Source organism: Segatella copri, assembly GCF_949820605.1.
In the GTDB taxonomy this organism is placed as follows: Bacteria; Bacteroidota; Bacteroidia; order Bacteroidales; family Bacteroidaceae; genus Prevotella.
Genome location: NZ_CATKVU010000006.1, coordinates 3253015 through 3310685, shown reverse-complemented (window position 1 = coordinate 3310685; position 57671 = coordinate 3253015). Strand labels below are relative to the sequence as shown.

The window sequence follows — 57671 nt, the reverse complement described above, 5'->3', positions numbered from 1 at the left end:
CATTTGAAGCTTAGTCGCCGCACCTTGCAGGAATATCGCAAGCAAGGCATTTTGCCCTACATTATATTATGTGGCAAAACCCTCTATCCGGAATCCGAGATACAAGCACTTCTCACTGGTAATTACCGCAAGCCGATAATCGACGGCACTGTTTCATAAGAGGAGGGTACTGCTTCATAATAGTGAAACAAAAATAGCGTACAGGGTACAACGACAAAAATCGTTTCCTCTGTACGCTATTATTTATAAAGGTGTAGGAATCTTATTAAAAGATGAGAGATTCTAACTTGCACCTCTTGGCATCGTTCCGTTCATCACAATAATCATCGGATACTCGTGTTTTACTTGCTCTGCATGGCAATCCTTGCGGTTTACAACCTTACTGATAAACCATTGTCTGAACAACAAGGCTTGGTATGTATCCATTTGAAGTGCTATGGCGATAATCACTTCCATATCATAGACATGCGCAGAATATCCATTTTCAAGTTTGATGTATTGAGAAAGCTGGAAATCTTTCAGCACACTTTGTTTCCAAATGCGCTTGATGGTATTCTTCACTGCTGTCCCTGTTACATTCAACAGTTCGGCAATCTCCCAAACTGTCATCCACACCTCACCATGATGTGGGGCGTAGATGACCATTTCTTCTTGTATTGTTATCACTTGTCGTTTCATACTCTGCCATTTATAGTGTTAGTATTATCGTTGCAAACATTTCCAAACGTGAATTCCTCAATGTTATTAATCTGCTGAGACAACTTTTCCACGTCTTTGCTCAATTTCTCCTTGGTAATCTTGGCATACACCTGGGTTGTCTTTATGTCCTTGTGACCAAGCATTGAACTCACGGTTTCTATTGGAACTCCGTTGGAGAGGCAAACCGAGGTTGCGAACGAATGACGGCTCATGTGCCAGGACAGCGGCTTGGTGATACCACATTTCTTGCCCAGTCTTTTGAGCGAATCCATACAACTTTGGTAGTTGGGTACTGGAAACACCCTGCCGTCTTCACACAATCCACGGTATTTTTCCATAATCTGCTTGGGATAATCAAGCAACTTGATGTTGGCTTCCGTTCCAGTCTTCTGTCGATGGATAACGATCCATTCACCTTCATCGAAAAATTCCTTGATGTTCTCTTCCTTCAAGTTGTACAGATCAATGAAAGCGAGACCTGTAAAACAACAGAACAGGAACAAGTCACGCACCATACTCATCTTCTTTCTTGTGATAGGTGTTTCCATCAACAGGTGAATCTCTTCTTTGCTCAGAAACTCTCTTGTCGTCTCTTCTTCCTTGTACTCATATCGTCTGAAAGGGTCTTTTACGAGCCATTCATTATCTATGGCACGGAATACCATTGCACGGAGATTGCGGACAAACACCATCGCAGAGTTTATCTTCAAGTGCTTGTCGGTTCTGAGAAAAGTCTCGTAGTCTGTGATAAAAGGCAGCGATAACTCTTTCAGAGCAATATCCTTCACATGGTAATGCGTCTGCAAGAACTCGCCCACATAGGCACACCCGATTCTATACTTCGTGTATGTACTCAAAGATTTCATGCCAGCCTTATATTGCTTTTCCATTTCATCACGGCTTTGAGAATAGACTTTCATCAGTGTATGGCAACGATACTCCAAGCCAAGAAAGGCGTTCTTCACCTTGTCGGCAGTGACGAAGTTGTCCCTGTCCATAATCTCCTGATAATGCTTGCTGATACTCACACGCATCTTGTCCAATTTACGGTTCACCTCCAAAGCCTGCATACTCTTACCTATCATGCGTCCGCCCTTGGTGTCCCACAAATCTGGATTGGCAGTTGTCTTGCAACTGAACTGCGCCTGTGTTCCGTCCACTGTGATACGTCCCATAACTGGAACAGTACCATCTTTCTTTACTACCTGTCTTTTGAGGTAGAAGATAATTGAAAATGTACTCTTCATAACGTCATTCTTTTTTGCGTTCAAAATTAATACCTGAAGAGTCTTTTCTTGCTACGCATTTCACGGCAGAACACGGCAAATTTGGTTCGTAACCAAAAAACTTACGTTGCTCATTAGTAACTCACTATAAATCAGAGCGTTCAAATTCAATTCGTAACCTTCCTCATTCTTCCGAACCTTAACATTCCCCATTTGGGGTATAGGTTACGGATAGGTAACGTTCCTCTGTCTCATCTTGTCGTATTCCCGTCTTCGTCTGTCCTCGCCACTTTTAACCAAAATGAGGAAAGTAACTGATAACCAGTAAACTTTCCTCATTCTTCTCTCAAACACTTTTTATATGCACTTTCAAGCGGAGAAACACTCTGTTTCGCCCTGTGAAACAAACCGACACGTCGCATTCCCGCTTTCGATACATCGGCAGGGGATTCTGCTTTATTCGTAAACGAATCCGATTTCTTCTGCATAATGATCATAGGCAGGTTCCCCATAACCATATTCAGCAAAGACCTTCTTCACCTGCTCCTGCATTTCCGGCGTAAGATGTTTCTCCCCCCGATGTACACGATAATAGGTAGTACGGTTGCCCAGAACATCCATGATGCGGTACTTGATGGTCTGCATTTCGACATGTTTTACCTGGTCGTAGAGATGGGAAAATCCCCATGCCGCCTTGAACTGGTGCACACGCATGAAATGGGAACAAGATGCATGGAGGTTAGCATCGGGATAAACAGCATTTCCGGCAGTAACATCATCGGGTTTGAACTTTGCCGAGATGAATCGGATGCATTCTGCTGCCCGAGGACAATCGGCATTGAAGCAGTACATCCAATGATAATCTACCAGACTTTTGATAAACGCAGGATCATTAAGATTTAATTCCATAAAAAATAAATTTTAAATTAAACATTAGGTTTCGCAGTGGTTAGTGCCATTGTGGAATCTGTGTTGTCAACTCTCCGCAAAGGAACACGGGGCATCTATGGCAAGATCGTCGGTCCCATGTAACTTGGTTGCTGCAAAGATACAAAATTTTAAAGCCAAATGCAAGCTTTGTCCCGAAAACTTTCACCCTTGTCCCGAATCACGTGCATAAAAAAACGATTTCAGCAAGAAGATAAGCAGAAAAACGTGAGGGATAAAGGCAATAAGTGATGGATAGCGTGATGGATTTTGTAAACATTTCGGCTATCCATCACGCTATACAGACGAGGCAAACACCTCATTATCAAACGATTAAATATTTAGAAAGAGAAAACGTGAGGGATGTGAGGGATAAAAAGAGAAAAAAACTTAAATAATTAGGGTTAAAATTATTCTACAACTACTACTTTCACAGCCTTACCACCTTGGCGCTTGATATAAAGTCCCTTGGCAGAAATGTTGTTGACACGCTTACCATCAAGAGTGAAGTACTCCACAGGAGCATTTGCCTCTGCCTCAACAGAAGAAATGTTTGATGGTACATTCTTCACGATAGAGATTGTCATATCGGCAGTATTCAACTTCACATCATACTTACCAGCCTCGTCAATCTTCCACTTATTGTCGGCATTACTTGAAAACAACCTTCTTACCTTTCTTCACATAAATACGCATCTGATCCAAGTCTATGGTGATGTCATAATATCCTGCTTCTTTTACCTTAAACTTATAATCTTCTTCTTTTCTTATTGATGTGGAAGCTACCATCATAGTTGTTGAAATCCGCCACAAAACCATAACGTGGGAAATGCTTCCAGTTGCTTGACACATCAACAGCTATTGTTCCCAACACGACCTCCGTCCCATTCGACTCGGCAAACAATTCCACGAGATAACCTTGGTAGTCGGTGGTAGGTGGAGTCCATGTCCATCGGTTGTTGCTCATGACATCCGACAACTTATGCGACTCCAACACCATAGCACCATGGCGGTAGCGCACATAGGCATTGCTTGGCAGACTGCCACTTGCACTGAACACCACAACCTGTCCTGGAGTATAACAAGCCTTGTCGGTTGTCATCTCCACCGACAGTTGTGAAGAGATGGTTGCAGCATGGCTCATCATCGCAAAGACGAATGGCAGAGCCAAAGAAAAGCCATACTTGCAACCCAAACGCAAGAGAAAAAACTTTCTCATCATCATTATTTCTCAAAAATACTGATGGCATAACCACCACCTGCACCAGCCTTCAACTTGAGTACAGATTTATTGGTAACCACACGCTTCGTAATGACGTATGACTGTTGGTTAGCCTTATAACTTGCATCCTTGCCATCGGCATAGATGGTTGCCACATACTTCTTGCCTGGGGTAAGGAAATCAAGTTTCAAGTTGGAAAGGTGAGCCGTCTCACCTACAGTACAACCAACAAACCAATTACCTGTGCCCTTAGCCTTACGAGCAACTGTAATATACTGACCAGGCTCAGCCTCCAAGTAACGGCTCTCATCCCAGTCGATAGCCACATCCTTGATGAATTGGAAAGCATCTGCATACTTCTCGTAATTCTCAGGAATGTCTGCTGCCATCTGGAGAGGACTGTACATAGTCACGTATAAAGCCAATTGGCGAGCCAATGTAGAGTTGATATGATGATGCTTATTAGGGTCAATCTTGTTCATGTCACCCTCCAAGATGCCAGGAGTATAATCCATTGGACCACCTTGCAAACGAGTGAAAGGCAATACAGTGGTATGGAAAGCCTTGTTGCCTGCGAAAGACTCATACTCTGTACCACGAGCCGACTCATTGCCTATCAAGTTAGGATAGGTACGACAAAGACCTGTAGGACGGACAGCCTCGTGCGCATTCACCATGATGTGGTGTTTGGCTGCTTCTGTGACACAATAAAGGTAATGATTATTGAGCCACTGCCCGTAATGATGCTCGCCACGAGGGATGATGTTGCCTACATAACCGCTCTTTACAGAATTGTATCCATATTTGTTCATCAAGTTGTATGCTGCCTCAAGATGGCGCTCGTAATTACGAACTGAAGCCGAAGTCTCATGGTGCATCATCAGACGGATGCCCTTGGAATGAGCATAATCGTTAAGTCCTTTAAGGTCGAAGTCAGGATAAGGAGTCTGAAAGTCAAAGACATAATCTTTGCTATGACCAAACCAGTCTTCCCAACCAATGTTCCAGCCCTCTACCAGTACTTGAGAGAATCCATTTTTAGCAGCAAAATCTATATACTTCTTTACATTCTGAGTATTGGCAGGATGCTGCCCATGAGGTTTGCACTTGCTGTAATCGGTAACACCGAGACGAACAGAAGGAAGATCATTAGTATAAGACCATTGCTTGCCACCACCTATCATCTCCCACCATACCCCGATGTACTTTACTGGCTTTATCCAAGATGTATCGGTATATTTGCAGGGTTCATTGAGATTGAGTATCAAGCGAGAAGCCAGAATCTTACGGGCATCATCTACCACCATGATAGTACGCCAAGGAGTATGGCATGGTGTCTGCATGTGCGCCATGTTGCCCTGCGCATCAGGAGTAAGCTGTGACTCGAAAATCAAGCTCTTATCATCGAGATTCAAGTGCATACAAGAATAATCTACCAAGGCAGCCTCATGGATATTGAGGTAAATGCCGTCCTTGGTTTTCATCTGAAGGGAAGTCTGCACACCTGTTGGCGAGAAGATGGTCTGCGAAGCATTGCTGCAAACAGCATCTTTAAACAAGCCTCTGATTTCTGAGAGTTTTGACTCTGTGTAGTCATACTCCTGCGTATCATAGTCGCCAGGAATCCACCAGGCCTTGTGGTCACCCGTCATAGCAAATTGAGTATGTTCTGCCTTCACTACAAAGTAAGGCAGATACTTCTGCTGGGGAAATTCATAACGAAAGCCAACACCATCATTATATACACGGAAGCGAAGGTTCATGTATCTACCATTAGAAGGCTTTTCCATTTCAACGAAAAGCTCATTATAATGGTTACGAATCTCTTTCTCCTCACCCCATACTGGCTGCCATTTTTCATCAAATGTGGAAGTAGTCGTCTTATTGATACGGAACTTATCCATCAAAGAGTTTTCCTCCGCCAACTCAATGCCCAATGTACTTGGGTTAATGACAGTCTTGCCTTTGTAATCTACTTGATAGACCGGGGTTCCTTTGTCATTGAGCGAGAAAGTAACACTCAGATTGCCATCTGGAGATTTTACAGTTTGAGCAGAAAGCCATGCAGGAAGCATCATCATTAAACTTAAGAGCAAAATACTCAACAGTCCTTCTCGCTCGGAGAGGGAAATTTTATGTTTCTTCATATTTATAGCTTTATTCAAGTTTGGTTATTAAAAATACGTTAATCTATCTTGGTTGCAGTCATCGTCATCTTCTTCAGATTGATAACTATCTGGTATTTGCCTGCTTCGGTAGCGCTCACACTCCACTTATAGTCGTGAGAATCACCATCTGCACGACTGACAACCTCGGCAGCTGTTTCAGAAAGTGAAGCACCAGGAGTTGCCGCTATCAGCCAAGCCTGCAATCCATCCCAGTTACTACCACCAAGCATAAACTTAAGTTCGCCTGCCTTCAATTCCATTTCAGCAGAATAAGTATATTTATTTACCTTAGTCAGTTCGATAGCCTTGTCATTCCAATCCCAGCCTGCAGATGTAGCACTACCCCATGCATAGATAGAATTATATGGGAAATTAAAGGTTGGATCTTCAAATTCTGCATTCTCTACATTGATATTGACATCCTCAATACTACCATCGTTGAAGTTAGCCAAAGCATCCTTAACGTCAGCAGAACCCTTAAGAGTAGTGCCATCTGACATAGAGAGTACATATGAAAGGGTTATATCACCATCCAAATCCAATCCAAAGAGATTGAATGGAGCTACTATACTCTTATCCTCTGCATTGACTGTAACCTCAGATACAGCAGAAACAGGAGTATTGGCTACACCTGAAACCATATTGTAGCTTGAATAGGCTCCAGTAAGGATGGCGTAACCTCCCTGTACAGAAAGATCTTTACCTTCGGCATTCTTAGCTGCTAAATCGGGAGTAGTCAATGTGAGTTTACGCGTAAGACGCTTCATAGCTATAGTGTAACTCCGGCTATCACCCGTCAAGTCTGTCTCGGTGGCTACACCATAACAGAACGCATCAGGATTGCCGTTGATGGCATTTGCATCGTTTACCATAAAGGTGGAAGCATCTACAGTAGCTCTTGCCTCAGCAACTGTAATATGACTGGTGCCATTATAGCATCTGAATGTATAATCATTATTACTCTTCAAAGTAAGCTGCTGGGTGTTACCACTCACCGTGCTTACCTCATCATTTACACTCAAGTAATAAGAATTTGGGACATTATTCAAACCACAAGCGCCCCAATCGGTTTGGATGGTAACGGCAGTCCGTGGCTTTACTATTGGGTCAGGCAACTCATCCTCGCAAGAAGAAAATGTTGCAACAGCAGTAGCCATCACTGCCATATAGCTGATTGATTTTAATATACGTTTCATGTTCTTTCTAATATTTAATTTTCAGATACCAAAAATTATTCAGGCTTGCTCAAGCGAACAACCTTGCAGGCATGAGGAGCCAGTTTTGCAGAAACCTTAGTTACCTCACCTTCATCGGTATGTGTCCAAAGATCTCTCACTTTCATACTACCCGAAATACCCAGGGCAGAGAGTTCTACACCGCGTTCCTGTTCTATATTCTCACGGTTGAAGAGAGCCACAATGTAATCGCCATTGCTCATCTGACCATACCATACTTGGCTGTTAGCATCTTCAGCAATCTCTATACCCGCGCCATTTCTTGTTGTAGATATATTGTTACTCAAAGGCTTTCCTACAAACTTATCCTTATTGAGTTCCAACAATTCTTCGTTCTGGTAGAAACTTACATTGTGGGCAGCTCTTGCTGCACTATAAAAACTCTCGCTATAACTATTCTCACCCGTCTCATAACCAATAGTATTATACTCATCAGCTACGGCAATAGGACCACCAGCCATAAGTTGCAGAGTGATACAAGACTGACGCTCATCATCAGAATTGAAACGACGCATGAGTTGGAAGTCTCCATCGGCAATAACCTTGCCACGACCAGTAATATCAGACCAATAAGTAAAGCCATCAAACTGGTTGTTGGCTGCAGGCCACTGATCTACCTTAATATACTGCGCACCGCGCCAACGGCTTGACAAGTGATCCCATCCACCTTCGCAGGCGTCATCCACAATGCGAACCATATTGCCATACTGAGCTTCGTACTGACCATGATCTTTCATATTTGGCATCACGATAGAAGTAAACACACCATACTTTTGGGCTGCCTCAGCGATATACTGCAAAGCCAAACGATACTCTGCACTACCATAGCCACGGCCTTCACCCTTAGTGCCACCTCCACGAATACCATCTTCAAAGAGACACATAAAGTCCATACGGATGAAATCAACACCAATACTCTTATAATATTTGAAGAAGCCGTCGATGTACTCCTTACCACCTTTGTGGCTGGGAACGATCCATGTAAAGATGTCACCATCAGCATCAGGATTCTTCACTTGATCCTTACCCTGCTCATAAAGCAAATTACGTACAGTATACTTTGTTCCCTCGATAGGACAATCTAAAGAGCCATGCACCCAAAGGGGGTTGTCGTAGATGCCCAACTTTAAACCTTTGTCCTTGCACATCTGAATAAGTTCGGTCAATGGAATATAAGCATATGAGGTCATGTAAGGATGCCCAGCATTATCATCGCCCAACATAGCCATGAAACCATCGGTACAAATCATATCGTAACCATATGGCAAAAGATTCTCAGCCACCCAGTCGATATTTTTCTGCCAAACCTCTTTGGGCATATTGCGGTCCGTTCCGTTCTTCTCTGCCAAACGACCATACTCATACACAGTCCAATAAAGAGGAGCTTTCTCAGCAGTCTCTGGAGTAGGAGTAGGAGTTACAGGATCGTCTGGAATATCTTCTGGAGTCCAACCGGTATTGAAGCTACCTCCATTTATCGAGTAATCGCTACATCCCATTGTCATAAAGGATAACATTACTGCGACAATTGATAAAACTATCTTTTTCATAATATAATTCTACTTATTATTATTTTTTTTTAAACTTAACCTTCATATCAATGACATTGATGCTAATCTTGTAGTTACCTGCTTGCGAAGCTTCAACCTTCCACTTGTAGTCAGGACTTTGACCAAGTACTTGTAAATCTGTAACAGAAAGCGGTGCAAGATCATTTGTTACATCCTTACTCAAAGGACGAAGCCAAATGATATTGCCACCCTTGTTTGGATCATTCTCTAAACCAAACTTCAGTTCACCCTCTGTCAAAGTTGTTTCTATAACGAAAGTACCCTTGGCTGCATTTGCATCATACTCCAATGGCAACAGGAACGGATAGTTCCATCCATTAGAAGTGTCACTTCCCCAAATCCAGATATTCTTGATAGGGAGATCTGAAGGCACCTATTCCTCTTTCTGCTTTTCAAAGGTAACTGTCATGTGATATGTATCAACTGTAACCTTATATTTACCCGCTTCGCCAGAAAGAACCTGCCACTTGGTATCAGGACTGTTTCGCTTGACAGCTCGTGAGTCAGTAATAGACTGGTTCTCGGAAGCAGCCATAATAAAATCGCAGCTCCAATCACTTGGGGTATCCAATGGGAATTTCAACTCACCTGCAGAAAGCTGACCAATCCATGTAAATAAGAACTTATTGACAGGATCTTGTGTCATTTCCAAAGAGGCACCAATATTCCATCCTGCCGCACAAGCACTACCAACCATATAAAGTTTGTCTATCTCTGGAGTAGGATAAGTAATTGTAGGTTGCTCGCCTGTTGAAAGATCTGCATTTACAACACAGAAACCGTCTTTTTCCACATGGAAAGTTCGAACAGCATCGCTCTCTGCATCTACTGCAATCTTGTAATCACCAGCCAACAATGCACCAGCATAACTGTACTTTGTTTCAGAAAGAACCTCTTCCATTAAAACACCCTCACCTTCTGTGGCATCAGCCTTGAAAATGTAAAGATTACGCGGTTGAATCTCATAACCTGTCACATTAACCTTTGTTGTAGATATCTCAGGTTTCATGTAATGGTCTGCACCAGTTACTTCTGCGATAATCTCTCCTTCAACAATAGCAGTTGTACCAGTAGGAACACCCCACGTCTTCAAATATGAATTGAGCTGCTTATGAGTGAAACTAACGGAATTCTGTCCCTCGGGAATATAAATTTTACTGATGGAGTTCTCAAAGTTGTTGCCCTCGAGATCCATCTTGAAATAATAATTTATTTTAGTTCCTTCCCCACGGTCTTGAGCTTTGCCCCATGTAAAGGAAATAGCAGTCTCATCACCCTTATCCTGTTCAAGGGTCACCGATTCCTCAGAAGCAGCAAGGTGCATCTGATCGTCCACTCCAGGAATAGTAAAGCGAATGTCATCACCACTACAGCTTGCCAAAAACACAGGAATGGCGACAAGTATGTATAAAATGAATTTCTTCATGATAAATATCTTCTAATTGATGGTTATATTATGTTTAATTCCAATAAGGAGCCTGTTTCAACTTCGTATTTTTGTCTATTTCACTCTGGTGGATAGGGAACCAATAGAATGCCTTTTTGTAAACACGTGTCTGATAAACAGTACGCTTATAAAAACTTGCAGCATCACGCCCATAAGCATTCATTCCATAGAATGGACCCGTAAGCACCTTCTCAGCTTCCTTCCAACGTCGCAAATCATCATAGCGCAGTCCTTCACAATTGAGTTCTACGCGACGCTCTGCATGAATCAGATTTCTCATCTCAGACTGATTATTGAGGTTGACATGTATGTAGTTGTCATCAGTATTACCTGTTGTATACTGGCGAACACCTGCACGCTCACGAATCTTATTGAGGTATACCAGGATTTCCTCATTGCCTGGATCACATTCATTGAGAGCCTCAGCATAGTTGAGATAAGCCTCACCCAAGCGGTAAAGTATACCTGGGCGATACTGATAACTACCTTGTTTCACATTATCCTTATAGTAAATTTTCTTCTTTGCAAAGTAACCATTCTGAGGAGCATCATGAGTTCCATTGTTATCTGTCTCTGTTCCATCACCTCTAAACATATTATATACACGATCTTCCTGATTGAAATAACCATTGTTGAAGTTTACGCAAATATAAAAACGAGGTTCACGATGGCAATACATATTGTAAGTACCCTTACGAGTGATGGAACCTCCATTGCAAAGAGAGGCCCAGTCGGTATTGTCGCGCTGTTCGTCGGCATCAGAGAAGCCTTCTTCCTTATAATTGGATGCAGGGTCGGTAATAGGAAGACCATTCTCCATTGAGAACGCATCCACCAAAGACTGTGTTACACCCAGTCCACCATTACCGCTGCTACGCAAAGGTGTAGCAAGCTCTTCATAATAAGAATAGTTACATCCACCAGGACGAGCGAACAGAATTTCGGTATTCCCCTCATCGAAACACTTAAACATCATGTCCTGATATGACATAAATGGGTCTATCGTTCCATCTGCCTTTTTCACCTCATACAATTTATATCCAGCAGCCTCTGCCTCTGAAATTAACTCTTTGCAAGCATCGGCAGCCTTTCTCCATTTACTGGCATCGTAAGTCTGGCTTATGATGTTTTCTCCCTTGTCGTTCTTGTAGTTGGCATAATCAGTATTACCATTAACCAATGGGCTTGCAGCATAGAGCAACATACGCGCCCTTACAGCCAGACACATGATACTGGTAGCACGACCATACTTGCGAGCCTCTGTATATTTGGCAGGCAATATCTTAGAAGCGGCCTGCAATTCCTTATCACACCAATCAATGACTTGGTCATAAGGAGTTTGACCAATCATCAGATCACTCAAGTTGAAGTTGGATGGTGTGATTTCGTCAGGTGCAAAAGGAATACCACCGTATGTGTTGGCAAGCAGGGCATAGTAATACGCCTTCATGAAGCGACATTCAGCTTTCATGTACTCCACCTCAGTTGGGGTTATGCCCTGTTCGTTCAAAGCATGTACATTTTGGATAAAGATGTTTGCCTCACGAATACGCTGTGGAAAATTGGCCCAGAAGTTGCCATCCCAGTAGCTGTTGGTAGTCCACTCGCCCAAGATAAAAGGAATGACATTCCAACCACTGAACTGGCGATAACGCTCTGAAGGTGTCATGTCGTCACCTAAAATCTCCCAACCCTCATACTGCAAATAGCCAAGATATGGATCAGGAATTCCAGAATAGACATTGGCAAGCCATCCCTCGGTACGGGTCTTGTCCTCAAAGACCATCTTCAAGTCAAGTTCGGTGTCACTCTCCTTGTCCAAATAATCTGAACAAGACGAGAATCCGAACATGCCTAATACCATTGTCACAATATATAATGTCTTTCTCATTGTTTTTGTCTTTTATTATTTATTACTAATCAAAAATTCAACTGGAACCCAAACATTACAGAGCGCATGGATGGATATTTTAGTCCATCGGTTGTATCAAGCTCAGGATCCCACAATTTGAACTTAGAAATATAGAACAAGTTATTACCACTAACAAAGAAGCGGATATTGTTGGAATAAATGGCCTTAGTAAGGCTCCTTGGTAAGGTATAACCCAGCTCAATAGACTTGAGACGCAAGAAGCTCATATCTTTCTTCCACCATGTTGAGGCATAGTTGTTGTTGGGATTGGTGCTTTCCGACAAACGAGGCCAGAACACATCTTGTGACGGATTTTCCTCAGTCCAGCAATCCTTATAGTTTGCATAAACATTTCCCATAACTCCTTGACCACTTCCTGGAATAAAGTACTGAGTACCTCCTATAATACGATAGCTCTGTCCTGTTCCTTGGAAGAAGAAACTAAAGTCAAAGTTCTTGTATTCGACATTACCACCAAAACCATAAACAATTCTTGGAGTCGTTGTTCCACCTATATATCCTTCATCCTTGGCATCGATAACACCATCATCGTTCATATCACGATATTTAATGTCACCAGGCCGAACTACAGAGCCTATATTTGGTGTAGGAATACCTGCCTTCAACTTACCATTTTCAAAATCTTCGTCTGTATAGAGACGTTCTGCCTGAAGTCCCCAAAGTGTACCAATAGAACGACCTGTTAATGAACGATAAGTACCCTTTACTGACTCTGGTTCATCATACTCCTTGACTTCATTCTTAGCATAGGTGAAATTTGCTCTTAAAGCTACTCGCAAATCCTTGCCAAACTTGTGATTCCAAGTAATAGTACCATCCACACCACTGTTGTCTACGACGCCATAGTTGGCATAGGGGTTACTCAAGAAACCTGCCTGTGTAGGAATAGTCTTACGCTGCATGAATATGTTGGTACGATGCTCATAGAAGTAGTCAAACTGGAGGTTAAACTCATTCCAAAGTCCCAACTCTATACCAACATTGGTCTTTGTTGAGGTTTCCCATGTCAAATTGTTAACACCTACCTCACCCTCAGAATATCCTTGACGCCAATAATCACCAGCATAACCAAAATGATAGCCAGAAGCTCCTGTGTTAATAGTGGTAATATAAGCGAAGCGGCGTCCTCCGATATCATCATTACCGACCTTACCTATAGAGCCTTTCAACTTCAAGAGAGTCAGCCAATCAGCACTGTTTCTCATAAACTTTTCCTCAGAAATAATCCAACCTAAGGCAAGAGATGGGAAGAAACCGAAGCGATGGCCTTTGGCAAAATTCTCACTACCATTGTAACCGAAGTTGAACTCACCCACATAACGACGGTCGAATGTATAAGAAAGACGACCCGCTATACCTTGTGAACGCTTAGGTTGGATATCACCCCAATCGTAAGAACGCTGGTTGTAAAGGAAGAGGGCATCTACGGCATGCTTTTTGGCAAAAGTATGATTATAGCCTAAGGAGAACTCTAAATAAGTACTGTTGTTACCATAATTTGCATTGGAGCTATGCCCTAAGAACTCGCTACCATAAGAAAGTACACCATGAATCAGCTCACCCTCATCACCTCGCGACTTAGCCACACCATAATAGGTTGGGGTCTTTCCACGAGTTACAAAGTTCTCGTTATAGGTGTCAAATGCAAAAGTTGCCTTGAACTTCAAACCAGGTGTAATCATTTTCAGGTTTTGTTCCAACTGGAAGAGAGACTCCAACTTACTTCGTGTTCCTCTATAATAGCCCTGCTGTGTACTCTCTGCCCAAGGATTGAAACGATTGGCACTGGCAATAGGGATAGTACCATCTGAATAAATGGCAGGATGTACAAATGGTGGGGTTTCGAATGCATGAGTAAACACATTGTCGGTACCACTATTCGACTTGCGCAAGTTCTGCAGATATCCACCCACATTGAAACGAAGCAAGGTGGTTTTGGTCAAATCGAGATCGACATTGGCACGCATATTAAAGCGTGTCAGTTTTGACCCTGTATCATAAGGCAAAGTATCATCTGTCTCCATAATGCCAGTCTCGTGATAGACAGAAGCTGTCAATGAATACCTTAATATATTAGTTCCTCCTGAGACTGTCATGTTACCTCGGGTAGAAGTGGCATAGTCCTTAGTAATAGCATCTATCCAGTCTACATCAGGATAAAGATCTTTATCGTAACCAGTATATGTTTTCATGATTTGATCCTTGGTAAACATTCTCTTACTGGGATCAGAACACAAATTGTTAAGTAACGTCATATATTCTGCTGCGCCGATAAATTCGGGCAATTTGGTCGGTTTCGTAATAGCCTGCTCAAATCTGAAGTCAATAGAAGGCTTAGCAACAGAGCCACGCTTGGTATTGATGATAATGACACCATTAGCACCACGTACACCATACATGGCACTTGCAGAAGCATCCTTCAATACAGAGAACGACTCGATTTCTGCAGGATCTATATCGTTCAAACTACGCTCTACACCATCTACCAATACTAATGGAGAACTACCGCCTGCACCAAAAGTTGAAATACCTCGAATCCAGAACTGCGAGTTGTCATAACCAGGTTCACCAGAAGGCTGATATGCGATAACACCAGCCAATTGACCAGCTAAGTTGTTACTCATTGAACGAGAAGAACCCATCTGGAGATTTCCCGGGTCAAGTGTCTGAATAGAGCCAATGACCGAAAGCTTTTTCTGGTTACCATAACCTACGACAACAACCTCATCGGCACTTACCGCATCTTCTTTCAACTGGATATTAAAGTTAATATCAGATCCTACCTTTACCTCTTGAGGCTTAAAACCGAGATAGTTAAAAACCAAGACACTATTTTTGTTTGGTACATCGATATAGAAGTGTCCATCCATATCAGTAATAGCAATAGTCTTGGTTCCCTTGACAGTGACTGTGGCACCTATCAAAGGATTGTTCTCATTATCAACAACTGTACCACTTGCCTTAATGCCTTTTTGTTGCTGCTGAACAACATTAGGCAATGCAGCAGATATGGTAGTAACGCCAGCACCTACACCAGGCATCAGCAATAACGAGCATAAAAACGTCTGTCTTACATTCATGTTAATAAATATTTTTAGATATTAATATTTGCATCTTCTTTCATGGTAACATTGATTTTCTTGCGTCCCTTTACCGCCTCGGTAAGAGAGCCTCAAAACCCACGTATGAGAATACTAAGGTAGCCTTAGGAGAAACCTCGATGGTATAGTTACCATCCATGTCTGTAACGGCACCTGCCTTGGAAGAAGATGTCCTTACATTTACACCTATCAGAGGCTCACCAGAAGCATCAGTGACAGTACCCTGCACTTTCAGCATTTCCTGTGCCAAAAGCGTAAGAGGCATCAGCATGCACAAGCATAACAGTGCGGTTGTCTTTTTTAGGAATGTTTTCATATGCTTTATACTTTTAAGTTAATGTATATTCTTTTCGGTTAGGAACCTTAATTAATCTATCATGATTTTCTTGGGACAGGAAGTTCTTGCGCCTACGGTTTTTACGATATATACTCCTTTTGCCAAGCCTTCTGCAACGACACCCTCTTGGATGTTTGAGTAAGAAGCGATCTGCTTGCCATATATCGAACACACCGATATTGTAACAGGCTTCTCTGTTGACTTCACGTATATCGTTCCTTTGCCACAAACGATCTGTACAGAAGCATCCTGTTCTACCTTCCGAACTTCTGTTACGGCATTCAGTTCCTTGGCATTGCTACCCAACAGTTCTCCACGAATGGTTTCTGTTGCCGTATTGATGGTAATGCGATAATTCCCTGCCTCGGAGATTTCCCATTTCACATCATCGCCACCTGAACTACGGAAGTTTCCTTCACCAACCAAAGGAGTGTCGGCTACGTATGGATGAAAAGTTTCCGATGTCCAACTCTGGTTGGTCAGTATCTTCAACTTGCTTGGTTCTTGACGGTCATCGCTCCATGTAGGAGATAAGTAACCTTCCCATACCAATTCCTCTGGATTGGATGAACTTGGAGTGAATTGGCAAGTAGCTGGGTCTGTCCAATAGTCCCAATATTTCTTGAGGCATCCTCCTACCAAATAGAGTGTACGGCGTGGCTTGAATATCTTGGCGTATGCCTGATGTTTGTCTTTGATAGCATAAAGCGTATATTTACCAGGAACGCTCACACTCCATCCTTCAGTCTGCTTATCTGTCGTACATTTCAAGGAAGAGCTATAGTCTTGTCCAAAGGAAATATCCACGCCTTCAAAGAGAGAAGTATAATACTTCGTAGATGATGTCGCCTCTGGTGTATCTTGCAGAATGAGATTACCCGGTTGCAAATCAAGCAACGTCTTGAACTCTACATTGCCATACTGTGGGAGTTCCACTACCTTGCCTCCCAATGCAGTACCCGTCGCATAGAGCTTTTCTGGCAATTCCACCTCATCTTCCTTCTCACAAACAACCATCTTCATGCTTTGCAAATCAACATACACGGTATAGTCTCCAGTGACAGTTGGCTTAAACTTTAAGTCCTTGTCTCCAGGCAATTCCCAGTTGATTTCCAAGTTTAGGTCATAATACTGACCTACTTGGATATTTTGGTCTGCCGAAGTACCTACGATATGCTTATGAAATGCTCTCGTATTGAGGAACTTAAATTCCTTGCCAGCCTCCAAGTGACCTGTCCATCGAAACAGTCCCTCATTTATCTTTTCCATATCAGGAGTCTTGCTGGTATCCCAAGCGTATGGAGTAGCATCACCAATGATATATAGTTGCGACAACTCCAAGGAGTAAGGCATATCAGCAGCTTTCACTCCCCAAACAGCCAAGATGGCATATAGTGACAAAAATAATCTTTTCATGGGTATATCACTTTTATTCTTTAATAAACTTGTTTACGTATGTCTTGCTGTCAGCCACCACCTTACTTATATATAGCTGTGGCATCAACATTGACAAATCTTCAGAGAAGCCATCTACTTGCTTATAGTTGTTTGCCAACAACGTCTTGCCAGCGACATTGCTCACCACCAAGGATACTTGTTGGGCAAGTTTGCCGAATGAAGCAACAAGTTGTTGACCAGTCTTGTCATAAGCAACACTTACCTTATTTGCCCCTATCTTATCTATTGCCGTCGCAGGACTATACTCCACGACGACTTTTCGTTCCAGCGAACAACTTCCCGAAGGTACTTCCACCGTAGTGCAATGAGTAGCCTCATCATAGCTGAAAGTTGCACTCACACCATCCACTTGGGCTGAGATAGGAGCAGAAGTATTATAGATGTGCATCACATAAGAACGGTTCTGAGGAGCTTTGCTTACTGAACCTTGACGTTCCGAGATGATGTATTCACCTCTGTTGCCATCACAAACTTGCTTCAAGGAAGTCTTGGCATAATCGGTAGCATAATCAGCATTGTCACCATCATCCTCATAAAGAGAACCTTCACCATTGGCACCAGCCACCACATGAAGCACCAAGTTATCAGGACGTTCCGTAACATTCATCACTGTAGATGGATTGAAAGGAATGACCGAACCTTCACGGAAGAAATAAGGTATCTGTTCTTCTGTAAATGTCATTGTGCGCTTGCATGGGCCTTCTATCATCTCATGAGTAGATGCACTCCACCATTTACCTTCAGGGAACCAGATTTCCTTATTGGTCTTTCCGTCACTCCCTGCTTGAGCCGTGATAGGAGCCACCAAGATGTCATCACCAAAGAAATACTCTCCATCGTATGTGTAAGCCTCCTCTACCTCTGGATACTCATAATAGAGTGGACGGCAAAGAGAGATACCTGTTTCGTATGTCTTGCGAGCCATCGTATAGATGTATGGGAACAAAGTATAACGCAAACGCACTGCCTCCAATATGGTAGGGAAATTAGAGAACTTCCAGATTCTACGTTCGATGCGGTCATCACTTGTGGCATGAGTACGGAAGATTGGGGTAAACACGCCAAACTGAATCCAGCGTAACACGAGGTTAGGATTGTTGACAAGTTCTTCACTTGAATACATGTGACCTCCCAGGTCGTGTCCCCAATAACCGTAACCAACATTAGAAGCCGTTGCTGTGAAGTATGGCTCAAATGCCAAAGCGTCATAACTGATATTGGCATCACCCGAGAAACCTATCTGATAACGATGGCTACCCAAACCTCCCCAACGATGGAAGATGACAGGACGATGGCCGGTACGCTTCGCTGCCTCATTATAGAACACATGGTTGCACCAGAATGTCTCACTCAAAGAGTTGGTATATGGACTCGTAAGATGCTGTTGCCAATCTATCCACCAGAAATCTACGCCTTCTTTTTCATGGTCACGGATGATATTCTTAAAGAAAGACTTTGTAAAATCTGTATAATCAAGACTCCAGTTGATGGTGTTCTTATCATCATTGAGATACTTGCCACCCAATTCGGACTTCATTGCCGCAAAATAAGATGGAGACTCCACCTCATTGATTCCATCGGCAGGATGCAAGTTGAGAGCAGTCTTAAAGTTCTGTTCGTGCATCTCTGAAAGTAATTGGGTAGCATTTGGAATCAAGTTTGTATTCCAAGACCAACCAGTCCAACCTCCACGACCTTCCGAACCACTGTAAGCATTACCATTCCAATGCCAATCCATGTCGAGAATCATCACATCAGTAGGAATCTTGTTCGTCTTCAAGTCCTTCATGATATTGCGATAATCATCTGCCGAATAAGAGGCATACTTGCTATACCAATATCCAAACACATAGTCTGGAGGCAAAGGTATGTCACCTGCTATCTTTGTAAAGTCGGCTATTGCCTTCTTGTAATTGTGACCATAACCCAAGAAATAGGTGTCCATTGCATGATTGTCTGCACGGTCAGCCCACCAACTATATCCAACTTCCGTACTTGGCACCAATGCGTATGAACGTCCACCATCTGCACGAGAGGAACTCCAAGAGTCGTCTATCACTGCCCAACCAGAACGTGACACAAGACCGTTTTCCATCTCTGAACGCTTGCTATCGCCCATCAGTCCATCCAAAGTACGGCAGGTTCCCTTCAGGTTCAATGGGTCTGGCTTACCTGGATACCATACGGACTGAACACCATCACCGTTGACTGCAATGGTAAGGTTCGTGGAAGAAGCTGGTATTGTACGAGGGTCTGTACCCTTGCGATACTTCAACTTCAAGTTGGATGTTGTTATATATAAATAGGTATCATCTTCAGTTTTTGTAAATTGAGGAACATCCAAATTACGATTGACAACCGTAAATGTTGCTTGATCCTCAAACGTACCCTTTGCACTATACTCAATGCGTATCATCTCAGGAGTAAGCACGGTGAAACGAGCATTGCCACATTTCACGATAGCATTGGTTGCAGCCACAGGATTGTTGCTTACAACACCTTGCGCTGTTACCGTAAGAAATGCAGCACAAGCAATGAAAGCGAAAGATAATAATCTCTTCATGTTCAAATTGTTCATTAATTGTTAGTTATGTTATTTTAAATTCCAAATACAGCCTTGTCGGCGTTGTTGGTTGCAAAGATAGGGCTTTTTTAAATAGGTTATAACACCGTACACCAAAAATACAAATATGTACAAACAACACTTGTGCTGAATATCAAATACTTATGATATTCAGCACAAGAGAAAAATACAAACCCTATCCAAAGGGTATTTCGCATATATTAAAGAGATTTTAATCTATTTTAGCTACTCTTTCTTCAAAATCCTCAGGATAAAGAGAGCGTAAACGGATGCGAGAACGATAAGAATATACCGTCTGCTTGGAACATCTCAAGAAAGCAGCAATCTTCTCATTCTCCACAATACCCAAACGCAACAAGGCATAGATGCGTAACTCTGTGTTAAGTCGGCCGACCTTCTTGGGTTGAATATTCTCGTCTTCCTTCATCAAACCATTGAAGGACACAACAAACTCTGGAAAGATTCGGAGGAAGATACGGTCGAAGTCCTCAAAGAACTCTTCGATTTCATCCTCCACGATGGCACTTGACTTCAAACGTCTATAGAGTTCCTGCAGTCCACCATTGGCAGCCAATTTATTGAGTGAACGTCGATAAGCATCCAACTTATCTATATAAGCCGAACACTTGTTCATAAACTCCATGATATAGATATTCTTAATCTTATTACTCTCGAAGAGCGACCTATTGGTCTCTTGCAGAGCCGTATTGGCTTCGTTCAGTTTGTCATTGGTAGAAGTCAATTGTGTATTGAGAGAATTCAACTTCTGGTTCATCTCATTCAAACTCTTGTTTGACTCTTCCAAGGCACGGCGAGCATGGGCGATTCGATGCAACTGCTTACGAGTATAAATCATCAAAGCCCCCACCAACAGCAAGAGGAAGCTCACGATAATCAATCCTAAGGTGATATGTGCTCGCTCGGACTTGCGCATGGCATCATACGCATTATCTATAATAGGCAAAGCATCAGAAACCTCAATAATACGTAGTCTCGCATTACAAAAGGTAGCATCCTCCATCGACTTTCTCATATACAAGTAAGCACGAGTTACATCCCCCTCCTCATATAATAAGGTGGCAAGACGACGAAGCGACACATACTCCTTGATACTATTTTTCAAATCAGACATGGCTGAAATGATGAGATACTGCTTTTCCTTATCCTTGTCATTTATCTGGCGATAAATATCAGAGATAGAATAAGCCACATATCCCATCTCTCGGTCATCCACCGTCAACTTTTTGTAAGAAGCAAGGAGAATATGCAACGCATCTGTATATTTCTGATTCGTTATCAAGAACTCAGCCTTGTCCCAATCGGTGTTCAAGACATTTAAGTTCTTGAGCGAATCTCGGTAAAGCAAACGCCTCCGCTCATAGTATTCACGCTGGATAGAGGTTATCGCTGTTTGACGAAGTGCATCGTAAAGTTCGCCATACAAACCATAATAGTATTGGCGCATATCATTGGACATCAAACTGACATCCAATGCCGAAAGTATTCTGTTCGCCTCCAAATAGTTGCCACTCTTGGTAAAGATACCCGCAATATCCAACTCAGAATAGACACTGTCCTCATAAACATTCAATTTCTTTGCCAAACTAAGTTTTCGTTCCGCATACACGTATGCAGAATCCAACTTAAAAGGCTTGTATTTAGCGAAGATGTCACGAGACACCGCCAATCTTTCCTCATCATTATTCGCTCTACGAAGCTTTTGCTTCAACACGTCAATCCTCTGCTCGTACTTATGAGTATAAACGCTACTGTTCTTGATAACCACATCAAGTTCCTCAAGTGTGTACACTTTGCAATACGGGGGTGTGGCAAGGGCAAAAGTATCCATGCACAGAGCTATCACCGTCAACAATAAATGCTTTATCACGATATTATTTATTATTTTGTAATGATTAAAAAATAACATGGTGCATTTTGTATTACTTTTATGAAGTGATACATGACTAAATGATAGTACTTTGAGTACCCCATTCATTTCATATTTACTATAGTTTTCCTTTGCCATAATTTAATATTTCCTTATTTCCGCAACACTATAATTTAATGTTTTTTATAAGCAGAGGGTGTGTCATAAGTCCATGATGCACCCTTTTTCTCTTTTTCACCATCAAGTATCAATTGAAAGCCTTTCAACCATACAGGTTGCCAGATTTACTATTTCCGTTTTTGCTGTTCTCTTATTATCCTAACCGTCAAATCGGCAAACTTTTTTATTGCTGCCTGAACCTGTCCTCGTCCGAAAGCCCAGAAGATGAGGGCGGCAGAGGCTGGTGCAGCATGTGTTCCTACATACTGGCGCATTTTAAGAACCGTGCAGTTTTCAATACCAAGTTCTTTCATGGCAGCGAATACTTGAGCTGCTGGTACTTCAAAATCAGCCTTAGTGCGCTGATCTCTAAGTACCAATGCGGTCTTGTTTACCTTAACTACCTTGTATTCCTTATTGGCGTTACTGCGATATGTCTTGATAGTCTTAATCTTTTGAATAAAGTTATCGAATGTCAATATATTAATATCTTCCGTCATAACTAATGGGGTTTAAATGTTGTGGTGATAAGCAAATCATTCCACCTTTTTGTTATAATTCTCCTCTATTATGGTGCAAAAGTAAGTTTTTTCCGTGAAAAAACCAAGAAAAAATGCATTTTTCTAGAGCATGTACAATATATTCTTTTATCAGGTATCTATTTACATCTTTTTAATTGCCAAAAACTTGCATGATTCAAAAATTAGCCGTATCTTTCCTCTATAAAACGAAAATGATTTCCCTCGCACAAGGTAACTAAAACAAGGGAGTTTGCCTTTTCTTCGTAAATAAAGGCGCATGTCTCCCTTGCACTTGCTTATATAGCAAATGCGATTATCAGTATACTTTCCTCTTCGAGTTTTACTCATACTGACTTCCATAGCCTCCCATGACATTAAGTTAATTTGCAAACGAGGTCTAAACCCATCACAAAGATAATAGCTTTATCATGGAAGGTATATCATGGTCATCCGTTGTTGGCGGATTCTTCACGATCTGGTTTGAAGTCAACATAGTCTGTCTTGTCATGTAAGACATGCCATACGGCGACAAGTAACTTTCTCGCCACAGCAACAATCACCTTCATTTTGTTCTTTCTTCTCACAATTGTTTGGTGATACGAGAATCTACTGAAGAAACAGTCTTTCTGACGACTGGCAGCCCAGGCACATTGAATGATGGTGTTGCGGAGGTAGACATTGCCATGGGTAATTTTACGAGATTTGATTTTCTTGTTGGACTCGTCATTTCTTGGTCTCAGTCCACTCCAGGAAGCAAGGTGGTTTGCCGTTTCGAACTTACTCATATCCGTTCCGATCTCTGCGATCAATGATGTTGCGGCACGTTCCTTGATTCCTGGAATTTTCTGCAAGCGTTCGAGTTCCTCTGGAAAATGCTTCTCGCATATCTCCAACATTCTCTGCTGACATTCGTTTCTGTGGCTCTCGGCGATGCCAATCTCCTCATGGAGTTGGCGCAGTACATCTATTTCTGCCTGGGAGACAACGCCTGTCAATGAGGCTAATATCGTCTCCGCACCATGACGATTGACAATGCGACCATGAACAAGCTTCATCAGCTCGTTTGGATTTGTGACACCTTCCGAGAGCCTGCGCACGACATCGCGGTAACTCTTACACTCGATGTTGGATACATAATTGCTCAAGCGGATATTGCAACGTTGGAGTACGCCGTCCACCTTGGAAACCTTACGGACAATCTCAGCATTGAGGTCAAAGATTCGGCGATCGTACTGGCGAAGCTGTTGAATAATCTCTGGAGGAACGAAACTTCCCCTAACCAATTCCTTCAATGTACATTCTGCTATCCACTGGGCATCCTTGATATCACTCTTATGACCTGGAAGTTGCTTGATGAAATAAGGATTTACCAGACGCAGAGTAAAATGAGGAGAAAGCACACGCCATATTGGTATCCAATAGATACTGGTACTCTCCATACAAACCTCAAAAACATGATGCTTTTGGAGCAATTTCCGCATTTCTTCCAGCTGAAATGTTAAAACACCGAAAACTTGCTCAAATAATTCACCATCACTGTGCAAAATACAAAGAAAAATACTATCTTTGTGCACGTCAAGACCACATACTGCTTTCATAAGCCTACATTTTTGAAGTTTAAAAAATCAGTTAACGAACACTGCTTCAAAGATAATAAATATTTTTGTGACTCAGAGCACGTTAGTAGGATTTTTTGCAGTTGTGGTCTTGATTTCTCGAAAAACAAGGCTAATTTCGCACAATTCGAGGGAAATCATTGAAGTTTTTTATTATACTGGCTTATAATTCAGAAATTTTATCTAAATTTGCGGCTAAAGATAGGAATAGGAGAAAAGATTATGGCAAACAATGAATGCAGAAAGCTGCCGGTAGGCATACAGTCTTTCAATAAAATCAGAGAAGAAGGTTATCTCTATGTAGATAAGAGTGACATCATCTGGAAATTGGCGAACAACGGCAAACAATATAATTACTTGAGCCGTCCTCGTCGATTCGGAAAATCTGTGCTTGTTGATACACTCCAGGCTTACTTCGAAGGAAGAAATGAGCTCTTCGAAGGACTGAAAATCATGGAATTGGAGAAGGAATGGAAACAGTACCCGGTTATTCGATTCGACATGAGCCGAGGGGGAGCGACTGCAAATGAAGTTAAGGCATACCTGGATCGAACTTTTGATGTTTATGAGCAATTATATGGCATCCATATCAAACCTACAGATTCACTAGGAAACCGCTTCGACCTCATCATTAAAACCGCCTATGAGCAAACAGGGCTCAAGGTTGCCATTCTTATCGATGAGTACGACTCTCCTCTCCAGCACTCGTGGAAAACTCCCGAGCATGAGGGTTGCACAGAAGTATATAGAAGCGTGTTTTCCATCTTGAAAGCTGATGATGCGTACCAACGTTTCGTCTTCATTACGGGTATCACCAAGTTTACGCAGATTTCTCTTTTCTCAGTTCTCAACAACCTGACCAATATCAGTTTCCTTCCTGAATATGCTGCTATCTGCGGTATTACAGAAGGAGAAATCGGGGAGAACTTCAAGCCGGAACTGGAAAGAATGGCTGAAGTGAACGAGTGGACCTTGCAGCAAACTCATGATAACCTGAAGGATTACTACGATGGATACCATTTCAGTCGCAGAAACATGGTGGACATCTACAATCCTTTCAGTCTCCTTAATGCACTCGACGCACAAGACTTGAGCTGTTTCTGGGTTTCATCAGGAGCAACATCCATGCTACCTAAGTTTGTGGACAACATGGAACTGCGCTTACGGAATTTCGAAAATTGTCCGATTTTACGCAAGACTCTTGAGAGTTCTGATGTCATAAATGGTGGTGCCGAACTCTTTCTTTATCAGACGGGTTACCTTACCATCAAGTCGAGCGATGAATTTGGCTATTTCTTAGGTTTTCCAAACCAAGAAGTGAAACAGGCTCTTTACGAGGTTGTACTGCCAAGCCTGACCATGAAATCAGAAAGCGATATTATCAGTCTGCAAGGCAGTCTGTTCCGCCAATTGGGTACCGGGCAAATCGCAGATGCCATGAAAACACTGAAAGCATTGGTTGCCGATGTGCCTTACAGCAACAAGAAACTTGCCTCGATGGATATGGAAGAGCGCTACCGCCTCATCATCAGTACCATTCTGAATGCCATCGGTCTGAAAGTGGAGGTAGAGCATATGCTTGCAACAGGAAGGATCGACCTCATCGCCCAAACTTCACGCTACATCTACGTGATAGAACTGAAACTGAAAAATAATGGTGGTAAAAAGGCTGCCATTCAGCAGATACTGGATAACAAATACCTGGAGCCTTTCCAAGCAGACAAGCGAAAGGTGATAGGCCTCGGCATTGAGCTGGACGAGGAAGGCAAAGGGCTATTGGATTGGGGAATTACTGAAGAATAAAAACATAGAAGAAGAGGGCGTGCAAAGACTATATCTTGCACACCCTCTTCTTTTTTCCGATTCCTACAATATCTCCAACTGATCCTTTACCGCCTTATAGCAGCGGCGGGAAACCGTGATTTCCTCATGGTCGAAAGGAGGAGAAAAGATGCAGCGGAGCGTATAATTCTCGATGCAGAGAAGATAATCGAGATTGATGATGCAATCCTGACGAACCTGAGCCAGAGAAGGCGACATGGAAAGGATGGTCTTTGCCGTGGCCTGCCTCTTCAATTTATAAACCTGCCCATTCGACAACTTCAACTGCCAAAGATGAGTAGCCTCATCAAAAGTGCAACTGAACACATCATCGGGCTTCAACATCAATAAACCCGAAATGGTCTGAATGGCAAGACGCTTGGCTGCTGTTCCCAGCATCCCATTCATTCCCGAAAAATCCTGAGCCTTCTGAGAAGCCAAGACTGATTCAGAAGAACAGGAAGAGGACTCTGGAACGGAAGAAGCATCTTCATCCACATCATCTCCATCTTTCATTTTCTGCCGGATTCGGTCTACCACCAGTTCAAACTCATCCTGCTGATAAGGTTTCAACAGGAAATCGAAGGCAGAGGCTCTGAGCGCATCAATCATATACTTATCGAAGGCGCTGTAAAATACTACGATAAGTTCCATCGGAATTTCATCTCTCAGAGATTGCAACACCTCAAAACCCGTCTGTCCAGGCATTTCAACATCGATGAACAGCACATCGGGCTGTATGCTCATCACCAGATTCTTTGCCGATACCGCCGAAGAGGATGTGGCAATCACCTCAAAATCTTCCAGAGTTGCCAAATCATCCTGCAACCTGTGGATGCTCTGTGGTTCATCGTCCACAATCACAACCTTAATTCTATCTTGCATGTTATTTCTTTTTAAATTCTTATGAAAAGTTTCTTACTTAAAGACATTATAATCGTAATTACATGGAACTCCGATACTTACACATATTCCTCTATTCCTGGTACCACCCTCCTCTTCTGATGCTCCTCTGTTGCTCTGCATCTTGAAAAACATCTTGCGTTCGTTGCTTGCATTAAGCATTTCGATGGTACTGTTCAGAATTCTCAATCCAGTTCCCGTACTGGCAGCACAATTTTTCTTTTTCTTGCCAACGGTACCCGAAACTCCACATCCGTTGTCTGTAACATCTATGCGGAGCATATCGTCCTCAACCCAGATGTTTACATCCAGCAAAGGCTTATCTTCCGTCTCTTTCATTTCCACAAAAGCATATTTCAAAGCATTCTCTACAGGAATCTGGATAATCATAGACGGCAGCATGAGCTTCATATCCACATCCTTGGCAACATGGAACTGAGGCATCGGAAGGAACGGATTAGTTTCATGGCGAAGAGTAGAATAGCTCGTCACCATCTGCAGTTCCTCTTCCAAACTTACCGCCATCTTATCGCAAGAAAGCAAGTAGGCACGCAGTACCTGTATCAGGAGCTGAAGCGGTTTGACATTAACCCCCTTCGGAAGATTAGATACGAAGATATTGAGCACATTAAATACAAAATGAGGCGAGAAACGATTGCGCACATTCTCCATCTTCAGAGCCATCATCCGGTTCATCTCCTTATGATGCTGATGCTTGCTGCGCATCCATTTGTAACGGATGAAAGCGATGAGAGCCAACACGCTCATTACCAGCAAGCCGATAATCAGGAGCAGGATGACTCTAAAGGATCTTACCTCTGCTTGCGTGGTGCTAAGGGATAAATCACGGCGAACGATGGCCGTATCCTGCTTGAATCTCAATTCATTCTCCTGAACATTCGAAACCATCGTAGCGTTACGGAGCGAATCGTCGTACTGATTCATCAGTTTCTGATATTGCAGAGCCTTGGCATATTGTCCCTTTCGTTCACAAAGAGCCGCCAGTCCCTTATGATAAAGGTAAAGATAATTAGGCGACATCTTGGAGAGATCGTATGGCTTGTTCAAAATCTCAGTAGCCTTCGCCAGACTATCCTGCTTCAGAGCCAGAGATGCATTCAACCCATCCACATAGAATTGCACATCGCTCTGCATGGAGGGCTGGGCAAAGAAGAATTTCGTGGTAAGAGTCAGATATTTCTGTGCAGAATCCAACCGGTTGAGTTCCAGATAAGTCTGTCCGAGATTAGCATCAACAATAGCCGTCGCCAGGGGCTGTTCCATCTGCCGTGTAGCCTTTTGAGCCTTCAGGAAGCATTTCAGAGCCTCAGCCGGTTTTTCCTGACTGCTGTACACATTTCCCCAACTGTTGTAAAAGAAATAAACATCTTTCGGATTCTTTGGCGGATACAGGCGTTCAGCCTTCTGGAAATAATGATGCGCCAGCTGATAGTTCTGCAAATCATTATAAACCTGTCCCAGTCCTGAGAGAATACTGTTCTGGGCTTCATGCTGATTCAGAGAATCTGCAAGGAAATAGGCACGGCGATACCAGGAAGAAGCATCCGCCAGCTTACCCATCTGTCTGGACGCATCGGCAATATTGATACATACATCAATCGCCTTGCCGCAACTGTCAAGGTTCATGATTTCATGATAAGCTTTCTCATAATAAATTAAAGCCTCCTTCCTCTTGCCGGAAACCAGCAAAAGTATGCCTTGCAGATTATCAGCATAAGAAAGAATTCTGTTGTCAGGAGTTTGTTTGCAATAAGCGTTAACCGAATCTATCAACGACTGGCATTGGGCATCAGCCCCCTTCATATAATAACATTTAGCTATTAATAATTTTTTCCATTGATCGCTTTTATCGGGATTACCTTCACATTTGAAATTTCTTATCAGCATGATCATCGAATCAGGATGACTCTGCATGAGAGATTGGTGACCGGACACAAATTCATCGATATCTTTATGCCACGACTCATCACCCTTCTGCCGATGAGAACAAGCGGCAAACAGCAGCATCAGAACGAATAGCCACAGAAGGCACAGTCCGTTCTTAATCTGCATCGTCATTATCTTTCTATATACACTTACCATGATAGACTATTTAAATGAATTTATGTTTCAGTTGCGAAAGTACAACAAAAAATCCAAATAAACAAAAAAATAACTGAAAAACTCATGTTTTTGCAAAAATATGAACTAAAACGCGTTTAAATATGTATCTTTGTAGCATGGAAATGCATTTATTTAAAAATATAGAACAAAATAATATACCTGAAAGGATGAACAATCCATTCAGCTACGAACCTCATCCGCTCTGCATCGAAGCATGCAGAGAGTTGCAGGATGAACTCTCACAGCGAAACGACTGGCGGGAGGAAATAGACCGTGGAAAGATGTTCGGCGTACTTATCGTAGAAGCCGACAACAGTAAGATTGGCTATCTGAGAGCTTATAGCGGACAGATTAGCGGCAGAAGCGACTGGGAAGGTTTTGTGCCAGCCGTTTTCGATTATCTTCAACCCGACGGATATTTCAAGGTACATGAGGCTGAGATTTCGGAAATGAACCAGCAAATCAGACAGTTTGAAGCCAACGAAACCCTGATAAAGGCGAAAAGCCTGATTGATGATTTGCAGCAAAAGCGCCAGGAAGTTATCACAAACTATCAGACAAAGATAAAAGAAGCAAAGGAAAAGCGAGATGCAAGGCGCCAGGAAGCCCTTTCGGCAGGAACACCCCTGAGCGAGGAAGAGGAGAAAGCGATGATAAAAGAGAGCCAGTTTATGAAGGCAGAACTGAAGAGGCTGAAAAAGTCGATAAACGAAAAGACGACGTACGAAACGCTATATGAAAACTACGAAAAGGATTTGAAAAGTGCGAAACTGCTCCGCAAACAGTTATCTGAAGAACTTCAGCAATGGCTGTTTTCGAAATTCCAGATGCTGAATGCGGAAGGAGAAAGCAAGGACCTGCTGGAGATTTTCAAGAACGAGGCGGTTAAGATTCCACCTGCCGGAAGTGGAGAATGCTGCGAGCCGAAACTCCTGCAATACGCTTACCAGCATGGCTACAAGCCTCTGCAGATGGCGATGTTCTGGTGGGGAGAGAGTCCGAAAGAAGAAATCAGACATCATCTTCAGTTTTATCCTGCCTGCAACGGAAAATGCAAACCGATACTACATTGGATGCTGCCTAAAACAGTCTTTGAAACCCAACAGACAGAAACTACTATATATAATAAGGTGGAAACGCTCTACGAAGACCGTGAACTGGCAGTCATCTATAAGCCCGAAGGTTTACTCTCGGTTCCGGGGAAAGATGCAGCCCAGCCTTCCGTCTACGCTCTGATGCGCAGGAAATATCCCGAAGCTACCGGTCCGCTCATCGTCCACCGTCTGGACATGGCAACAAGCGGACTGATGATTATTGCCAAGACCGAGTTTGCCTATCATCGCCTGCAGAAGGAATTTCTGAATCATCGGGTTCAGAAGAAATACGTAGCCATCGTTTGCGGAAAAGACAAGGAATCGTGCAACCGGATTCTGAAAGAAGCAGAAAGCGGAAGAGGTTACATCTCGCTCCCCCTGATAGCAGATTTTCTAGACCGTCCACGACAGATGGTAAACCGCGAACAGGGCAAGGAAGCCATTACAGAATACGAGGTTCTAGAGCGTATTGACGATACCCATCTTCGCCTGGCGCTCTATCCTAAAACGGGCAGAACGCACCAGCTGAGAGTGCATTGTGCTCATCAGGAAGGTCTGAATGCCCCCATCATCGGCGATCCGCTCTACGGCAACGAGCCGGCAACAAGACTGCATCTTCATGCAGAGGAAATCACATTTGAGCACCCGATGACGGGAAAGAAGATGAATATAACAAGAAAGGCTGATTTCTAACCGAAACCAGCCTTTCTTCATATCTGCGGATGACAGATTCCGCAGAAACAGATGAAAACATCGTAACATCAGACAAAGAACATCACGATAACCTGAGCTATCACCACTCTGATAAACATGCCGAGCGGATAAACCGTAGCATAACTGATACTTGGCGTATCGCCATCCAGCGTCTCGTTGGCGTAAGTAAGCGCCATCGGATTCGCCATACTTCCACAGAGGATTCCGCAGATACTGCCGAAGTCATACTTCTTGGTCTTCAGGATGATGAGACCTACGATAACCACAGGCACAACCGTGATAAGGAAACCGATGCCTACCCACATCAAACCTTCCGGACGGACTACCGTCTCGAAGAACTGTCCACCAGCCGCCAATCCCAGGCAACCGAGATAGAGGGCAAGACCCAGTTCTCGCAGCATCAGACCCGCACTTCGCGTCATGTAAGAGATGAAATGCACACGAGGCCCCAGCGCACCAATCAGAATACCCATTACGATAGGACCACCGGCAATACCCAGACGCACAGAAGCCGTCATTCCAGGAATATCCAGAGGAATGGTTCCTACGGCAAGACCGAGAATGATTCCGAGGAAGATAGCGCCGAGGTTCGGCTCGTTCAGGGTTTTTACGGTATTACCCAGAAACTGTTCTACATGGTCGATACTCGTAGGGTCGCCAACTACCGTCAGTCGGTCGCCGTACTGCAGACGGAGGTCATCTGTAGCAAGCAGACGGATATCACCACGAAGCACTCGGCTCACATTCACGCCATAGGAATTTCGCATCTGCAAACTGCCCAGACGCTTGCCGTTCAGTCCTGGACGGGTAACAACGATAATGCGGCTTTCTACCTTCGCATCAATCGCATTCCAGTCTACCTTATCATTATTCCACTCCTTATCCACCTTCTTTCCGAAGAGAATCTGCATCGCCGAGACCTCTTCCTTATTGGTAACCACGAGCACATTATCATTCGTATGAAGAACCGTATCAGCCTGAGGAACTATCACCTGTTCGCCTCTCCACACACGGGAGATGATGAACTTGCGATGCGTCATCATCGTAATCTCTGCTATGGTATTGCCGTTCAGGGCAGGATTCACGATTACATATTGTCCGATAGACGTATGGTCGTCATCATCATTATTGCGAATCTCCAGATCTTCCGGTTTCACAAAGAGTTTGCGCAAGAGCATCATCGCCAGGATAACGCCCACAACACCCAAAGGATAAGTAACCGCACAGCCCAGAGCCGCACCTTCGCTAGGCAAGCCCAACTGCTGCAACGCCTGCTGGGCAGCACCAAGGGCAGGCGTATTGGTTGTGGCGCCACACAGGATGCCCATCATATCAGGCAGACTGATTGGCAAAATCCAGCACAAGCCGAGCGAGAACAAAGTTCCCACCAGGATGACAGCCAGACTCCAGAGATTGAGCGAAATGCCTTCGTGACGCATCGAACCGAAGAAGTTAGGACCCACATAAAGACCCAGCACATACACAAACATGGTAAGGCCGAAGCTTTCTGCAAACTCCAGCATGTTCTGGTCAATAGAGAGCCCTAGATGTCCCGCTATAATACCCACGAAGAATACGAAGGCTATGCCAAGGGAGATTCCTTTGACATGAATCTTGCCGAGAGCAAGACCCAAAGTACAAATCAAAGACAGGATGACGATGCCTTGCACCGCCGAATGCACGTTGATTAAATTATCAAACCACATGATGTTTCTTTATATCTATTCTAGATAATATTTTAAAAATTGCTTTTTCTCGATGCAAAGGTACATTAAAATGCGAACAAAACAAAATAATTCTCATTTTTTTTTGTATTATTCCCGATTTGCAGTACCTTTGCATCCGCAAAATGTAATAAGAATGAAAGATATTTGTTGTATTGGGCACGTAACAAAGGATAAAATCGTGACCCCGAGCAGTACGGTTTACATGGCTGGCGGCACCTCTTTTTATTTTGCCTACGCCATCAACCAATTGCCAAAGGATGTAAGTTTCTCGCTCATTACGGCGATGGATCCTACCGAGAAGGAACCGGTTGAAAAGATGCTCAAGGCAGGAATAGACGTCACCTTGAACCCATCGCGCAATACGGTTTTCTTCGAGAATATTTATGGCGATAATCCTAACGACCGTAAGCAGCGTGTGCTTGCCAAGGCAGATCCTTTCACCATCCAGCAGCTGGAGCATGTAGAGGCCAAGGTCTTCCACCTGGGCAGTCTGCTGAGTGATGATTTCTCGCCAGAAGTGGTTGCCTTTCTTGCCAAGAAGGGAAAAGTTTCCATCGATGTGCAGGGATATCTGCGCGAGGTGAGAGACGAGAAAGTTTACGCCATCGACTGGAAGGACAAGCTCGATGTGCTCAAGAACACCTATTATCTGAAGGTGAATGAGACCGAAATGGAGACCATTACCGGACTGAAGGCCCCGAAGGAAGCCGCCAAGCTGATTCATGCCTGGGGCGTAGCCGAAGTGATCATCACCCTGGGTAGCGAGGGTTCGCTGGTTTATGTAGATGATACGTTCTACGACATTCCAGCCTATCCTCCTCATGAAGTAGTAGATGCTACCGGATGCGGCGATACCTATTCGGCAGGCTATCTCTACAAGCGCCTGCAGGGAGCCAATCCGGTAGAAGCCGGCAAGTTTGCGGCAGCCATGTGTACCATCAAACTGGAGCACAACGGACCATTCAATCGCAGCATAGAAGATGTAATGAAAATCATCAGATAAAACAGATGAAACAATCATCACTTTTAAGAGAAAGGCAGTTTCCAACAAGCAGGAAACTGCCTTTTTTCTTTGAGTTCACCCTCCGTTTACCCTCTGAAAATATGTTGTTTGGCAACTTTTTCCATATATGGACCATTATGAACTTGCATAATACCACATTTTTTCATACCTTTGCAGAGTAAATGAAACTGACAGTTCCAGATACACCTAGGAAAAGTAATCATATAAAACAAAGAAATCATGAAACAGAAGAAGCATCTAGCAATCGTAGGGAGCATGCTACTCGCGTTAACCGCATGTTCAGGTGGCAGTTCCGAACTGGACCCGACACAAAAGCCTACCCCTGCAGCAAAAGTACCTATCAACATCAGCACTTCGATAAGCCGTGCTACAGATCTGGCTTTCGAAGCGGGCGACCAGATAGGCCTGTTTGTCGTCAGCCATCAAGCCGACGGCTCTGCCGCAACACTCCAAACGACAGGTAACTATATAGACAACACGAAATTCATCTATGATGGAACCTGGAAGGCTGCAACTCCAACCTACTGGAAAGACAACAGCACCCACGCCGATTTCTACATTTATTATCCATATACAGGCTCTATCAGCAACATAGAGGCGATGCCTTGGACTATAAATGCAGACCAGAGTACAACCGAGAACTACAAGGCTAGCGAACTTCTGATAGGCAAGACTACAGATGCGACACCTTCAGAAAGCGCCGTAAAGATAGAAGCCAAGCACGTGTTGAGCCAGATGATTATCAAACTCGTGGCAGGAAACGGATTTACAGAGGCTTCGCTTGCTGCAGCCAAGATTAGCGTAAAGATCAACCGCCTGAAGACACAGGCTACAGCCAATCTTTCTACAGGTGCAGTAACAGCCAAGGGCGATGATACAGACATCATTCCGCTCAAGGAAGAAGGCAACAGCTACAAGGCGCTCATCATTCCGCAAGCCGTAGGCGAAGGAAATCTCATTACCGTAAATGTTGACGGCAGAGATTTCAATCTTCCTAAGTCATCCAAGTTTTCCGCTTTCGAGGCTGGCAGGATGCATAAGTTTACCGTTACGCTCAGCAAGACCAGCAACGGCGTGAATGTAAACATCAGCAAGTGGGAAGACGACGGTATCGACTATGGTGGTACAGCCGAATAAAAAAGTACAGACGATTTTCTATCCTAGAAATAATACGAGATGAACTTTCTTCTAGAGAAAAGTCATCTCCCCAAAACGAATTATTTATGAAAAGAGTAAAACATACCTTATTATATCTGCTTGCGGCAGGAGCCATACTTCTGACAGGCTGTAGCGATGACTTCTTCGGCGACAAGACCGAGCAGCACGACAGCAACCGCATCCAACTCTCGGGCGATATCGACCAGCTTGCCGTAACCCGCGTCAACGACAACGGTTTTTGCAACGGCGACGTGATGGGCGTTTACATCGTAGATTACGAGGGTAACAAGCCTGGAACCCTGAAGGTAAATGGCAATCGTGGCGATAATGTGCGCCACACTTTCGATGAGCCTAACTATAAGTGGAACTCCGCTTATGACCTTTTCTGGAAAGACAAGCATACACATATTGATGTGTATGGTTACTATCCGTTTGCCAACCCTGAGAGCATAGAGGATTATCAGTTTGAAGTACAGAAAGACCAGAGCAAGGCTACCGAGAATGGCGAAATGGGTGGCTACGAAGCGAGCGATTTTCTCTGGGGCAAGGTGTCGGATGTGGCTCCTACCACCAGCGTAATCCGTTTGCCTATGGCACATCGCATGTCTAATGCCCGTGTTACCCTGATTCAGGGTTCCGGTTTTGCCGAGGGCGAATGGGCGAATCTGGAAAAGATTGTCCTGACAGCCAACGTAGCCCGCAAGGCAAGCATCAACCTTTCTACTGGCGAAATCAAGACTGCAGGTGCTGTAGAGAACAACATGACCATCCCATCTCGTACTAACGACGAGTGGCGCACCATCGTGGTTCCTCAAACCGTGGCAGCCGGCACAACCCTCTTCAGCATCACCATCGGCGGCGTACCTTATAAGTTCACTAAGAACGAGGCTCTTACCTATGTGGCAGGCAAGATGATGAACTTCGGTATCAAAGTAGATAAGCAGATCGGAAGCGGCGCTTACAAGCTGACTTTGGTAAGCGAAAGCATTACTCCTTGGGAGAATGATCTGGTAAGTCATGATGCTACGGCGAAGGAGTATATTGTCATCAACTCTACTCCTGGAGGTTTGAAGAAAGCCATTACTGCGGCTAATAAGGACTATACTCAGGTTCGAAATCTCAAGATTACAGGACAGATTGATGCTCGTGACTTTTACTTTATGAGAGACTCGATGACACGTTTGTCAGCATTGAATTTGAAAGAAGTACGTATCAAAGCATGGGGTAGAGCTGAAACGACAAATAACATTAATGAAAACGACCAAATTCCTGGCAGTTCTTTCTATTGGAACTCATCCATTTCAGGAAGTCAATCTTTAACACGTTTGGTCTTACCTGACACATTAAAGTCTATTGGTCCAAATGCTTTTTATGGTTGTAAATACCTTTCCGGATCTTTGATTATTCCAGAAGGTGTTGTTGACATTCAAAGAGGAGCATTCAATGGTTGCACAGGTCTCAACGGAACACTTTCACTTCCATCTACTCTTCGCAAATTAGGAAATGAAGGAGAAGACGATAATCAAGATGAAGGAACAGATTACTATGGAGGTGTCTTCCAAGGTTGCAAGAACCTAACTGGAAACCTTATTTTGCCAGATAATCTTGAGATGATTAGAGGTTATTGTTTCTCTGGATGTAGTGGATTATATGGAGAACTAAGATTACCAGCAAAGCTTAAAAGAATGGGAGTATGTGCATTTAGCTATTGTTCTGGATTCACAGGTTCATTATCAATACCACAAGGTATTACAGCACTTCCATCTGAAGCATTTCATAACTGTGGTTTTAACGGAACACTAACTTTACATGATGGTATAACAAATATTGCAAACGATGCTTTTGCTAACTGCCATTTCAAAGGCGAATTACACTTGCCAAAAAGTCTAAAAGTCATTTCAGAAAACGCCTTCTGTAACAATGATTTTTCTGGAACGTTAACATTACCATCTACCCTTACCCATATCGGTAGCAATGCTTTTGCCTACAATTGGCGATTGATGGGAATTCTTGACATTCCACAAGAAGTAGAGAGCATTGGAGAAAACGCATTTAGCAATTGCAAAATGCTGGAAGGCATCATCTTTCCAGAATCTATGGAGACCATTCGCCAAGGCGCATTCAATGAATGCTATGGTATAAATTCCATTATATGTAAAGGAACGATGCCTGCCCATATTGAGAGCGGAGCTTTCAATGGCGTAGCCAAGGACAACTTCACCCTTGAAGTTCCAGAATCAGCCATCACTCAGTATCAAGCAGCCAGCGGCTGGAAAGACTTCAAGCGCATCGCAGCTCACCATGAGCTCGTTTGCCGACCATCTGTAGCCTGCGCTTTAAGCACGGAGCATAAGCAGAAACTGGTAATTAACGCAGAAGGCGAATGGGAAGTAGCCAGCAAGCCAGACTGGTGCGAGGTTTCTCCTGCCAGCGGCAACAAGAAAACAGAAGTTACTTTGACTATCAATGGAATGGCTAAGAATGCTGATAGTCGTGATGGAAAGGTGGTATTCCGCCTGAAAGACAAAGACTATACCCACGAATGTAGCGTTACCCAATATGGCTATGAATATGGCGAGGACGAATGGATTACCCTGCAGAAGGCTACCAAGGGCAATAATGGTGGAATCAATATCGTGCTGCTCGGCGACGGCTTTAATGCAAAGGATATTGCCAGCGGCAAATATCTGAAGGATATCAAGCAGGAAGTGGAGTATTTCTTTGGTATTGAACCTTACAAGACTTACCGTGATTACTTCAACGTCTATACCGCCATTCCGCTTTCTACGGAATCGGGCGTGGGAACCGTGAACACCATCCGCTACAACCGATTCAACACCACCTTTACCGGTGGCGTAGGACTGAAGGCTGATTATGACGAAGTATTCGATTATGCTTTGGGCGCTCCAACTGTCAACAAGGGCAATCTGAATCAGACCCTGATCATCATGGTTCCTAATTCTACCGATTACGGTGGCATCTGCCAGATGTGGGAAGATGGTTCGGCTATTGCCTTCTGTCCTCAGAGTACCTATGGTTATCCACTCGATACCCGTGGCGTCATCCAGCATGAGGCAGGCGGACACGGATTCGGAAAGTTGGGCGATGAGTACATTTATCACAACGCCTTCATTGATTTCTGCGATTGTACCTGCTGTGGTCACGTTCTTGAATTCAACGGAGCCAAGTCGCTCGGCTGGTACGACAACCTGGAACTTACCGGCAAGATGCATAGCGTAGGCTGGAGTCATCTGATTTTCGACGACCGATATAGCGACATCGTAGACATTTACGAGGGAGGCTACATGCACAACCGAGGCGTATTCCGTTCGGAGCCGAACTCCTGCATGAACAACGATATTCCTTACTACAGCACCATCAGCCGTGAGAGTATCGTGAAGCGCATCAAGGCTTATGCCGGAGAAACCTACAGTTTCGAAGACTTCGTTAAGAACGACAAGCGGGATGCGGGAATCGTAGAGAGCCGTGCTTTCGGCGGCAATGGCGACCAACGCACATCCGGAACCTACCAGCATGCTCCAGTCTTCCATAAAGGCAGTCCGCTGAAAATGGCAAAGGTTAGAAAGCATCGCTAAGAGCGAGGGCAAGGTAAATCAGAATATGGACCATTAAAACAAGAAAAAAATGAAGAAACATATAATAAGATACGCCAGTTTTGCGTTGGCTATATTAGGAATGGTTTCATGTAGCGAGGAGGTGGAAACAACCTCCCGCTACAAGGATGCCCAATCTACGCCGATGACTTTTGCCGTAAACTATCCCGGCCAGAGCCGTGCCACGGCAACCAGTTTCGAGTCAAACGACAAGATAGGTCTCTACGTGGCAGAAAGCAAGGCTCCACTCGAAATAGGCGGCAATCTCGTGAACAACGAAGCGCTCACCTACGATGGCAGCAAATGGGAAGCCGCCCGCACCCTCTATTGGGACGAAGGCACCTACAACGCCTACGCTTACTACCCATACATACAAGGCGTAAGCAGCACGACAGACCAGCCTTTCAGCGTAGCCCTCGACCAGAGTACCCCGAAGACGGCAACTGCACCCGGCGGTTACGAGGCAAGCGACCTGCTCTTTGCCACCAGCAAGGACATCCAGGCATCCAACTCCCCTATCAGCCTCAACTTCAAGCATATCATGAGCAAGCTCAAGATACGTCTGATCAAGGGCGAAGACTTTGAGGGAGACATGCCTACCCATGCCCAGGTAACCATCCACAGCACGGTACCTACAGCCACCATCGACCTTCAGGCAGGCGTGGCAACCCGTTATGTGAAAGGAACCCAGCAGAGCATCATCGCCCATCAGGAGAGCGACTACATCTACTCGGCAATCATCGTGCCTCAACGCATAGAAAACCGTAGACCACTCATCGAGGTGGTAATGAAAGGTGTAAGTTATCTCTACGAGAGCAGATTCCAGTTTAAACCCGGAACCGAACATCTTGTCAACTTCATTATTTCTGACAACCCAGACCAGGTGAAGATAGAGATAGGCGGCGAGATTCAGAACTGGGGGAAATAAATAAGAAAGCCTTTCTCCCGAAGGGCTATGAATGATAAGAATACAGAGAATTATAAATGAAGAAGACGGTATTGATATTATCCCTTCTAGCACTCCTTCTCGGAGGATGGGTGGCAGCCTTGTGGCTGCTGCCCTCTGCCGTTTATAAAGGCGACTGCCAGGAAATCCGATACGGAGTGAACGAAGGACTGGAACTTGTAGAACAGGACAACGGCGCGAAAGGCAAGCGATACGTGGTAGAAGATGCAGACGGTAACGAGCTGTTTACCATCCCTTTGCGTGGCTGTCTGCTAGACACCCGTTTCCGCAACGGGCAGCTCCGGTTTCGCGAGCAAAACTCTAAGAGAGAGGGATTTATCGACCGCCAGGGTATGGTAGTATTCACAGAAGGCAATAAAAATGCGGTTCCGGAAGCCAACAGGCAGCAGGCGCAGATGCTGATGAACGGAGAGACGGAAGAAGGCACGAAGAGTGCGGCTGATTACCAACCGGAAGAACAGGCAAGCAGGCAAGCGAATGCACCAAAAGCAGGAAAGACCAGCTATCTTTCGCAGGTAAATCTCAAGACGATGGCACAGTCGAATCCTTTCTACAAGGAAGCCTCGAAAATCATGCAGGGTAAACTCACAGAGACCGATGCCAGACGCTGCCATACCATCCTCAACTACTGCGAACATTTCCGCACAGCCTATACCACCAAGGATCTAGATTTCCTGAAACAGGTGTTTAGCGACAAGGCACTCATCATCGTAGGAAACGTGATAAAACCAGTAGCCAACGACAACAAGTGTCAGGCTGAAGCAAAGGTAACCTACGCCATTCACTCGAAGAAAGACTATATTTCAAGACTGGCGAAGGTATTTACAGTCAACCAGAAGATAGACTTGAAATTCTCGGGATTCCGCATCATGCGCCATCCTACGATGGACGGCATTTACGGCGTCACCCTCCGGCAGCAATACAAGAGCGACCGCTACGCAGACGACGGCTATCTCTTTCTGCTCTGGGATTTCCGCAATCCGTCCATGCCACTCATCCACGTGCGCACCTGGCAACCGGCAGGAACCGTACATAGCGGAGACGATGTAATCAGTATACAAGACTTTAATTTAGAATAATATGATGGCAGTTAGGAGTGAGAAGTTAAGAGTTGGGAGTTTCAGACTCACGATACTCTTATTCATATTAAGCCTGTGGTCAGCATCCGTTCAGGCACAAGAGTTTTCGGTAGCAGGTTTCCGCCTGTTGCCCAACGACGTGAGTGCCTTTATTACCCCCGTGCGCGACCTCAACGATGAGCCTTGCGCCCTGGTAAAGGTAGAAGCACCCTCCGACTTTGCCTTCTCCACCCCGCTCGGAATCGTATCGCGAAAAGATAAAGTGGGCGAAATCTGGCTCTATCTTCCTAAAGGCTCCAAACTGCTCACCATCAAGCATCCTGAATGGGGCGTGCTCCGCGATTACCGGTTCAGCAAACCGCTGGAAAGCAGAATGACCTACGAGCTGAAACTGAAACTGCCCAAGCCTACTCCTATCATCCAGGAGAAGCACGACACCATCGTAGAAGTAAAGACGGTAATAGATACGATTGCCATCCCACAAGTACGTAAGAAGATGCCACTCGCCCTCTACACACTCGCCACGCTATCCCTTCATGAAGACGGACCGTCCTATGGTCTCTTCTTCGCCCTGATGCGCCGCCACGGCTTCTTCATCCATGCCAGCAGCAACCTCAAGAGCATAGGCAGCACAGAGGGAACCTGCAACAAAGAAGGTTTCACGCCGGGCAGCAGCATCAAACCTTATTATACAGGCAATACACGCCACCAGAACTACACCTTTACCGCTGGAGCCATCCACCACATCACGCATGGTTTCTGCCTCTTCGAAGGCGTAGGCTACGGCAAAGCCGCTACAGCCTGGCAGCAGACCGAGAGCAGCGGAGGCGGATACCTGCTCAACGAAGACCTTACCCACAAAGGCTTCGCAGCCCAGCTGGGTGTGCTCGCCTCGTTCAACAGAGTGAGCATCGCAGCCTCAGCCATCACCATCGCCGGAAAACAATGGCAGGGCAGCATCGGCATAGGTATTAAAATCGGAAAACAAAAGAAGTAAGAAATGAACATAAAAAGCATATTACGCAGCATCAGATTTCTTGCCCTCCTGATAGGAAACATGATGATGGCAGGTTGCAGCAATAGCGATAAGCCTGCTTATCTGGAGCCGCACCTGATAACCACAGAGGCGACCCACATCACCCGAACAGAGGCTACCCTCAACGGATCAGCTACCATAGAGGGAGAAACAGAAATGCCGAAACTCCTGTTCAGATACGGCACTTCGGAGAGCATGAACCTCAATACTAGCGAGGTTCATGCCCAGGGAGCTGACGTCTCGCTGGTTCTGACGGGACTCAAAGCGGGCACTACCTATTATTATATGCTGCAGGGCAACAACGGGCGAACAACCACAACCAGCAACATGATGAGTTTCACCACCCAGCCCAATATAAGTCCGAAACTATCGTCGGCTACACTCTTGAGTCACGGACCGATGAGCGCATTCGTAAGCTACGAAATAACCGATGATGGTGGCGAACCGATGACCGAAACCGGATGCTACGTTTATCTGACCGGCGAGCCGGAGAACAAGCAGAAATGCATCGTAGAAAACTTTGACGGAAAGAAGGGAAAAATCAAGTTGCGCATCGGAAATCTGGAGCGGAATGCCCACTACGAATTCCAGCCTTTCGCCCGGAATATGGTAGGAGAAACCATAGGAACCGCCATCAAATATGATACGAGCGACGCCATTACGCTAAACGAAACAGGTGAACTGACCCAGCTGATGGGCAATCATCTTTACGAATACACCCAGTTGAGCATAGCCGGAACCCTGAACGGCGAAGACCTCAGCTGTATGAGAATGATGATGGGGCGCGACAACGATAACGCAGTCACCCCCGGCAAGCTATCGGATATAGACCTTACCGACGTTCACCTCGCAGCAGGCGGAATGGTAGGTCCTTATCATCACGAAGCTGCAGAAAACCAGATTGTGCAAGGCACATTTGCCGGTTGCGAGAAGCTCACCCACGTAGTTCTCCCAGCCGATGCAACCACCATCGGGAAAGATGCATTTGCCGATTGTACTTCGCTCCGCGAGATAGAGATTCCTGCCTCAGCAGGCAGCATTCTCCCTTCCAGCGGATGCACGGCGCTCGAAGCCCTTACGGTTTCGCCTGCCAACGCTAACTACAAGAGTCAGGACGGCGTACTGCTGAATGCAGAAGGCGACAAAATCGTCTGGTTTCCGATGGGCAAGAAGGGCAAATACACCCTTCCTTCTGCCTTTACCTCCATTGGCGCCTACGCCTTCAAGGAATGCAGCATCGAGGCGTTTTATCTGTCAGACAACGTCAAAACATTAGGTCAAGGCGCCTTCATGGACAGTCAGATAAAGGAAATACATCTTGGGGCAGGCATCAAGCTGATTCCTACAGGCGTTTTCCAAGGCTGCCGGAAACTCACGAAAGTGTATCTGGGAGCCAACACAGAACAAATCAGCAACTACGCCTTCGACGAAAGTCCGCTTACCGACCTTTATGTTTCAGCTTCCATGATTCCTTACTGCGAAGAAAACGCCTTCGCCAACAAGGTAGAAGGCTTCTTCGCCACCTGCGTGCTCCACGTGCCTGCAGGCATGAAAAAGAGCTATCAGAACCATAAAATATGGGGTAAATTCACCCATATAGTAGAAGAATAAAAATGTTGAAGAATCATATAATTAAAAGATAAATTATGACAACACCCGAAATAGAAGAGCTCAAATCGCTCGTAGAACAGAAATACGGCAAGATTCTTGCCACGACAACCGACTTCGAAGAGTTTTCACTCTATCTGGATAAGAAAACATGTGGAACTATTTCGCCATCCACCCTCAAACGACTCTATGGTTATGTGAGCGACAATCACAAGCCACGCATGGTAACCCTCGATGTGCTTTCCCAATATATCGGTCATCGGAACTACATGGAATTTACCCATTGGCTCAAGACAAGCACCAAGTACAACAGTTCCTTCTTCAAGGCAAACCAGCTGGTAAGTAGTGATTTACAAGAAGGTACTCTTGTTTCTATCGGTTGGAGTCCCAACCGTCTGCTGCAGCTCCGCTATCTGGGCGACAGCACCTATGAAATAGAGAAGTCAGAGAACAGCAAGCTGCAGCCTGGCGACCGCTTCGTAACAGGCTGTTTCATCAAGGAGCAGCCCCTCTTCCTGCCCTACATCGAGCGTGGCGGCGAGCGTACTGCCTCGTTCGTAGCCGGCAGAAACGGCGGACTTACCGTCATCAGCATCAACGAGAAATAAAATAACAGTAATCAAGAAAAAGAGGAATCCGTGAGCATGGAAGAAACTGAAGAAAAGAAGAAGAAAACGACATCGGGATTTACCGAGGATATCAGCAAGGAGATGAGCAATTCAAACCCCTTGCCTGTGGAGGATGCATTCAGCAATCTCCACCAATGCTACGTGTCTATTTCGGGCCATACACGCATCTTTACAGCCACCAAATACGGCAAGCGTTTCATGTTGAAATGTCTCAAGAACGATTTTCTCTACACCCCTATTTACCGCCAGGCACTCGCCAAGGAGTTTGAAATAGGCCAGCAGCTGGAACATCCCAATATCTGCCGTACCATCGACCTGGAAAAGGTTGACAACCTGGGCACGGTAGTGGTGATGGAATATATTGACGGCGATAATCTGGAGCAGCTCATCAAGAAGAATGCCCTCTCGGCAGAACTCGCCCGCAAGATAGCAGGACAGCTGATGGATGCGCTGGAATACATGCACAACAAACAGATGATTCATCGCGATCTGAAGCCTTCCAACATCATGATTACACATAACGGACAGAACGTGAAGCTCATCGATTTCGGTCTCTCGGATAGCGATTCTTTCTGCGTATTGAAATCGCCAGCCGGAACTTCGGGCTATATTGCTCCCGAACAGATGCTACCAGCTGCCAAGGCTGAACCGCGTGCCGATATTTATTCTCTGGGCATGGTTCTGGGCGACATGGCCAAGGCTACGGGCGATAAGGCGCTCAGCAAGATGGCAGAAATCTGTAGCTGCCGCGACCCGCAAAGCCGTCCGCAAAACATCACCCAATTGCGCCAGCGCCTGTCCTGTACGCCCCGTTACCGCCACGCCTTGCTCCTGCTCTGTGCCCTCATCATCGCCCTACTGGCAGCCCTGGCCGGGAGTTATTATCATCTGGAGAAGAATGCCCAAGAACCTGCATCTTCGGCAAGCGACAGCATTCAGCCCAACGACAATAAGGTAATCGACTATCAGCTTTGGGATAAATAAAGCAGGAACTTTAAACATATTTATCTCTTTTTCTTTCCATATTCGGCAGAAATACGCTACTTTTGCACCCTATATGGAACAGATTTCACCAATTCAGGCATTATTGCAGCAACGCACCCTGCTCCAGCTGGAGTATTATACCGAGAAAGAAGCCTTCCGCAAGCTTACCGAACAGATGGGCTTGCAGCGGAAGGTGAAACGAGGTGATGCCTGGTTCCCGCTACAGGTGGGAAAGAGCTTTTATAATTCGCTGAACCAGACAGCCATAGAGGTTTTCCGAACCTCTGACCAGGATATCGAGCACAATTTTGAGTTCGGTCGCCCCGTCATGTTCTTCACTCTTCGTTCTTCACTTAAATATTTCTCCTTTACCGGAACCGTGAGTTATGTGGATGGCGACAGAATGGTGATTACCGTACCCGATTCTGCCCCTCTGCTCGAACTTCAGCAGTCAACCGATCCTATCGGCGTACAGCTATCCTTTGATGAAACCAGCTACAAGCTGATGTTCGAGGCCCTGGACCGCGTGATGAAGGCGAAGAACAACCGTCTGGCTTATCTCCGCGATTTATTCTATTCCCATCAGAAGGCAGGAAGATTTTCCTTCGAACCGATGAAGTTCCCTTGGCTCAATCCTACCCAGGAAAGGGCTGTGAACGAGGTGCTTTGGGCGAAGGATGTGGCCATCGTTCACGGACCTCCGGGAACCGGAAAGACTACAACCCTGGTGGAAGCCATCAACGAAACCCTGATGCGTGAGAGCCAGGTTCTGGTGTGTGCACAGAGCAATATGGCGGTAGACTGGATTTCAGAAAAACTGGTGGATAGAGGCATCAACGTGCTCCGTATCGGAAACCCGACCCGCGTGAACGACAAGATGCTGGGCTTCACCTACGAGCGCCGCTTTGAGAGCCATGCTGATTACCCTCAACTTTGGGCAATCCGCAAGGCAATCAGGGAATTAAGAAAGAACAGGAAGAAGGGTAGCGAAAACTATCATCAGAAGATGGACAGGCTGAAGAGCCGTGCTGCCGAGATAGAACTCCGCATCAATAGCGAACTCTTTGGCGAGGCGCGTGTCATCGCCTGTACCCTCGTAGGCTCAGCCCATCATCTGCTGGAAGGCATGAAGTTCGGTACCCTCTTTATCGACGAGGCTGCGCAGGCTTTGGAAGCTGCCTGCTGGATTCCGATGAAGAGAGCCAGCCGGGTGATTCTGGCAGGCGACCATTGTCAGTTGCCGCCTACCGTAAAGAGTATTGCGGCATTAAGAGCCGGACTGGGCAAGACCCTGATGGAGCGCATCGCCGAAAACAAGCCGGAAGTAGTAACCCTGCTGAAGATTCAGTACCGCATGAACGATGAAATCATGCGATTCTCCAGCGACTGGTTCTACGGGGGCAAGGTGGAGAGTGCGCCACAGATCAAATACCGGAGCGTATTGGATTATGACCATCCGATAACATGGATTGATACTTCAAACGAGGAGAATCAGATAACCATAGAGGGGGAAGATGCTCCCGAGGATTCTGCATCTGCCTCATCTGCAGCTTCTGCAGCCAATCAGAATTCAGATTTGAACTTCAAGGAGCAGTTTGTGGGCGAGAGTTTCGGACGCATCAACAAGGCAGAAGCCGAGCTTACCCTGCTTACCCTGGCGGAATACTTCACCAAGATAGGCAAGCAGCGCGTTTTGGAGGAAAGAATCGATGTAGGCATCATTTCGCCTTACCGTGCCCAGGTACAATATCTCAAGAAACTCATCAAGAAGTATGAGTTCTTCAAGCCTTACCGCCGCCTGATCAGCGTGAATACGGTAGATGGTTTCCAGGGGCAGGAAAGAGACGTGATCCTCATCTCCCTGGTACGTTCCAACGACGAGGGACAGATTGGATTCCTGAAAGACCTCCGCCGCATGAACGTGGCGATGACGAGAGCCCGAATGAAACTCATCATCCTGGGCAACAAGGACACGATGACGAAACATCCTTTCTACAAGAAACTGTGGGAGTATGTGGAGGCTATCAACAACAACGAATAAAATAAAGACTATTTTATGCTACAACGAGACTACATACAGCGATTGATTCGCGAGTTTATGGCGGCACTCGAAAGAATGCTCGAAAAGAAAGAGGTGGAGGTGAGACGTGAGAAGATTAAGGAACTCTACAATCAATACGTAGGTTCTTACGCCTTCTACAGCATCGCCACCATTGAGGACGTGATGAAGGCGATGGCAGGAATAGAGGACGAGGAGAAGCGACTCTCCAAGATGGACATGCTTGCCGAACTCTATTATCACGAGGCAGATATGGTGGGACAGCCCGCAAGAGACGAACTCCTGAACAAGGCGTTCATGCTCTTCGATTATGTGGAAACCCACGGAGATACCTTCTCCATCGAACGCCGCAACAAAATGGCACAAATCAAACAGAAGATTGGAGATGCACTCAAATAAAGAGTGCATCCTCCTTATATTTTTAGGATAACAAAAACTAATCATAAAGTTCAATGGTCAAAGCTCAAAGTTCAAAGTCAACAAACGACATGACTATAGGCTCGCCTTTGCGAGCCATCATCAAATTTGCGATTCCACTAATCCTGGGTTACATCCTTCAACAGATGTATCTCATTATCGATGCCGCCATCGTGGGAAGATGGATTGGCGTAGGAGCACTTGCGGCTGTTGGCGCATCCAGCTCCATCATGTTCCTCATCATGGGCTTCTGCAACGGCTCCTGTGCCGGTTTTGCCATCCCTGTCGCCCAGGCTTTCGGCGCCAAGGATTATGCCAAGATGCGGGCTTACGTAAGCAACAGCATCCGCATCGCCGTGGTGTTTGCCGTGGTCATCACCTTTCTTTCCTGCATCTTCTGCGGAAAGATTCTACATCTGGTGAATACGCCAAAGGAGGTGTTCGATGACGCCTACATCTTCCTGATGCTGCAGTTTGCGGCGATTCCTTTCACTATCGCCTACAATCTGCTCTCCGGTCAGATCCGTGCTCTGGGCAACTCGAAACAGCCTTTCTATTTTCTCATCACAGCTTCCGTTATCAACATTATTCTAGATGGCATTCTGATTCTCGGTATGGGACTAGGCGTAGAGGGAGCAGGTATTGCCACCTGGCTTTCTCAGGGAATTTCCGTGCTGCTCTGTATCTGGTTTATCAAGAAGAAGATGCAGATTCTGATTCCGAAGGGTGAGGAAAGGAAATTTGATAATAAAAAGGTAAGCATTCTGCTGAACAACGGCGTTCCAATGGGGCTGCAGTTCTCTATTACCGCTATCGGCCTCATCATGCTCCAGAGTGCCAACAACGCCCTGGGAACGGTTTATGTGGCTGCATTTACTGCCTCTATGCGCATCAAATATCTCTTTACCTGCGTATTCGAGAACATCGGAGTGGCGATGGCTACCTATTGCGGTCAGAACCTGGGAGCCCAGAAGCTGGATAGAATCGGTCAGGGCGTAAGGGCTGCCATCAGGATGATGCTGGTTTATTTCGTCTTCACCTTCCTGCTCATCTATCCGTTTGCCGACGAGATGATGATGCTCTTCGTGGATAAGGGCGAGGCAGAAGTGGTGACTTATGCTGCCCAGTTTATGCGCATAGCCAACTATTTCTATCCTTGTCTGGGCTTGCTCACCATCCTGCGCTACAGCATCCAGGGGTTGGGTTACAGCAATCTCTCGATGCTGAGTGGCGTAATGGAAATGATAGCGAGATGCGGCGTGAGTCTCTGGCTGGTGCCTGCCCTGGCATGGACGGGTGTCTGCTTCGGCGATCCTGTAGCGTGGGTCATGGCAGATCTCTTCCTCATTCCCGCCTTCCTGTGGCTTTATAAGCATCTGAAGAAGGAGCAAGTCCGATAGGGTAATTTTGACGTTTTCCTCAAATCCGCAACCTATAGGGTTTAGTGGGATTTTGCTTGCAAAGCGACAAAATTCATTTTATTGTACATATTTCTTGCACAACAGAAATGTCGCAGACACAAAATCCCCTTACCCCATAAAGCGACTTGAGGTAATACGCTGGTTTAACCAGAAAAGCATGGTCTTTAACCAAAGTCTGTCTTGAACAGGTTGGCATAAGCATTGTTGTCTGAGTAAATGTTCAATACATGCCTACGTGATGTCTTAATCCATTTCGCAGGAACAGAGATGAACTTGAAAACAAAGGTCTTGATTCTGCTGGTGGCACGCAATCCAAATTCATGGGTTTTCAATCTCTGCATAATAGCTTTGTAGAAGTTTCTGATGAGAGCTGTCATAAGCAGGAATACAGTATTCTGTGCCATGAACGATTTTGGCAATCGATTCCAGCCAAAGCCATTGTTCATGTCATCGAAGATGCGTTCCTTGCCACCACGAAGATTGTAGAATTCCACGATGTCTCTTGCACTCGACTTGTAATCGTTAGTCAGTATACATCTGTAGGTATATTCGCCTTCCCAAATGTCAAGGTCTCCATCTATTCGCCTTTGTCTCTGTATGACAAGACGATACGGTTTTCCTTTCCATTTCTCAACAAGGATAGAATTCAACTCAAACTCAATACCGTTGATTTCAACAGTTTTCCATCCAGTTAAGGCAAACATGGAATCGTAGAAAGAAGAGCATCTGTTGGCACGAATATAAAAATGCCTGCAATGAGCCTCTACCATATCTACGATTTCCTCCGAACATGAGCCGCAATCCATGCGGGCACGAGAAATATATATTTCCGAAGCCTCCAATCGCTTGAAGATTCTTTCCAAAGTTTCTTTTTGGTTGAAGCGTACGTTTGTGTTGCCGTCTCTATTTTCAATACCAACAATCATGTCGTTAATGACAGCTACGCCTGGACTATAGCCCAAGAACTTCTTGTAGGTTGGTTTTGCATCATACTTCTCTGTTTCAATGAACTGATGGTCAAAGTCAAAATCATACTCTTGACCGGATTTCAATTGACCAGTAGCAAGCAGGGCATTGACCAGTAAGCAGTTCATCTTGTCTGCAGTATTGAAATCATAGGATTTGCCAGAAGCAGACTTATAGGTGATGCTCTTAAAAGTCAGTTCTTCGATAGCACGTAATATGGTGTCTGCGCTGCAAGTGCGAAGAGTTGGATGAAGAGACAAATGTTTCATCAGGTGAGTTGTAACATCCTCAATACATGAGCCACCACAAAGATATACGCACATCAGAGAGCGTAGAATCTCGCTATATTGATAACCAAACATAGTGCATCTCAATCCCAAGGTGGAATCTATGGTTTGAGCTAAAAGAGCATCAAATTGCTCCATAATCGAAAAAATTCCCCCAAAAGGAGTGAGTTTCTCAGATTTTATTTGTATCTTTGCCATGTCATATTAGAGTTTTGCTTGTCTTCTTTTCGCAACACTAAGGTAAGTGAAAATTCTGACATGGCAAAATCCTGGGTAACTTTTTGTTGCACAGGCACTTATAAATAATGTTAAATATAGTGTTGCGGAATTAAGGGTTTTAAAAATTTGCATTAAAAATATTCTGCTAAGGGTTAGGAAAATGAAAATTCGATTGTAATATAGGCAAAAGAAAAGAAAATAAAGTAATGCAAATAAACAAAGAAACGATAGAACAGCTCTTCCGGCAGCATTATCTGAGGATGTACCAATTGGCCAGGGTACTTCTGAAGGACGATGCAGCCAGCAAGGATGTGGTGAGCGAAGTCTTTGCCGATGTGCTCGACGGAAAGACCCAACTGGGTCTTGATAACGAGACAATAGCCAGCGATTCGCCCCTGCCTTCCACTAACGCCGGGAGCTATCTTCTGGTGTGTGTGCGCCATAAATGCCTCAACCTGTTGAGCCGACAGAAGATGAAAGACCGGGTTCATCATCTTCTGAAAGCCGATACTTCGCCTTCGATAGCTCCCCTGGAAGCGACGATTGCCGAAATAGACAAGGAGACCGAAAAGTACGAGGCAATTCAGGCTTATATGGATACTGAACTCACGCCACAAACCCGCAAGGTACTCAATCTCCGTTTTCGGCAGAAACTGAAATATCGGGAGATTGCTACGGAATTGGGCATCAGCGAAGTGGCAGTTTATAAGCATCTGGCGCAAGGCATCAGAAAATTAAAGCAAAAGTTTAACCCTTAGCAGATTTATTATGGACAAGTTTGAAAAAATACTGGATATCATCGACCATCAGGAGAAGTATTCTGATGAGGAGATTCGTGAAATATTGCAGGATGAGGAATGCCGAAAACTCTATCAGACGATGGTGGAAGTGGATTCTGCACTTGAAAGCCCCTCTCCTATTATTAATGTAGATGAGGAATGGGAGAAATTCAGCCAGGAGCATCAACTTCAGGAAAAAGCAACTCATCCTATAACTTCCTGGCGCAAGCTGGCTGCATCCATCGCCGGCTTTGTCTTGATTTCGGGTATTGCCTTTGCCGCAATCCATACTTACATCAAACGCAGCCAGGAACCAACCCAGGTAACGGCTGATACTCATCCGGAAGTCATAAAATCAGATTCCGCAAAGCAGGTAGCAGCAAAGGATTCCCTGACTCATCCGAAACCAGAAAAGCCAGCCATTCACAAGACTTTCGAGAATGTGGCTTTCGAGCAGATGATTTCAGAGATTGCTTCTTATTATGATTTACAAGTGAAGTTTGAGAATAACGAGGACAAGACCCTCCGCCTCTATTACGAATGGAACAGTCATTCGAGCATCGAGAACATCGTAAAAGAACTGAACCAATTCGAGAATGTAAACATCGAATTGCAACAAAACGAGCTGATTGTGAAATAACAAATAAAAAGCAACATCATTATGAGAAGATTTTCAGCCATCATATTCCTGCTGTGCACGTTCGCCCTGGCGATGAGCGCACAGTACATCCAGCGCAACTATCACGACCGCAGCATGTCGGACGTCCTCATCGACCTCGACAAGGCTTCCAAGCGCTATAAAATCAGCTTCATCTACAACGAACTGGAAGACTTCACAGTTACCCAGAACGTGAAGACAGCCAATATTCCCGATGCCATCCGCAAGGTAATTGGTTTCTATCCGATGCAGATGACCGTGGGCGACAGCCTCATCACCGTGGAGTGCATACGCAAGAGCGAGCGCAAGCTGATAGGCAGACTGATAGACAATCACAATCTTCCTGTAGAATTCGCCAACATCCAGCTGCTCAACCCGAAGGATTCCTCCTTTCTCTGTGGAGGCGTGAGCAACGCCAATGGCGATTTCGTCATCCCCTGCCAACAGAAGCAGGCCCTTATGAAGGTTTCGTTCGTAGGCTACAAGACGATTTGCAAGCTGGTACCTATTGCCCGCATCGGAAATGTGAGGATGCAGGCGAATGCCTATCAACTGGGCAAGGTGGAAGTAAAGGGCAAGCTGCGTATCGACCACGGCGACCATGCCTCTTATACATTCTCTGACGAACAGATCAGGAACTCACGCCATTCACAGGATCTCCTGGGAACACTCCCGGGAATCTATACCGATCCGATGACCGGCAAGACATCCAGTATGACCGGCAAATCCATCAAGATTCTCATCAACAACGTGCCGATGACGAGCGAGAACGACTTGAAGGCTATTGCCGCCAACAAAATAAAGAAGGTGGAATACTACGAAGATCCTCCTATCAGATACGGCGATGTGGGCATCTTGATGAATATCATTACCAAGCCGCTTGATACGGGTTATACTACCGGTTTTGATGTGTCCAGTGCCTTGACCACAGGGTTTAGCGATGACAATGTGTATTTCAAGTACAATAAGGGCAATCATCAGTTTTCCTTCGATTACAGCATCAACGTGAGAAACTATCGTGACTGGATAGAAGACAACCAGTATTCCTTTACGCTTGACAACCAACAGGCTGTCTATGATTACCATCTGCACAAACGTTTTGGCTATACCGACAACAAGTTCAACCTGAAGTATGCTTACAGCAAGCCAGATGACGTAACCTTCCAGGTCACCTTTTCGCCAGAATTGTCACATAAGTTCAACCGGGGAAATAGCGAGGTTGCAACGCAAGGAAACGAGGCTTGGAAGGATGGATTCGGAAACACAAAGGATATTGTAGATTACGTGAAGCCAGCAGTAGATCTCTATCTCAGCAAGCAGTTTGCCCATAAGCAGACACTCGATGTGGACTTGCTCGGCTCTTACTTCAACACCAGGCAGCAAATGCTCAACCGGCAATGGACTTCCGACAAGGATAGTATCTTGACTGATGATGACATGCACTCCAGAAGTCACATCTACTCCCTGATAGGAGAAGCAGATTATACCAAAGAATGGGAGCAGGGAGAGCTGTCGGCAGGAGTTTATACCTGGAATAAGTGGAGCGACTATAATGTGCGCAATATCCTTTCCGGCTATGAACCATCCAAGTATTCTTCATGCATCAAGATCAATACGGTTTATGCCCAATACCAGAACCATATCGGCAAGTTTACCTATCGCATAGGCGTAAAGAGCACGTGGAGAACCCAGAGCTATCAGGATTTCACCTATAACAACAACTATATTCTTCCGTTGCTGTATTTATCTTATAAGCTAAAGAACGGTTCGTTGCAGCTGCTATCATCCAGCGGCATCAATTACCCCGCCATCTCAACATTGAGCGAGAACATGACGATTGTCATCCCTGGACTGATGAAGCAGGGCAACCCGAATGTAAAGGCTACGATGGAATGGGGACCGATATTCAGATACACCTATAATGATGCGATGCTCTACTTGCAAGTAGCACTTTATGGAATCTATAATGACAAGGTAATTACACCTTATTATTATTGGACCACGGTGAACGACAAGCGCAGCATAGTTTCTACCTATGAAAACGGCAGTTTCTATTGGCGTTATGGCACAGGCTATTATCTTCAGTTCAAGCCGTTCAAGAACGAGGTTTTTAAACTGATGGTGGGTGGAGGTTTTGAACGGGAGGTAATCAGCAATTCCTATGGTCGCCATTGCTACTGGTGGAGTCCTTTCAAATATGGCATCAACTTCCGGAAGGGAAACTGGGGAGCATCTTACCAGGGAAATATTCCTTCGAAGATGGCAGTCTTGGACTATCGCAAGGCGGATGAGCCTAAGAGCGAATTCTCTGCTTTTTATCAGAAGGGAGCCTGGCGTTTCTCGCTCTATGGCATGTGGATGTTTGCTCCTGCCAAGTACGAGAGCCTGTCGTTCGACAATCCGATTATGAACCAGACGGAACAGCACATCATCAAGGATAATCGCCGCATGCTGATGCTGGGTGTCAGCTACAACTTCTTCTCCGGAAAGAAGAAGAACATCCGGAAGAACATCAACAACTACGATGCTGATGCTGGCGCATTCAAGTAATTTCTGTATTACATTTTATCGTCTATAGACGATGAAAACGGCGACTTGTAGTTATAAAAAATAACCTGCTAAGGGTTAGGAAAATGAAAATTCGATTGTAATATAGGCAAAAGAAAAGAAATAAAGTAATGCAAATAAACAAAGAAACGATAGAACAGCTCTTCCGGCAGCATTATCTAAGGATGTACCAATTGGCCAGGGTACTTCTGAAGGATGATGCAGCCAGCAAGGATGTGGTGAGCGAAGTCTTTGCCGATGTGCTCGACGGAAAGATTCAACTGGGTCTTGATAACGAGACTATAACCAGCGATTCGCCCCTGCCTTCCACTAACGCCGGGAGCTATCTTCTGGTGTGTGTGCGCCATAAATGCCTCAACCTGTTGAGCCGACAGAAGATGAAAGACCGGGTTCATCACCTCCTGAAAGCCGATACTTCGCCTTCGATAGTTCCCCTGGAAGCGACAATTACCGAAATAGACAGGGAAACCGACAAATACGAAGCAATTCTGGCTTATATGGATACTGAACTCACGCCACAAACCCGCAAGGTACTCGATCTCCGTTTTCGGCAGAAACTGAAATATCGGGAGATTGCTACGGAATTGGGCATCAGCGAAGTGGCAGTTTATAAGCATCTGGCGCAAGGCATCAGAAAATTAAAGCAAAAGTTTAACCCTTAGCAGATTTATTATGGACAAGTTTGAAAAAATACTGGATATCATCGACCATCAGGAGAAGTATTCTGATGAGGAGATTCGTGAAATATTGCAGGATGAGGAATGCCGAAAACTCTATCAGACGATGGTGGAAGTGGATTCTGCACTTGAAAGCCCCTCTCCTATTATTAATGTAGATGAGGAATGGGAGAAATTCAGCCAGGAGCATCAACTTCAGGAAAAAGCAACTCATCCTATAACTTCCTGGCGCAAGCTGGCTGCATCCATCGCCGGCTTTGTCTTGATTTCGGGTATTGCCTTTGCCGCAATCCATACTTACATCAAGCGCAGCCAGGAACCTACCCAGGTAACGGCTGATACTCATCCGGAAGTCATAAAATCAGATTCCGCAAAGCAGGTAGCAGGAAAGGATTCCCTGACTCATCCGAAACCAGAAAAGCCAGCCATTCACAAGACTTTCGAGAATGTGGCTTTCGAGAAGATGCTTTCTGAAATTGCTTCTTATTATGATTTACAAGTGAAGTTTGAGAATAACGAGGACAAGACCCTCCGCCTCTATTACGAATGGAACAGTCATTCGAGCATCGAGAACATCGTAAAAGAACTGAACCAATTCGAGAATGTAAACATCGAATTGCAACAAAACGAGCTGATTGTAAAATAACAAATAAAAAGCGACATCATTATGAGAAGATTTTCAGCCATCATATTCCTGCTGTGCACGTTCGCCCTGGCGATGAGCGCACAGCACATCCAGCGCAACTATCACGACCGCAGCATGTCGGACGTCCTCATCGACCTCGACAAGGCTTCCAAGCGCTACAAAATCAGTTTCATCTACAACGAACTGGAGGACTTCACAGTTACCCAGAACGTGAAGACAGCCAATATTCCCGATGCCATCCGCAAGGTAATCGGTTTCTATCCGATGCAGATGACCGTGGGCGACAGCCTCATCACGGTAGAATGCATACGCAAGAGCGAGCGCAAGCTGATAGGCAGACTGATAGACAATCACAATCTTCCTGTAGAATTCGCCAATATCCAGCTGCTCAACCCGAAGGATTCCTCCTTTCTCTGTGGAGGCGTGAGCAACGCCAATGGCGATTTCGTCATCCCCTGCCAGCAGAAGCAGGTCCTCATGAAGGTTTCTTTCGTGGGCTACAAGACGATTTGCAAGCTGGTACCTATTGCCCGCATCGGAAATGTGAGGATGCAGGCAAATTCATACCTGTTGAAAGGTGTGACCGTTGAAGCCGCAAGGGTTGTAGAAAAAGTAGATAGACAAATCATCTTCCCTACAAAAGAGCAGGTGAAAACGGCTTCCAATGGTTATGATCTGTTGGACAACTTGTCTTTGCCTACCATTATCGTAAATCGAGCAGAACGCAAAGTTCTGTCATTAAAGGGCGGAGATGTGCAAATACGCATCAACGATGTCAAGGCTAGCATGCAAGATGTATTGGCTTTGCAGCCGGATGAAGTTACAAAGGTGGAATTCATCAATGTTCCAGGACTCAAATATGGAGACAGCAATCTGGATGCAGTCATCAACTACCAGGTCCGCCGACGCTATGCCGGTTATGTGGGTGGAGTTTCTACGATGCAAGGCACCAAGGCAGGTTTCAATAATAGCGACGGTTATTTCAAATACAATGTGAAGAAATCGGAATTCAGCATCAACTACAGTTTCTCCTATCGCTCGGTAGAGGAACGAAGCTATGAGAGTCTCGGTACTTATCATCTGCCCACAGGAGAAACTCTACATCGCAATTATTTAGGTTATGATTCTCCGTTCCTATACACCACCAATAATGTACAGTTGGGTTATAATCTTAGTGAGCCAGACAAATATACATTGAATGTACGGTTGAATTTCTACAATCACAACAGTCCTGTGAGAGGCATGAACCAGCTTTATCAGGAAAGCGGCAAGGCAAACCAATATCTGCAAAACAACAGAAAAATGCTGGAGCAGATTCCATCTCTGGACATTTATTATTCGCTCAACATGCCCCATGACCAGAACCTGGCTCTGAACCTGGTGGGTACTTACATCGGCACAGATTACCAATATCGTATGAGGGAATATACGTTCAACAAATCGCCGGATGAATCTGTAAAGAACGCTCCGCTGACCGATTACAGTTATGATGCAACTGGTAGAAAGCGCTCTCTTATTGGTGAAGGAACATACAGCAAGAACTGGAAACAGATGGCTTTATCGGTAGGTGGACAATATAATATCAGCCACACAGATAACATCTATGTGGGAAGCAGTAATGCTGATACGGAATTGAAGTACAGCAATCTCTATCTTTTCACCCAGCTACAGGGACAGCAGAAGTGGTTCAGTTATCAGGTGGGAGTTGGCGCAACCAGGTCTTCCATCCATCAGGGGGAGAACGGATACAGCAAATGGCTGTTTCGACCACAGGTAACTTTACAGGCAAAGGCTAGCGACCGTCTGAGTTTTAAATGGAGCAGCAAAATCACATCAGACATCCCAAGCCTTTCCGACTTGAGCGAGTTGCGCCAATATTCCAACAGCTTTGAGGCGCGTGACGGCAATAGCGGTCTGAAGCCATTTACCGGCTACAACAATACCTTGTCGGCTTCCTGGAACATTCCGCTGATGTCTGTGTACCTGGAGGGAAACTGGACGTATTACGACAAGCCTATAGCTACTTCTATCTTGCCCGAAAAGCGGGAGGATGGCTCTTATCTCTTTGTGAGCAAACCGGAGAATCAGAAGAGTCATGATTACAAACACCTGCTGTTGACTCCTGAAGTTCACCTCATCAAGGATCATCTGGATTTGAACCTTATGTGCGAGTATCAGAATGTCAAGACAAAGGGTTTGGATTATTCCCACGAGTTCAATTACTTCAGTTATGGAGCAGAAATTCGGTACATGACAGGCAATTGGAACATTGGCTATGGTGCCTATAAGGTGGAAAAGAGTTTTTGGGGAGAAAAGACAAACGGCGGAGAGCCAACCTCCAATCTTGCCGTAACCTACAGCTATAAGAACTGGCAGTTTGGTGTTCTCGGATTATTCGTA

At 44.9% G+C, this 57671-nt stretch carries 43 protein-coding genes (2 of these 43 only partly in view); 21 read left to right on the top strand and 22 right to left on the bottom strand.

All coding sequences use genetic code 11. From position 1 onward, the window contains the following. Positions 1-159, top strand: the 3' portion of a protein-coding gene (locus RCO84_RS14750) for a helix-turn-helix domain-containing protein (protein WP_217758001.1). It extends 156 nt beyond the left edge of the window; only the last 159 of its 315 coding nucleotides appear in the window; its start codon lies beyond the left edge, outside the window; its stop codon occupies positions 157-159. 123 nt (positions 160-282) lie between these two features. On the opposite strand, the gene RCO84_RS14745 is transcribed toward RCO84_RS14750, so the two are convergent. From RCO84_RS14745 to RCO84_RS14660, 18 genes are all read right to left on the bottom strand, one after another. Further along, positions 283-678, bottom strand: a complete 396-nt coding sequence (locus RCO84_RS14745) for a hypothetical protein (RefSeq protein ID WP_233339746.1) — start codon at positions 676-678, stop codon at positions 283-285. Then, on the bottom strand, positions 675-1946 hold the full coding sequence (locus RCO84_RS14740) for a site-specific integrase (protein WP_004312236.1): 1272 nt from the start codon (positions 1944-1946) through the stop codon (positions 675-677). The genes RCO84_RS14745 and RCO84_RS14740 overlap by 4 nt, the downstream gene beginning before the upstream one ends. 435 nt (positions 1947-2381) lie before the next feature. Next, the gene (locus RCO84_RS14735) at positions 2382-2834 is read right to left on the bottom strand and encodes a DUF6078 family protein (RefSeq protein WP_287820056.1); all 453 of its coding nucleotides are present in this window, start codon (positions 2832-2834) and stop codon (positions 2382-2384) included. Positions 2835-3262: 428 nt separating this feature from the next. Beyond that, on the bottom strand, positions 3263-3517 hold the full coding sequence (locus RCO84_RS14730; RefSeq protein WP_317585487.1) for a hypothetical protein: 255 nt from the start codon (positions 3515-3517) through the stop codon (positions 3263-3265). Positions 3518-3600: 83 nt separating this feature from the next. Further along, on the bottom strand, positions 3601-4071 hold the full coding sequence (locus RCO84_RS14725) for a glycoside hydrolase family 66 protein (RefSeq protein WP_317585486.1): 471 nt from the start codon (positions 4069-4071) through the stop codon (positions 3601-3603). Positions 4072-4076: 5 nt separating this feature from the next. Then, positions 4077-6155, bottom strand: a complete 2079-nt coding sequence (locus RCO84_RS14720) for a glycoside hydrolase family 97 protein (protein WP_287862011.1) — start codon at positions 6153-6155, stop codon at positions 4077-4079. 104 nt (positions 6156-6259) lie between these two features. Next, entirely contained in the window at positions 6260-7438 is a 1179-nt protein-coding gene (locus RCO84_RS14715) for a FimB/Mfa2 family fimbrial subunit (protein ID WP_317585485.1), read from the bottom strand. Positions 7439-7473: 35 nt separating this feature from the next. After that, a complete protein-coding gene (locus tag RCO84_RS14710; protein ID WP_317585484.1) occupies positions 7474-9027 on the bottom strand; it encodes an alpha-galactosidase in 1554 nt (517 codons plus the stop codon). Positions 9028-9046: 19 nt separating this feature from the next. Further along, on the bottom strand, positions 9047-9421 hold the full coding sequence (locus RCO84_RS14705; RefSeq protein ID WP_317585483.1) for a SusF/SusE family outer membrane protein: 375 nt from the start codon (positions 9419-9421) through the stop codon (positions 9047-9049). Beyond that, a complete protein-coding gene (locus RCO84_RS14700; RefSeq protein ID WP_294782559.1) occupies positions 9422-10474 on the bottom strand; it encodes a SusE domain-containing protein in 1053 nt (350 codons plus the stop codon). It lies immediately after the preceding gene. 34 nt (positions 10475-10508) lie between these two features. Then, positions 10509-12386: a RagB/SusD family nutrient uptake outer membrane protein gene (locus RCO84_RS14695; protein WP_287861996.1), complete on the bottom strand. Its 1878-nt coding sequence runs from the start codon at positions 12384-12386 to the stop codon at positions 10509-10511. Between the two features lie 29 nt (positions 12387-12415). After that, positions 12416-15508: a SusC/RagA family TonB-linked outer membrane protein gene (locus RCO84_RS14690; protein ID WP_373690142.1), complete on the bottom strand. Its 3093-nt coding sequence runs from the start codon at positions 15506-15508 to the stop codon at positions 12416-12418. A 70-nt stretch (positions 15509-15578) separates the two neighbouring features. Further along, positions 15579-15845, bottom strand: a complete 267-nt coding sequence (locus tag RCO84_RS14685) for a carboxypeptidase-like regulatory domain-containing protein (protein ID WP_317585482.1) — start codon at positions 15843-15845, stop codon at positions 15579-15581. Between the two features lie 51 nt (positions 15846-15896). After that, positions 15897-17282 (bottom strand): SusF/SusE family outer membrane protein, encoded by a 1386-nt coding sequence (locus tag RCO84_RS14680; protein WP_317585481.1) that lies wholly within the window; start codon positions 17280-17282, stop codon positions 15897-15899. A 13-nt stretch (positions 17283-17295) separates the two neighbouring features. Beyond that, the gene (locus RCO84_RS14675; RefSeq protein ID WP_317585480.1) at positions 17296-19887 is read right to left on the bottom strand and encodes a glycoside hydrolase family 31 protein; all 2592 of its coding nucleotides are present in this window, start codon (positions 19885-19887) and stop codon (positions 17296-17298) included. 232 nt (positions 19888-20119) lie between these two features. Next, positions 20120-21718 (bottom strand): DUF6377 domain-containing protein, encoded by a 1599-nt coding sequence (locus RCO84_RS14670; RefSeq protein WP_317585479.1) that lies wholly within the window; start codon positions 21716-21718, stop codon positions 20120-20122. A 365-nt stretch (positions 21719-22083) separates the two neighbouring features. Beyond that, positions 22084-22455 carry a hypothetical protein gene (locus RCO84_RS14665; protein ID WP_117587039.1) on the bottom strand — a complete coding sequence of 124 codons (372 nt, stop codon included), beginning with the start codon at positions 22453-22455 and terminating at the stop codon, positions 22084-22086. A gap of 467 nt (positions 22456-22922) precedes the next feature. Further along, positions 22923-24074, bottom strand: a complete 1152-nt coding sequence (locus RCO84_RS14660; protein WP_293467028.1) for an IS110 family transposase — start codon at positions 24072-24074, stop codon at positions 22923-22925. A gap of 240 nt (positions 24075-24314) precedes the next feature. Here RCO84_RS14660 and RCO84_RS14655 point away from each other — a divergent pair, with 240 nt between their 5' ends. After that, a complete protein-coding gene (locus RCO84_RS14655) occupies positions 24315-25895 on the top strand; it encodes an ATP-binding protein (RefSeq protein WP_317585478.1) in 1581 nt (526 codons plus the stop codon). Positions 25896-25958: 63 nt separating this feature from the next. On the opposite strand, the gene RCO84_RS14650 is transcribed toward RCO84_RS14655, so the two are convergent. Beyond that, the gene (locus tag RCO84_RS14650) at positions 25959-26798 is read right to left on the bottom strand and encodes a LytR/AlgR family response regulator transcription factor (RefSeq protein ID WP_119238193.1); all 840 of its coding nucleotides are present in this window, start codon (positions 26796-26798) and stop codon (positions 25959-25961) included. 33 nt (positions 26799-26831) lie between these two features. Then, positions 26832-28895 (bottom strand): tetratricopeptide repeat protein, encoded by a 2064-nt coding sequence (locus RCO84_RS14645; RefSeq protein WP_317585477.1) that lies wholly within the window; start codon positions 28893-28895, stop codon positions 26832-26834. A 212-nt stretch (positions 28896-29107) separates the two neighbouring features. Between RCO84_RS14645 and RCO84_RS14640 the strand changes: the two genes are divergently transcribed. Next, the gene (locus RCO84_RS14640; protein ID WP_317585476.1) at positions 29108-30727 is read left to right on the top strand and encodes an RluA family pseudouridine synthase; all 1620 of its coding nucleotides are present in this window, start codon (positions 29108-29110) and stop codon (positions 30725-30727) included. A gap of 68 nt (positions 30728-30795) precedes the next feature. Here RCO84_RS14640 and RCO84_RS14635 read toward each other — a convergent pair whose 3' ends face one another. Then, positions 30796-32454 (bottom strand): putative transporter, encoded by a 1659-nt coding sequence (locus tag RCO84_RS14635; RefSeq protein WP_118190213.1) that lies wholly within the window; start codon positions 32452-32454, stop codon positions 30796-30798. Between the two features lie 154 nt (positions 32455-32608). Here RCO84_RS14635 and RCO84_RS14630 point away from each other — a divergent pair, with 154 nt between their 5' ends. The 12 genes from RCO84_RS14630 to RCO84_RS14575 all read left to right on the top strand — a co-directional run bounded on the left by RCO84_RS14630 (position 32609) and on the right by RCO84_RS14575 (position 48450). Further along, positions 32609-33478 (top strand): PfkB family carbohydrate kinase, encoded by an 870-nt coding sequence (locus RCO84_RS14630; RefSeq protein ID WP_287850186.1) that lies wholly within the window; start codon positions 32609-32611, stop codon positions 33476-33478. Positions 33479-33718: 240 nt separating this feature from the next. Continuing rightward, on the top strand, positions 33719-34636 hold the full coding sequence (locus RCO84_RS14625) for a fimbrillin family protein (protein ID WP_317585475.1): 918 nt from the start codon (positions 33719-33721) through the stop codon (positions 34634-34636). A gap of 86 nt (positions 34637-34722) precedes the next feature. After that, positions 34723-38253, top strand: a complete 3531-nt coding sequence (locus RCO84_RS14620) for a fimbrillin family protein (protein ID WP_317585474.1) — start codon at positions 34723-34725, stop codon at positions 38251-38253. 49 nt (positions 38254-38302) lie between these two features. Then, positions 38303-39199 carry a fimbrillin family protein gene (locus tag RCO84_RS14615; RefSeq protein ID WP_218459399.1) on the top strand — a complete coding sequence of 299 codons (897 nt, stop codon included), beginning with the start codon at positions 38303-38305 and terminating at the stop codon, positions 39197-39199. Between the two features lie 56 nt (positions 39200-39255). Beyond that, complete coding sequence (locus tag RCO84_RS14610) at positions 39256-40317, top strand: hypothetical protein (protein WP_317585473.1); 1062 nt, start codon at positions 39256-39258, stop codon at positions 40315-40317. 1 nt (position 40318) lies between these two features. After that, positions 40319-41314 carry a hypothetical protein gene (locus RCO84_RS14605; protein ID WP_144153611.1) on the top strand — a complete coding sequence of 332 codons (996 nt, stop codon included), beginning with the start codon at positions 40319-40321 and terminating at the stop codon, positions 41312-41314. A gap of 3 nt (positions 41315-41317) precedes the next feature. After that, on the top strand, positions 41318-42964 hold the full coding sequence (locus tag RCO84_RS14600) for a leucine-rich repeat domain-containing protein (protein ID WP_317585472.1): 1647 nt from the start codon (positions 41318-41320) through the stop codon (positions 42962-42964). A gap of 35 nt (positions 42965-42999) precedes the next feature. Further along, positions 43000-43569: a hypothetical protein gene (locus tag RCO84_RS14595; protein WP_317573043.1), complete on the top strand. Its 570-nt coding sequence runs from the start codon at positions 43000-43002 to the stop codon at positions 43567-43569. A gap of 36 nt (positions 43570-43605) precedes the next feature. Continuing rightward, on the top strand, positions 43606-44574 hold the full coding sequence (locus tag RCO84_RS14590; protein WP_317573042.1) for a serine/threonine protein kinase: 969 nt from the start codon (positions 43606-43608) through the stop codon (positions 44572-44574). 73 nt (positions 44575-44647) lie between these two features. Beyond that, a complete protein-coding gene (locus RCO84_RS14585; RefSeq protein WP_317585471.1) occupies positions 44648-46615 on the top strand; it encodes an AAA domain-containing protein in 1968 nt (655 codons plus the stop codon). A gap of 15 nt (positions 46616-46630) precedes the next feature. Next, positions 46631-47032, top strand: coding sequence for a hypothetical protein (locus RCO84_RS14580; RefSeq protein WP_317573041.1), 402 nt, complete (start codon positions 46631-46633; stop codon positions 47030-47032). A 53-nt stretch (positions 47033-47085) separates the two neighbouring features. Then, on the top strand, positions 47086-48450 hold the full coding sequence (locus RCO84_RS14575; RefSeq protein WP_317585470.1) for an MATE family efflux transporter: 1365 nt from the start codon (positions 47086-47088) through the stop codon (positions 48448-48450). A gap of 185 nt (positions 48451-48635) precedes the next feature. On the opposite strand, the gene RCO84_RS14570 is transcribed toward RCO84_RS14575, so the two are convergent. Next, a complete protein-coding gene (locus RCO84_RS14570; protein ID WP_200756500.1) occupies positions 48636-49922 on the bottom strand; it encodes an IS1380 family transposase in 1287 nt (428 codons plus the stop codon). 227 nt (positions 49923-50149) lie between these two features. Here RCO84_RS14570 and RCO84_RS14565 point away from each other — a divergent pair, with 227 nt between their 5' ends. From RCO84_RS14565 to RCO84_RS14540, 6 genes are all read left to right on the top strand, one after another. Then, entirely contained in the window at positions 50150-50701 is a 552-nt protein-coding gene (locus RCO84_RS14565) for a sigma-70 family RNA polymerase sigma factor (RefSeq protein WP_264905766.1), read from the top strand. 10 nt (positions 50702-50711) lie between these two features. Continuing rightward, the gene (locus RCO84_RS14560; RefSeq protein ID WP_264951989.1) at positions 50712-51362 is read left to right on the top strand and encodes a DUF4974 domain-containing protein; all 651 of its coding nucleotides are present in this window, start codon (positions 50712-50714) and stop codon (positions 51360-51362) included. Between the two features lie 21 nt (positions 51363-51383). Continuing rightward, complete coding sequence (locus RCO84_RS14555; protein WP_317585469.1) at positions 51384-53930, top strand: hypothetical protein; 2547 nt, start codon at positions 51384-51386, stop codon at positions 53928-53930. A gap of 128 nt (positions 53931-54058) precedes the next feature. Further along, complete coding sequence (locus tag RCO84_RS14550; protein ID WP_317585468.1) at positions 54059-54610, top strand: sigma-70 family RNA polymerase sigma factor; 552 nt, start codon at positions 54059-54061, stop codon at positions 54608-54610. Positions 54611-54620: 10 nt separating this feature from the next. Next, positions 54621-55271: a DUF4974 domain-containing protein gene (locus RCO84_RS14545; RefSeq protein ID WP_317585467.1), complete on the top strand. Its 651-nt coding sequence runs from the start codon at positions 54621-54623 to the stop codon at positions 55269-55271. A 21-nt stretch (positions 55272-55292) separates the two neighbouring features. Beyond that, positions 55293-57671, top strand: the 5' portion of a protein-coding gene (locus RCO84_RS14540; RefSeq protein WP_317585466.1) for a TonB-dependent receptor. Its footprint extends 192 nt past the window's final position; the window shows 2379 of its 2571 coding nt (coding positions 1-2379); its start codon is at positions 55293-55295; its stop codon lies beyond the right edge, outside the window.

Excerpts from the sequence above, each read along its gene's own strand:
- RCO84_RS14560 (WP_264951989.1), top strand. The coding sequence starts at position 50,712 with ATGGACAAGTTTGAAAAAATACTGGATATCATCGACCATCAGGAGAAG.
- RCO84_RS14695 (WP_287861996.1), bottom strand. The coding sequence starts at position 12,386 with ATGAGAAAGACATTATATATTGTGACAATGGTATTAGGCATGTTCGGA.
- RCO84_RS14615 (WP_218459399.1), top strand. The coding sequence starts at position 38,303 with ATGAAGAAACATATAATAAGATACGCCAGTTTTGCGTTGGCTATATTA.
- RCO84_RS14570 (WP_200756500.1), bottom strand. The coding sequence starts at position 49,922 with ATGGCAAAGATACAAATAAAATCTGAGAAACTCACTCCTTTTGGGGGA.
- RCO84_RS14630 (WP_287850186.1), top strand. The coding sequence starts at position 32,609 with ATGAAAGATATTTGTTGTATTGGGCACGTAACAAAGGATAAAATCGTG.
- RCO84_RS14610 (WP_317585473.1), top strand. The coding sequence starts at position 39,256 with ATGAAGAAGACGGTATTGATATTATCCCTTCTAGCACTCCTTCTCGGA.
- RCO84_RS14645 (WP_317585477.1), bottom strand. The coding sequence starts at position 28,895 with ATGACGATGCAGATTAAGAACGGACTGTGCCTTCTGTGGCTATTCGTT.
- RCO84_RS14595 (WP_317573043.1), top strand. The coding sequence starts at position 43,000 with ATGACAACACCCGAAATAGAAGAGCTCAAATCGCTCGTAGAACAGAAA.
- RCO84_RS14605 (WP_144153611.1), top strand. The coding sequence starts at position 40,319 with ATGATGGCAGTTAGGAGTGAGAAGTTAAGAGTTGGGAGTTTCAGACTC.
- RCO84_RS14745 (WP_233339746.1), bottom strand. The coding sequence starts at position 678 with ATGAAACGACAAGTGATAACAATACAAGAAGAAATGGTCATCTACGCC.
- RCO84_RS14585 (WP_317585471.1), top strand. The coding sequence starts at position 44,648 with ATGGAACAGATTTCACCAATTCAGGCATTATTGCAGCAACGCACCCTG.
- RCO84_RS14555 (WP_317585469.1), top strand. The coding sequence starts at position 51,384 with ATGAGAAGATTTTCAGCCATCATATTCCTGCTGTGCACGTTCGCCCTG.
- RCO84_RS14655 (WP_317585478.1), top strand. The coding sequence starts at position 24,315 with ATGGCAAACAATGAATGCAGAAAGCTGCCGGTAGGCATACAGTCTTTC.
- RCO84_RS14740 (WP_004312236.1), bottom strand. The coding sequence starts at position 1,946 with ATGAAGAGTACATTTTCAATTATCTTCTACCTCAAAAGACAGGTAGTA.
- RCO84_RS14635 (WP_118190213.1), bottom strand. The coding sequence starts at position 32,454 with ATGTGGTTTGATAATTTAATCAACGTGCATTCGGCGGTGCAAGGCATC.
- RCO84_RS14565 (WP_264905766.1), top strand. The coding sequence starts at position 50,150 with ATGCAAATAAACAAAGAAACGATAGAACAGCTCTTCCGGCAGCATTAT.
- RCO84_RS14685 (WP_317585482.1), bottom strand. The coding sequence starts at position 15,845 with ATGAAAACATTCCTAAAAAAGACAACCGCACTGTTATGCTTGTGCATG.
- RCO84_RS14725 (WP_317585486.1), bottom strand. The coding sequence starts at position 4,071 with ATGAGAAAGTTTTTTCTCTTGCGTTTGGGTTGCAAGTATGGCTTTTCT.
- RCO84_RS14675 (WP_317585480.1), bottom strand. The coding sequence starts at position 19,887 with ATGAAGAGATTATTATCTTTCGCTTTCATTGCTTGTGCTGCATTTCTT.
- RCO84_RS14735 (WP_287820056.1), bottom strand. The coding sequence starts at position 2,834 with ATGGAATTAAATCTTAATGATCCTGCGTTTATCAAAAGTCTGGTAGAT.
- RCO84_RS14650 (WP_119238193.1), bottom strand. The coding sequence starts at position 26,798 with ATGCAAGATAGAATTAAGGTTGTGATTGTGGACGATGAACCACAGAGC.
- RCO84_RS14690 (WP_373690142.1), bottom strand. The coding sequence starts at position 15,508 with ATGAATGTAAGACAGACGTTTTTATGCTCGTTATTGCTGATGCCTGGT.
- RCO84_RS14580 (WP_317573041.1), top strand. The coding sequence starts at position 46,631 with ATGCTACAACGAGACTACATACAGCGATTGATTCGCGAGTTTATGGCG.
- RCO84_RS14715 (WP_317585485.1), bottom strand. The coding sequence starts at position 7,438 with ATGAAACGTATATTAAAATCAATCAGCTATATGGCAGTGATGGCTACT.
- RCO84_RS14665 (WP_117587039.1), bottom strand. The coding sequence starts at position 22,455 with ATGACGGAAGATATTAATATATTGACATTCGATAACTTTATTCAAAAG.
- RCO84_RS14590 (WP_317573042.1), top strand. The coding sequence starts at position 43,606 with ATGGAAGAAACTGAAGAAAAGAAGAAGAAAACGACATCGGGATTTACC.
- RCO84_RS14720 (WP_287862011.1), bottom strand. The coding sequence starts at position 6,155 with ATGATGATGCTTCCTGCATGGCTTTCTGCTCAAACTGTAAAATCTCCA.
- RCO84_RS14660 (WP_293467028.1), bottom strand. The coding sequence starts at position 24,074 with ATGAAAGCAGTATGTGGTCTTGACGTGCACAAAGATAGTATTTTTCTT.
- RCO84_RS14640 (WP_317585476.1), top strand. The coding sequence starts at position 29,108 with ATGAACAATCCATTCAGCTACGAACCTCATCCGCTCTGCATCGAAGCA.
- RCO84_RS14545 (WP_317585467.1), top strand. The coding sequence starts at position 54,621 with ATGGACAAGTTTGAAAAAATACTGGATATCATCGACCATCAGGAGAAG.
- RCO84_RS14600 (WP_317585472.1), top strand. The coding sequence starts at position 41,318 with ATGAACATAAAAAGCATATTACGCAGCATCAGATTTCTTGCCCTCCTG.
- RCO84_RS14620 (WP_317585474.1), top strand. The coding sequence starts at position 34,723 with ATGAAAAGAGTAAAACATACCTTATTATATCTGCTTGCGGCAGGAGCC.
- RCO84_RS14700 (WP_294782559.1), bottom strand. The coding sequence starts at position 10,474 with ATGAAGAAATTCATTTTATACATACTTGTCGCCATTCCTGTGTTTTTG.
- RCO84_RS14575 (WP_317585470.1), top strand. The coding sequence starts at position 47,086 with ATGGTCAAAGCTCAAAGTTCAAAGTCAACAAACGACATGACTATAGGC.
- RCO84_RS14710 (WP_317585484.1), bottom strand. The coding sequence starts at position 9,027 with ATGAAAAAGATAGTTTTATCAATTGTCGCAGTAATGTTATCCTTTATG.
- RCO84_RS14680 (WP_317585481.1), bottom strand. The coding sequence starts at position 17,282 with ATGAAAAGATTATTTTTGTCACTATATGCCATCTTGGCTGTTTGGGGA.
- RCO84_RS14625 (WP_317585475.1), top strand. The coding sequence starts at position 33,719 with ATGAAACAGAAGAAGCATCTAGCAATCGTAGGGAGCATGCTACTCGCG.
- RCO84_RS14550 (WP_317585468.1), top strand. The coding sequence starts at position 54,059 with ATGCAAATAAACAAAGAAACGATAGAACAGCTCTTCCGGCAGCATTAT.